Source organism: Paenibacillus sp. MER TA 81-3, from assembly GCF_023713585.1.
In the GTDB taxonomy this organism is placed as follows: domain Bacteria; phylum Bacillota; class Bacilli; order Paenibacillales; family Paenibacillaceae; genus Paenibacillus_B; species Paenibacillus_B profundus.
Window position 1 is genome coordinate 57672 of the sequence record NZ_JAMAWB010000008.1, and the last position, 57671, is coordinate 115342.

Genomic DNA, 57671 nt, shown 5'->3' on the forward strand with positions numbered 1-57671 from the left:
CCTTCTCGGACTTATATGCACGCAATTTGTCAGACACGAAAGCGCCTGTGTTGAGGACGGCAGAGGTGAACGGAAGCACTTTGAAGCTTATCTATGATGAAGCCTTGAAGGCGGATCAGGTTCCGCTTCGCAGCCATTATTCGGTGCTCGTGAACCGATCGGCGCGTTATGTCAGCGCAGTGAATATCAAAAGCAATGTCGTTGAGCTTACCTTGGATTCAAGTGTCGGTGACAACGACGAAGTGACGGTGTCCTACGCGCCGGGCGAGCCGCGCTTGGCCGATTTGGCGGGCAATCCGGCTGCGAGCTTTACGTTAGTGCGGGTGGATAACAAGTCAGACAATCAGGCGCCGACATTGAGATCGGCCATTATTAAAGGCGCGACGATGACGCTCACGTTCTCGGAGAAATTAAGAGAAACGCCAACGCCGACACTGTCGCAGTTCTACGTGCAGGCTGACAATAGCAACCAGAAGGTGAAAAGCGCGTCCATCAAAGGCGATCAAATTACGTTGACGCTCACCGATGCGGTCAGCACGTATTCTAACGTGACGCTTGCATACTTGCCAGGCGCCAACCCAGTTAAAGATCGGAGCGGCAATGCGCTGCAAGCTTTCTCAAACGCGGCGGTGTCAAATCAGACGGACGGATCGATGACGAGACCCGATGATATTCAACCAGCGGCATATGAGTGGTTTTTGGATAACGGCTGGTACTTGCTTGCGAGCTCCGCGGCAGAAACGAAATCGGAGCGTTCGCGCTTCGGTGAAACGGTGAAGCGGTATACGTTACCGTCAAGTAAATTGAAATCATCCTTTGACTATGTTATTAAGAACGGAACGCGCAATCATCTCGCGTTCGATGTGCCGGCGTCTGAACGTGCCGCCATGGTAGCGGTGCCGCTGCAAACGTTGAAAGAGGTGTACAATCAGGTCAATGATGCTGTCTTTTCCGTGAGATACGGAGACGTGCTCTATTCCGTGCCGCTGAAAGAGTTGAACTTCCGTGATCTGGAGCGGGAATGGGGCAACAGCACGGCTTATCTGCTCCTGCAAGTTGAGAAGCAGCCAAGCTCATCGGCGGATGCCATGCTGCGCGACCTCAATTCGACAGGGGCGAACGTGCGTGTGCAGCCGCTAGATTTCTATGCTTCCACCTTTGCCGGTTCTGCGAGCCCGAAAGCACTTGCTGCAAAGCTAGAAAGTAAAGTGCGCACGACCGGATATGTTCAACGCCACAACGCGTCTGCGGTACGTTACGATTCCGTACTGAATAAGGTGGGTTACGTGCCGACAGTTGTGAAACAGAACAGCTCGATTACCGTCTTCTCTTCCACATTCAAGGGCAATCAAGCGGTGGCCATGATGGACCGCAGCAAAGACTTCATCGATGCAGCGAATCATTGGGGGCGTGAAGCGATACGCGAACTGGCATCCAAATATATTATTGAAGGTGTCAGCTCCACCTCGTTCGCGCCGAATGCGAACATTACGCGCGGTCAATTCGCCATTTTACTTGCTCGTTCGCTCGGACTGCAGGCCAACTCAGGGGCGGCTGCGGTGTATCGTGATGTTAGCTCGAACAGTATGATGGCGCCTTATATCGGAGCGGCGACGGAAGCCGGTATTATCGGAGGCTTCGAGGATCGCACGTTCCGTCCGAATGAGTCAATCAACCGCGAGCAAATGGCGGTTATGCTCGTCCGTGCGATGGAATATACAGGTCATACCGTATCGTATGAACCGGCATCGCTGAACAAATTCAAGGATCGCAACAACATCGGCGGATATGCCCAGCAAGGTGTTGCGAAGGCGATTTCGACCGGCATTGTACAGGGGATGACCGTGAATACATTTGAGCCGAAGGGTACAGCAACTCGCGCCCAAGCGGCGGTCATGCTGAAGCGGATGCTGGAGCAGATTGAATATTTGGGATAGGTCGCATTAAAAAGGCCATTCGGAAGGAAGCGCCTCTTCGTTGACGAAGAGGCGCTTTGCCGTATAGTCACTGGGCAATTTGTCTGATCTTGTTTGCTTCATCCATTGGATTTCGTACAGTGAAGATTGCTCGTAATTCTCTTTACGGTTGGTTCCATTGGAGATTGTCCAATAGTTTGAGGCTCATTCAGCAGCAAACGCCGAAAAGCATCCGGATCCGCTGGATATAATACAGTCCACATGCTGTGTATCCGCCGAGTCCGTACATTTGACTGTATATTTTCCAATGGTCTTGCTTCGAACTCGACTTGCCACGAGCTTCAGGATTGACAAGCGTTCGACATTTATTTATACTCTTGGATAAATATCTATTGCAAAACGAAGATGAAACCGAGTAAGCTGCAGTCCTTGGACCAGAGAGAAGATTCCGCGCGATTTCCGTCGCCAGGCTGGAAGAATCTTCACCATGAAGAGCGGCTGAAGGCTAGTTTCTGAGTGTGAATGAACTTCACCGGGGCGTTCCCGTTATCAACGACGAGGCGATCGCAGACGCGGCACGACAGGTTGAACTGCTCCTATGATAGGGGGAGACAGCTATGTGCGCTGCATAAGCGATAACCAGGGTGGTACCGCGATACTTACAATCGTCCCTGTTTTACAGGAGGCGATTTTTTTATTTTCAGAACAAAAACAGTATGATACCAAACCTATTGAACTGGGGGCTTCCATTCATGAAAGCAAGTGAAATTCGTACAAAATGGCTGAAGTTTTTCGAAAGCAAAGGACATCATATCGAACCGAGCGCCTCGCTCGTGCCGCATAACGATCCGTCGTTGTTGTGGATTAATGCAGGCATGGCTCCGCTCAAACCGTATTTTGACGGACGGGAAAAACCGGAAAATCCGCGTATCGCCAACTCGCAGAAATGCATTCGCACCAATGATATCGAAAACGTCGGCAGGACGCGGCGTCACCAGACGTTTTTTGAAATGCTGGGCAACTTCTCGATTGGAGACTACTTCAAGGAAGAATCGATTACGTGGGCATGGGAGTTCCTGACGGACAAGAAGTGGATTGGCTTCGACCCGAACCGGCTGTATGTTACCGTATATAACGAAGATGAGGAAGCATACAAGCTGTGGAACGAGAAAATCGGTCTTTCTCCTGAACATATCATTAAGACTGGCGACGATAACTTCTGGGATATCGGCGAAGGGCCCTGCGGTCCATGTACGGAAATTTTCTATGATCGCGGCGTGAAGTACGGGGATCCCGAAACAGATCCGGAGTGCTACCCGAGCGGTGAGAACGAGCGTTATCTCGAAGTGTGGAACCTCGTGTTCTCTCAATTCAACCACAACAAAGATGGCAGCTATACGCCGCTTCCGAACAAGAACATTGATACCGGCGCGGGCTTGGAACGCTTTGCATCTATTTTGCAGGACGTGGACTCGAACTTCGATACCGACCTGTTCCAGCCGATTATTCAAGCGACTTGTCAGATTGCTGGTGTGAAGTATAACGAAAATCCCGAATATGATGTGGCGCTCAAAGTTATTGCCGACCATGTTCGTACAGTAACGTTTGCCGTAGGCGACGGCGTGCTGCCGTCCAATGAGGGAAGAGGGTACGTCATCCGCCGCTTGCTGCGCCGTGCCGTGCGATATGGCAAAGTGCTCGGCATCGATCGCCCGTTCCTGGTCGATCTGGTTAAGACCGTCGGCGATGTGATGGGCGTGTACTATAATGAAGTGCTCGAGAAGCGTGAATTTATTGAAAAAGTGATTAAGAGCGAAGAGGAGCGCTTCCATGAAACATTGGTGGAGGGACTCGCTATTCTGGCGGACATGGCTTCCGCGGCGAAAGCCGAAGCCCGTTCTCAGATTACTGGAGCCGAAGCGTTCAAGCTGTATGATACGTATGGCTTTCCATTTGATTTGACGGAAGACTATGCGGCTGAGCATGGTTTGACGGTAGATCGAGATGGCTTTGACCAGGCAATGCAGGAACAGCGCGATCGTGCGCGTGCCGCGCGCCAAGATTCAGGAAGCATGAAGGTGCAAGGCGGACCGCTCGCTGATTACACGACTAAAAGCGAGTTCATTGGTTATAATGAATTGGTAACTGACGCCAAAGTTCTGGCCATTATTGTAGAAGATCAGACAGCGGAAGAAGCGCAAGCCGGCATGACTTGCCAAGTCGTGCTTGACCGCACGCCATTCTATGCAGAGAGCGGCGGACAAGTGAGCGACTTCGGTCTGTTAAGCGATGTTGATTCGGACTTGAAGGCGCGCGTAGAAGATGTGATGAAGGCGCCGCACGGCCAGCATGTCCATCTGGTGCAAGTGGACGGTGGAACGCTGCGCGTCGGCATGACTGTACAGGCATCAGTGGCTCGTTACGCACGAGAAGATATTATTAAGAACCATACGGCTACCCACCTGCTTCATAAGGCACTTAAGCAAGTGCTCGGCGAGCACGTGAACCAAGCGGGATCCCTTGTGGAAGCGGAGCGCATGCGCTTTGACTTTTCGCATCTGGGCGGTATTAGCCAAGAAGAACTGCAAGATATCGAACGCCGCGTTAACGAGCAGATTTGGATGGGTACGGATGTGGTTATTCAATCGAAATCGATTGACGAAGCGAAAGCGATGGGCGCGATGGCGTTGTTCGGCGAGAAGTATGGCGATATCGTTCGTGTCGTTCAAGTAGGCGACTACAGCATTGAGCTGTGCGGCGGATGCCACGTCGGCAATACGTCTGAAATTGGATTGTTCAAAATTGTAAGCGAGAGCGGAATCGGATCGGGTACACGACGAATTGAAGCCGTTTCTGGCCGTCATGCGTATCAATATATGGAAGAGCAATTGGAACTTCTAAAGCAAGCAGCAGGCTTGTTGAAATGCAATGTGACTGATGTGCCGAAGCGCATTGATGGGATGTTTATCCGTGAGAAGGAACTGTCCCGCGAGAATGAATCGTTAAAGGCGAAGCTGAGCAGCATTGAAGCCGGTCAATTGACTGATCAAGTGCGCACGGTAGCTGGTATTCAGGTGCTCGCTGCAAAAGTGAATGCCGGTGGAATGGACGCGCTGCGCACGACGGCAGACGAGTTGAAGGCGAAGCTGCCGGAAGCGGTTATTGTGCTGGGCGCCGCGAACGAAGATAAGGTTAACTTTGTCGTGGCTGTATCGCCTGTGCTCGTGAAGCAGGGACTGCATGCAGGCAAGCTGATTAAAGAGTTGGCAGCCGTATGCGGCGGCGGCGGCGGCGGCCGACCAGACATGGCGCAAGCGGGCGGCAAGAATGCTGACAAGCTGGATGAGGCGCTTGGTCTGGTGGAACAATTAGTGTCCAATCAAGCTGGCGCATAAGTGTTAGCATTGCAAATTCAGGGAAAAGAGTTAGAATGAGAACAAACGGTCCGCTTCATCGCATTCTCGTCAATTATGTGAATTGATTGTGCAATGAAGCGGAATATTTTCTAGTTTGTTCGGGTATGTGTTATGATAAGAGTAAAGCGAGGTGACGGCGATGAATTCCATGGATAAGACGATGAAGTTCAATGTGAAGGCGGAAGAACAGGAAGCATCCAATCAAGATATACTTCTGTCTGTCTATGATGCGCTTTTGGAGAAGGAGTACAACCCCATTAACCAAATCGTCGGTTATCTGCTATCTGGGGATCCCGCTTATATCCCGCGGCATAACAATGCTCGAAGTTTAGTGCGCAAGAAGGAACGGGACGAACTTATTGAAGAATTGGTCCGCTTCTACTTGAATCATCACCGTTAAGCCGCGTGGATTAACGGAGTTCGCAACTTAAAATGCACGTGTCGAATAACTTCTTGGGATGCTTCATGATCTAAAGGAACTTATTAAACAACCTCTAGAAGTGAGTGCAGGAGATATCGGATGAAGATACTTGGATTGGATTATGGAGACCGTAAGATTGGCGTCGCGGTTAGTGACGCTTTCGGATGGACGGCACAAGGACTTGAAGTCATTGTGCAGCGCAAGCCCGGGGACGCGATGCGTCGAATCGGAGAGATCGTGCGCGAGCACGGCGTCGAGGAAATTGTTCTTGGCTTGCCAAAGAACATGAACGGTACGATTGGACCGCGTGGCGAATTAAGCAAGTCATTTGCTGAAGAATTACAGCAGTCGTTCGGATTACCCGTTCACCTGTGGGATGAACGCTTGAGTACGGTGTCAGCGGAGCGCACATTGCTCGAAGCTGACGTTAGCCGCAAGAAGCGTAGACAAGTCGTCGATAAAATGGCGGCAACCATTATTTTACAAACATATCTTGACTATCAATCAAGAAGGTGAGGGGTTAACATGACACAAGACAACCATTTGCAAGAAGAACCGGAGATCATTTATATTCCGGACGACGAGGGGAACGAGGAAGAATTCGAGGTCATTATGAAGTTCGAAGTGGATGGCTCGGATAACAAATATATGATGGTCGTTCCTATGGATGCTGAAGACGATGAAGCAGATGAAGTGTACGCGTTCCGCTATGAAGAAGAAGGTGATGATCTGAAGCTCTACGTCATTGAAGACGAAGAGGAATGGAACATCGTTGAAGAAACATTTAATACGCTTGTAAGCATGGATGAGGAGAATGAAGGGTGAACGAATCGCTTGACATTCAATTCATCGACCGTCTGAAGAGCGTCTACGGCGATAGCATTGAAATGACCGATGATCGCGGAGAAATCCGCGTGCTGTCTTTGGCAGCAGAATTTGAATACCGCAATCGCGCGTACGCGGTGCTCTTGCCGGAAGGCGAGCGAGATGCGGAGCCGGATTTGTTCCGTATCGTACAGGGCGATGCGGAACAATGGCAGCTCGAGAGCATTAATGACGACGACGAGTGGGAAGAGGTAATGGAGCGTTACGATGAAGTTGCTTATCGCGACGCATTCTGATATTGCAATCCCGTGTTATAAGATACGTAAGCATGATCTCGGCGAAAAGAGCGGAAAACCGCTCTTTTTCCATGTAGGAGAGTGAATGGATGAGGACAGGTTCCAAAGTGCTGCTTGCCATTATCCTTATTGTCGCCTTAGCGGCCGGCGGGGGAACATGGTATATTTGGAATGGCATGAAGCCGCTGCCCAAAGAAGAACGGGATATTACCGTGACGATTGATCAAGGTACCGGAACGGCAAAGATTGCGTCTCAGCTTGAAGCTGAAGGCGTCATTCGCAATGCACTTATATTTAAAGGATATTTGAAGTGGAGTAAAGAAGGAGCTCGATTCCAGGCAGGCACCTACGCGTTCCAGGCGGGCACAACGTTTGATGAAATTATAGCCAAACTCAATCAAGGCGATGTCGTCCCTGAAGAAATGATTCGCTTTACTATCCCGGAAGGCTTCACGATTGAACAAGTTGCTGACACATTAAGCAAAGACGGCATCGTAGATAAAGCTGAATTCATGCAGCTTGCGGATGATACGGCTTGGTTAACCGATACATCTTCTATGGTACAGGCTATTCCGGACAACGACAAGCTGCGGCATAAGTTGGAAGGTTATTTATTTCCAGAAACGTATGAGCTCAAAAAAGACAGTTCTGCCAAAGATATTATTACACGCATGATTCAAGAGACCGAAAAACGATTGACGGAAGCTTCACCGAGCTGGGAAACGGACATGAAGAAGCAGGGTCTGACACTTCATGAGCTAATGACGGTCGCTTCGTTAATCGAGCGCGAAGTTGTCGTAGACGCCGAGCGGGGACTTGTTGCAGGAGTAATCTATAACCGAGTCGGGGAAGGGATGAAACTGCAGATCGACGCTACGGTTCAATATGCGCTGGATAAACCTAAAGAACGTTTGTACTATAAGGATTTGGAAATTGACAGTCCGTACAATACGTATAAAATAGAGGGATTGCCGCCGGGACCAATAGCAGGCCCGAGCGCAGCCTCGATTGAAGCAGCGCTTCATCCGAAGCAATCGGACTATTTCTATTATGTCACGAAGAAAGATGGTACAGGCTCGCATTTGTTTGCAAAGACGTTTGCCGAGCATCAACGCAATATTGAGAAAAGCAAGCAAACTGCAGGGGAATAGAAAGTGGTGAAACAACATGATGACATATGAACCCGAATTGCTCGTTACAGCTGGCAGTGTGGCCGAGGTGGAGCGCATGCTCCAAGCCGGAGCCAATGCCGTATTTGTAGGTGAGCAGCGATATGGCATGCGCCTGCCGGGCGAAATGACGCTGGAACACATTGAAGAAAGCATGAATGCGGTCCGCGATCATCAGGCGAAGCTGTATGTCGCGGTCAATAATATTTTGCATAACGAACGTTTAGATGGGCTATCTGCTTACTTGCAGCGGCTGGAACAGATCGGTGTAGACGCGATCGTATTCGGTGATCCTGCTGTTCTGATGACGGCAAGAACAGCAGCGCCCAATCTTAATCTGCACTGGAATGCGGAAATGACATCCACCAACTATATTACGGCAAAATACTGGAAAAAGCGTGGCTCGAGCCGGTTTGTCGTCGCTCGTGAGCTCAATATGGAACAGGTTGTTGAGATGAAGCAGAAGCTTCCCGACATGGAGGTTCAAATTCAGGTCCACGGCATGACGAATATTTATCATTCCAAGCGCCATCTGCTGCAGCATTACTTCCGCCATATTGATAAAGAAGAGCAAGTGAACGAAGTCGGCATGGAGCGCAAGCTCTTCCTGATTGAACGAGAACGTCAGGACGAGAAATTCCCCTTATATGAGGATTCGAACGGCACTCATATTATGAGTTCGGACGACGTGTGCATCATCGAGGACTTTAAGCATTTGCTTGATGCGCGCATTGATAGCTTTAAGGTGGAAGGACTATTGAAGCCTACGGTATATAATGAGACAGTCGTCCAAGTATACCGCGAAGCAATTGACACTTACGTCGCGGATCCAGACAATTATCGATTCCAAGAAGAGTGGATTGAACGCATTCGTGCCGTTCAGGACCCTGAACGCGAGCTGTCGTTTGGATTTTTCTATAAAGAGCAAATGTACTAAAAGGGAGCGAACAGTAATGACAACACAAGTGAAGCCGCAATACAAAGGCAAGCGGTATCGTCTCGACAAGCCGGAATTGCTCGCTCCCGCCGGCAACTTGGAGAAGCTGAAGTTCGCCGTCCATTACGGCGCGGACGCCGTCTATATCGGTGGGCAAAAATACGGTCTGCGTTCGAATGCAGACAATTTTAGCTTCGAAGAAATGCGCGAAGGCGTGGAGTTTGCAAAAAAATATGGCGCCAAGGTGTTCGTAGCGACGAACATTTATGCCCATAATGAAGATATCGAGGGATTGGAAGACTATTTGCGCAATTTGTACGAGGTCGGCATTAGTGCGATCATTGCAGCCGATCCGTTCATCATTGAAACGGCGCAGCGCGTTGCCCCGGGCTTGGAAGTGCATGTGAGCACACAGCAATCGATAGCAAACTGGCAGACCGTTCAATTCTGGAAGGAGGAGGGCGCACCACGCGTTGTGCTGGCGCGTGAGACGAGCTTGGAAGAAATCGCCGAGATGAAACAGCACGTCGATATCGAAATCGAAGCGTTCATACACGGCGCAATGTGTTCTTCGTATTCGGGGCGCTGCGTCCTCTCCAACCATTTCACGGATAGAGACTCCAACCGCGGCGGCTGCTGTCAATCATGCCGTTGGAAATACGATTTGTTCGAGGATAATCGTCCGGATGGAGACGAGCTTATTAGCGCTCAAGAAGCATCACAATTCCCGGTGCTTGAACAATTCCGTCTCGGCGTGAATCAGCTGGCTCTCTTTGACGAAGAAGACAATGCCTTCGCGATGAGCTCGAAGGATCTGTGCATGATTGAGCATTTGCCTGATCTGATCGATGTCGGAGTTGATAGCTTCAAGATTGAAGGACGGATGAAATCGATCCACTATGTCGCTACCGTCGTCAACGTATACCGCCAAGTCATTGACAGTTATATGGCGGATCCAGACAATTATGTTCTGAAGCAGGAATGGCTGGATGAAATTTATAAAGCGGCGAACCGACCGGTGAATACAGGCTTCTTCTATGAAGAGCCTGACCACGAAGATCATATCTACGAGCCGGAAGACAAGCCTGCGCCTTACGACTTCGCGGGTCTCGTCATGGATTATGATGCTGAGACCGGCATGGCAACCATTCAGCAGCGCAACCACTTTAAAGCGGGCGCGGAAATCGAGTTTTTCGGTCCGAACGGAACATTTTTCAAACAGAAGGTAGATCGTCTATGGGATGTCGAAGGCAATGAGCTTGATGCTGCGCGCCATCCGCTGCAGCTGGTTCGGATCAAGGTGGAACAGCCTGTCACTTATTTCGATATGATGCGCAAAAAGAACGCGAAAGCGTGAAGATAATCGGCAATGCAGCCCTGCATGACGCAGCGGATGGCATTGCCGTTATTTTGATCCTATAGAATTTGGAGTGGTCTCCCTCCCCTTCATTCGAGAGTGATAATGTCGAGGTTAAGACATATGCCGTGTCATATAGCATGTCGTAAAACGGACGATTATAGTGGCAGTGAACCAGACTCGTCCTTGGGAATGCCGTCTCCTGATGGAAGGGGAGAATGAAGCAAAGGGGCGGTTGAAGCGAATCACCGTCAATCTGGACTCGCCACTGCACGAATGGAACATGTCGTCCCTGATGAAGAGTCCATGCCAGACGAGACTTAGAAACTTATATTTTGAATGAATGGGAGATTATTGTAATTGGATACAGGAAAAAAGTGTATGGCGTCGAATGTGTAGTAACTAGGACATATGTCTTAGGACAATATACATTCATATGGGTGAGGTGTAGCGTATGTATACCGGAAAACGTCATGTCACAAAGGCTTCACCGTCCGTAACCGAACAAAGCAGCCACTCCAAGAATCGACCATTCAGACCGCTGCGTTCCGTCGGAATGAAGCTATTTCTTCTCTTTTTTGTGAGCATTACACTGCTTGTTGGTTCCGTTGGTCTTTTCTCTTACAGTCAGGCTCGCCAAATCATTGAACAGCAACTCTCTTATTCACAAGAGCAAACGGTAATCCAGGCCGGAGAAAAGCTGGATTTGTTCTTTAGCAAATACGCTGAGCTCTCGCAGCAAATCTTGTTCGATCAGGACATACAGTCCGCCTTGTCATTAGCGACACAAGGACAGAAGCTCAACGACTATGGCAAGCTGCAAATAGCCAAAACGATTGAAAATAATTTGAAAACGTATGTATTTGGCAATGATGCGCTGTACGGCATGTACTTGATTCCTGTGGAGGAAGATGGCGCAATGCTGTTCACGTCGGGCTTGTCCGCCGAACGGCTGCGGGAGCTTCGTCATGAGTCTTGGTTCAAAGAGCTGCTGCAACAATCCGGCAGTAAAATCTGGCTGCCGACGACTCCGAACGGTGTCTCTGGACAAAGTCCCAATGAAACCTTTGCCCTCGCCCGAACGGTGAAAAGCGTGAATCGCGGCGGCACGATGTATGTGATGGTTATGGAGATTAAGTCATCCGTTCTGAAGGAGCAGTTAGTATGGAATGACGCAGACGGGTCATTTGTCCAGATGGTAAGCTCCGAAGGCAAAATCGTATACGCTGAAGACACAACACTTATTGATCAGCCTCCTCAAATACGGTTGACAGCTGAATCATCGGCGCAGAGCGGGCGGGATAGGTTGGTGGACCAAGCAGGAAATGAACTGCTCGGCGTTTATTATCGTTCGCCTGTAACGAATTGGACGTTGAATGGATTCACTCCGATACATACCTTGCTGCAGGATACGTTGAAAATAAGGAACGCGTCATGGACGGCTATCGTGATCGCGCTAGTTGTAGCACTCTTTATAGGTTGGTACGTCATGCGCAGAATCGGCCTGCCGCTTCAGCACATGCGGGACTTGATGGAAGAAGGGGCAGATGGCCATCTCGGCGTGCGAATGACCGAGCGATCGCAGGATGAAATCGGACAAGTAGCTTCCAGCTTCAACACGATGATGTCGCGCATTAGCGAATTGGTGAAGCAGACAGGGAACGCGTCAGATTCGGTGCTGCAGACGGCGAACAAGCTGAGCGTCGCTTCGCAGCATACGGCCTTGTCAGCGAAGGAAATTGTTATGGCTACCGAGGAGATTGCACATGGCTCGACTACACTTGCGGAGGAAGCGGAGCGCGGAAATGAATGGACGGGACTCACTTCAGCAAAGATGCAGCAAGTTATCGAACTGAATGTAGATATGTATGGCGCCGCCAGTGAAGTGGAACAAGCAAGCCAGCGCGGCACGGGATACATGAACGAGTTGAACCGTAAGACCGAACTATCGGAAAGTATGGTGCGAGCGCTCGTGTCGAAGGTGGATGCGTTACAAAGCAGTACGGCATCCGTACGCCATATTCTTGAATTGCTGACCCAGCTTGCGAAGCAAACGAATATTTTATCACTGAATGCGGCGATTGAAGCTGTTCGCGCGGGCGCGTCTGGCAGGGGCTTCCGTGTCGTGGCCGATGAAATCCGCGGATTGGCCGATGAAACCCAACGCTCGATCGGGGTGGTCGGAGAAATGACGGAGAAGATCGGACAGGATGTGGAGGAAACGGTATCTATGCTGGGCCGAGTATACCCAGTATTTCAAGAGCAATTGCAGGCCGTACAAGATACGGATACGATCTTCCATGACGTGAAGCGTCAGATGGGTTTATTCATGAATAAGCTGGATCGGGCAACAGAGGCGCTGAACGAGTTGGATGAGACACAGAAGGTGATGACAGAAGCAATGACGAGCGTCAGCACGGTAGCCGAAGAGGCCGCCGCCACTTCGGAAGAGGTCGCATCGTTAAGCAACGAACAGGTGTCTGTCTCTAACCAGCTTGTCGGCTTGTCCTCCGAACTCGAACAGGTGTCGCAGCACCTGTCGGAATGTTTGACCCAGTTTGCATTGAATAATGACGATTAAGTTATGAGGTATATTGCAGCAGACGGATTATAGCCCGCATTATCGTCGATAATGTGTATAAGTGCGAGTTCAAAAAGGGACTTTTTGAACAACCTCTGTAAGGACGATATTAGGCTAGAAAGAGGGTCAATCCGCCTGTGGAAAGGATACGTCAATGGGGGAGAGCAACGGTGATGAAGCGAATCGCTGTTATCGTCATTCTCTTTACCGCCATTCTTATTGTATATGTCATACGGCTTGGCTGGCTGCAATTCATCGAAACGAAGCGCTCTGTTCAGACAAGCAGCCATACGCTGCTGCAGCGTTCCGTCATACAGCGCGAACGAGGCATTATTTTGGACAATGGAAGAGGTCGCATTCTGGACCGTTATGGACGTCAATATACGGGACTATCCGAATATGCTCTCGTTTTATTTCCTGTTCACAAGCAAGCGATGGCTGCTGAGGTGACGCGGACGTTGGCGCTATGGCTTCATGTGACCGAACAGGAGGTGCTGAAGCGGTGGGAGAATGCGAGAGAGCCGTATATTTGGCCTGATTCGGCTGATGCGAAGCTTCCTCACCCGCTGACGAAAGAACAAGTGGAGCGGCTGCAGACGCTGTCTTGGGATGGCGTGCGCGCGCTTCCCGTTACGATTCGTTATCCGATGAAGGGGCAGACTCCCCAGTGGGTTGGAACGGTAGCGGAACGTTCTGGCGCAGACAAGCCTACAGAACGCTCAATCGAGGGAGTGTCTGGCTTGGAGCGCGCCTTTCAACCGCTGCTTAAAGGAATTGGTTCGACGACTTTCGTGCATTATACCGATGCGCTGCATCGTCCGCTCTATGGGTTGGATGTCAGAATACGGCGGCCCGACAATCCATATTATCCGTTGCGGCTGCTGACTACGACCAGCATGGAGCTGCAAGCGGAGATCGAACAAGTAATGGACCGGAACGGCATGAAAAAAGGATCGGTTACCGTGTTGGATGCGCGAACAAGGGATGTGGTTGCCATGGTGTCCCGTCCGGCTTTTAATCCGAATCATGTCGATCCGCATAAGGGAGACTGGAACAATCGTGCACTTAAGGCACTAGCCCCCGGATCCATATACAAATTATTCATTGCTGCCGCAGCGCTGGATGCAAAGGTGACGGATCCGGAAGAGGTGTTCCATTGTGACGGGCAGTATGGAAAGTACGGATTGTCTTGTTGGCTGCCTGAGGGACATGGGGCACTGACCTTGCGGGAGGCGCTTGCGAAGTCATGCAATGTCGTCTTCGCAGAATTGGGTGAACGGCTCGATGCCCGCACGATTGCGAGCTACGCCTCCAAGCTGGGGATGAGCGGCAAGGTAGGGATGGTATCTGATGACAGGTTAGGTCATTCCGCACTGCGCCATTTCGATGGGGAAGAAGACAGCCGCGTCTTTCATTCGTCAGCTGATGTGCATACTGTAGACGGTGGTGTAAAGGCGCAACTGGGTATTGGTCAACGGGATGTGCGGCTTACTCCGCTTGCGGCTGCGAACTTCGTCGTTACTTTATTGCAGGGCGGAGTAAATGGAGAACCCCGACTTGTGCAGGAAGTTCAGTATGCGCATGGTCTGCCGCTCGCTCAATTCGCCGCACGGCCGAAGGTGGAACAGGCAATAAAGCCGTTTACGGCTCGATATATTCAGCGCTGGATGGAAGATACTATACAATATGGAACAGGGCAAGCGCTGCGTCATGCGACATGGCGGCTTGCTGGCAAGAGCGGGACCGCACAAGCAGATGCTTTTGGGACGAATCGGCTCCATACATGGTTTGTCGGATACGGGCCAGTTCAGAAGCCGCGATTTGCCGTTGCAGTAGTAAGCGAAGAGGAAGCGGCGGGCCCATCCCATCGAGCTACCCTCGTCTTTGGTGAAGTGATGGATGTGTTGGCTGAGTATTCGCTTCATAAATAAATAAATAACGCCGCTTCTCCGGGATAATGGAAAGCGGCGTTATTGCTTATTTGGTGGGTTGTGCAGGTTCTTCGGGTTCCTTGGCCACGTCTGGAGAAGCATCGAACGGATTGGAGATGAATTCTTCTTTAGGCATACGAATCCATTCTTTCAAATAACCTTGATCGTATAGGGCTTTCACTAAGATGAGCAAAATTGGCGATAACACCACGCCAATAACGCCAAACATGGAGAGCGATAGTATCATGAAGGATAACATGGTAAACCCAGACACGCCGAGTGTGTTGCCTGTTATCTTCGGGTCCAGAATTTGACGAACAAGGAGCGTAAGACCTAAGACGACCGTAAGCCAAATAGCAAGAGAGCTGTTTCCAATGATGAACAGATAGACAATCCACGGTATAAAAATAAACGGGATGCCAAGCAGAGGCAGCAAGTCGAAAAGCGCGGACAGCAGTCCGATAAAGAATGCATGATCTACACCTAGAAGCAGCAATGATACGAAAATGATCGAAAATGTAACGGAAATGAGCTTCATTTGAGCTTTCAGGTAGGCCCCGATGCCCCGTAAAACGTTTTCTTTTAAAAAGTGATACGCGTTTTGAAACGTCCGCGGTGTCTTATCACGGGCTATCCGGCGCCACATATCGATCTCGATGCTCAGAAAATATGCGAGGATAATCGCGATGCCGAAGTTGAGCGTAAATGCGGAGAAGGAAGAAATATTATTGGTGAGCCATGCCAAAAAATTGATTGCGATTTTCGATCCTTCTTTGGTAATGATGCCGACGTATTCGTTCAGACGACCTGTCACCTCAATCGGCAGAGTTTCATATTTATGAGTAAGGAATGTCGTAATGTTCACGAACCCATGCTGAAGGGCGCCTACGTATTGAGGAAGTCTTTCCTGCAATTCCGCCGCTTGCTTCAAAAATATGAATCCAAGGCCAAAGATGGCGCCCAATATGATGAGCACGAACAGCAGCACGGAAATGGCGGAGGCAATGGCCTTCTTGATGCCGCGCCGATTCAGAAACGCAGCGAAAGGTTCAATCAGCATGAACACGATGAACGCTAAAAATATAGGCGCAGCAATCGAATACAAGAAACTGAACGTGTACATGACTAGGTAGACCGTCAAAGCCAAGAGGGCAATGTCAAATGCGGTCCTCCAATATTTTTGATAAAATACGATCATGAATTCGACTCCTTTTCTTCCTTAAATATCTAGTTATCATTGTACACGAAAATGAATTACAGTGCCTATTTCTTTACGCAATATGATACAATAATGACAGTTACACGTATGAGTAAGATATAAAGAAAGAAACGGGGAAAACGGGATGGAATTCATTTTGTTATGGGGTTTTTACATCCTGACGTTTTATGCGTTTCTCCCAGGCATCATCAGCCGACTGTTCGGATTTAGAGTGTTTCAGAAAGGACGATCTGACCGCAACCTCGCCCTGACGTTTGATGACGGTCCGGATCCTGTGTATACGCCGCAGCTATTAGATTTATTGAAGAAATACAATGCCAAGGCAACGTTCTTTGTCGTTGGCATTCATGCGGAGAAATGTCCTGAATTGCTCAGGCGCATGCACGAGGAAGGTCACTTGATCGGCATTCATAACTATGTTCATAAATCCAATTGGCTCATGCGCCCTAAGACGGTGAAGCGACAAATTAGCAAGACGTCGGATATTATTGAATCGGTCACAGGCAAGCGGACGACTTATTATCGCCCGCCATGGGGAATTGTTAATCTATTTGATTACGGCAATCTAGGTTACTTGCAAATTATTTTATGGTCTGTCCTATTCGGTGATTGGCGCAAGAAAGTCGGTGTAGACAGACTGTATAAGCGCATGATGAAGCGCTGCCGCGGCGGAGAAGTGCTGCTGCTCCATGACTGCGGATTGACCTTGGGGGCTGACCGCGAGGCGCCGGCCAATATGCTTGCCGCCTTGGAGCGGTTCCTGGAGGAAGCGGCGTCCCGAGATTTGCACTGCGTCCGCATTGATGAGTTGATTCGGGAAACAGACCAGGAACGGGCGAACAATCCTTCTTGGTTAAGACACGCCATTGTCCGCACGTGGTTTCTTTACGAAAGAGCGTTCCATCTTGCATTTGGATTAAAGACAACGAATTGCGTCGAGCCTGTGTTTCATTTCCGGGTGCGCCCCTATCACGGGAAATCGATGATGTTGGATGACGGTGTAGAGCTGAAGCATGACGATCTGATTTTAGAACTTCACTTTGATAATAAGCGATTATATGATATCGGACGGCGATCGCGCACTTCCATGCAGCTTGCTATCCAAATGATACGTTCAGTAGAGAAGACGTTGCCGGAGTTGGCGGAATATGTACTGGATCACCCCGATCTCAGGGTGAACGTCAAGGCTTTGTACGGGGTAAGCATGCTACACCGCGGACCCGAACAATTTGGATTTACGGTTCGCGATTTGTCTAACGGCTTATTCTCATGGATGACCAAGAAATATTTGCGGCTTCTGATGAAGGTCATTCATCCGCAAGGCCAGCGGCGTCTGCGCCAACATGCGGAACAGATGATTCCGAAGATGATGGCTATGTCGGTAGAAACGTTAATTGAGCGATACGGGAAGACAAGGAATTATGCATACGAGTCACGAACTGCAGAGCGCATGATTTTGCTTGATCAAGGTGTAGAGAATGTGCCGCATCCGTTGTAATATATTTCCTGACTATATAAAATAAGACGAAAAGCCTCAGAGTGTGAATGTTTAACATCTCTGGGGCTTTTTTTATGCGCAAGCGGAATAACCGAATTATGCATGTTTTATGCATGACTATGAAATTATTGAATGTTGCACATGAGAGGCGGACTTTTTTGGGTTATATGTTTCTCATGGTGGACAAAACGACAAAAAAGGGTGTCGAAACCAATTTTTTAGTTCAGAGTCTTTCATATATCACTACATTTCGGCATATATCGATAAAAAAAACTTATCGTGCAAAAATGAAAAAGTTTTAATCTAAAGCTGACATAGGGATTTACAAATCCGAAATTATAAAGTAGTATTATGAAAAAATATTCGTTTCCTGCTCATGGAACGGGCCTGCTTAACAAATTATTTGACCAATGTTCTATAAAGCATTAACGAATGTTTTTATTTTAATCGCGATGAGTATGTATGCAACTTTATAACTAAATATAATATGACATCATTGTAGGGGGAAAATGTAGTGAAAAAGAGATTTAGTATCATCATGTGCCTGCTCTTGTCCCTGACGCTTGTCCTGTCGGCATGCGGCGGTTCCAAAGAGGGCAGCGGAGACACATCATCTGCGGGTCAAACATCAGAGCAATCGAGTGGTAGCGGCGAAGGAGAATTGGTGGCGGACGGCCTTCTTAAAGCAACCGACCAGACAAAATCTCCAGAAGCGGCAAACAATCGTAAAGATATGGTAATTATCGGCTTTACGGCTCCAAGCGGTATCTTCAACCCGGCGTATGCTGAAACAGCATATGATATATATGTATCTGAGACGCTGTTCGAATCGATGCTGCAAGTGAATAAGGATGGCACTTATTCCGAAGCGCTTGCAGAAAGTTACTCCATTTCGGAGGACAAATTAACATACACGTTCAAGTTGAAGGACGGCTTGAAGTTCAGCGATGGCTCTCCATTGACTGCAGAAGACGTAGCATTCTCGTTGACTGTGCTTCATGACAAGTCATACGATGGTCCGTCTGACATCATCAAAGACGCTCACATTAAAGGTGGACAAGAGTACAAAGACGGTAAAGCAACTACAGTCGAAGGGGTTAAAGTTATCGACCCTAGAACGATTGAAGTAACGACTACCGAGCCGGGCGCGCTTGCATTCTCCGCAATCGGAACGACAGGCGTTTTGTCTAAAGCCTACTATGGCAAAGATTACAAGCAAGGCGACTTGGGCTATATGAAAGATTTGTTCACGAAGCCGCTTGGTTCCGGATCGTACAAGCTTGAAAAGTTCGCTGCGGGTCAAGAAGCGGTATTGACTGCCAACGAGAATTACTATAAAGGCAAACCTAAAATTCCTAATCTGATTTTCAAATTCACGACGAATGAGACGAACGTTCAACTGCTGCAAACAGGCGAGACGGATATGGACTTCATTACGGTATCCAAAGACCAGGTTGATCAGTTGAAAGAAATGGGCTTCTTGGATGTCAATTTGTTCCCGACGAATGGTTACGGCTACATCAACTTCAACCATAACCGTGATCAATTCAAAGACAAGCGCGTGCGTCAAGCGCTCACTTACGGACTGGACCGTCAACAAATCGTTGACGCGGTATATCAAGGATATGCGGACGTTATTGACATTCCACAATCCAAGGAATCTTGGTCCTACACGGATGAAGTGACGAAATACAACTTCGATTTAGAAAAAGCGAAGCAATTGCTGGATGAAGCAGGCTGGACAGTCGGCGCTGACGGCATGCGGGAGAAAGATGGCAAGAAATTTAAAATCATCTTTACGGCGACAACGCCTAACGAGGTTAATGATGCCATCATTCCGATAGCGCAAGCTAATTATAAGGAACTCGGCATCGAGTTCATTGCAGAGCAAATGGACTTCAACGCCGCTATCGAAAAACGTAAAAAAGGCGACTTCGACATGATGTTCTTGGCATGGGGCTTGACACCTGACCCGCAATCTTCCGAGAACGTCTTTAAAACAGGCGGTTCCCAGAACGATATCGGTTATTCGAATGCTAAATTGGATGAATTGTTCACGAAGGCTGGCAAAGAAGTAGACATCGAGAAGCGCAAGCCAATCTTCAAAGAAATCTATCAAGAGCTGAATGAGGACTTGCCTTACATCTACTTGTACCAGCGCCGCGATATGTGGGCAACGAACGCACGTATTCAAGGTTTTGATATGTCGCCTTACCGTAGATTTACAAATGATTTGAGCCAAATCGAAATTAAATAATACGGAAATGTGCTGCATACCAAATGCTCAGCCTGTCGGCTGAGCATTTGGGTTTATCTAAAGCTAGGAGGAATATTTATGAAACAATACGCCATTCGGCGACTGTTGCAAATGATTCCGACCATTATCGGCGTTTCGGTGCTGCTCTTTATCGTGTTTGCGATGGCGCCGGGGAACTTCATTGATTCGAATCCGACGATCTCCAAAGAGCGCGCGGCCGAATTGAAAGCCATTCATGGGTTGGATAAGCCTCTTGTCGAACGTTATTTTACTTGGGCGGAGAATACGATTAAGGGCGACTTGGGGTTGTCATTGCAGCATAAACAGCCGGTCACGACGGTGCTTAACCGTTATATGTGGAATTCATTCTTAATTGCGGCCATCGTTCTTGTCTTAAGTTGGACAATAGCGATTTTGGTCGGCGTTTTTTCTGCAGTCAGGCAGCATTCCATCTATGACGGACTCATTACCTTTCTCGTCTTTGCTTTAATGTCGCTGCCGTCCTTCTTCGTCGGATTGTATGCGATTAAGCTGTTTGCAATCGATTTAAAGTGGACCCCAGTCGGCGGGATGTATACGTCGGGAAGCAACGCTACCGGCTTGGCCCGTATATGGGACCTAGTGGAACACTTGATGCTGCCGATCATCGTGCTTACCTCGATTAGCGTCGGAGGTCTGACACGCTATTTCCGGACGAGCATGCTCGACGTCGTCCGTCAAGATTTCATTCGAACGGCCCGCGCCAAAGGGTTGAAAGAACGGACTGTTATATTCAAGCATGCGCTGCGCAACGCTCTGCTGCCTGCGATTACGCTGCTAGGCATTGAGCTGCCGGGATTGTTCTCCGGTGCGATGATTACGGAGAAAATCTTCAACTGGCCGGGAATAGGACGCATTAACTTGGACGCGATTAACGCCCGTGACTATTTCTTATTGATGGGCTTTACGATGTTCTTGGCATTGCTGACGATGTTGGGTAATTTGTTGGCTGATTTACTGTATCGAGTCGCTGACCCACGTGTACGGATGAAATAGAAAGGGGAGTTATCTGTGTCTCAAACGGTAGCTGAATCCACAGCACAAGATAGTAAAGTGCAAACGATCAAACCGGCTTCCCCGTGGAGGTTGGCGTTCAAGCAACTGCTTAAAAATAAATTTGCGGTCGGGGGACTGGTCGTACTCGTACTCATGTTTCTCATTTGCTTTATTGGGCCATTTTTCTCGCCGTATTCTCTAGAAACGATGAATATCCGCAACGGCAACAAGCCGCCGAATGCGGCACATTGGCTTGGAACGGACAACTTGGGCCGTGACATCCTGCTGCGTGTCATGCTGGCAGGGCGGGTATCTCTGCTTGTAGGTCTCGTAGCGATGATGATCTCGGTGGCCATCGGGAGCACACTCGGCGCCTTGGCAGGTTACTACCGCGGCTGGGTTGACTCCATCATTATGCGCCTTGCAGATATTATGATGTCGATTCCAAGCTTGCCATTGCTTATTATTCTCGGTGCGGTGCTGTCCGATATGAAGGTGCCGCCGGATAAACGTATTTATGTTGTCATGTTCCTGCTCGGATTTATGTCGTGGCCAAGCTTGGCGCGGCTCGTACGCGGTCAAATACTGATGCTTCGCGAGCAAGAATTCATGCAAGCGGCTGAAGTGCTTGGTTTGCGCGACCGCCGTAAAATTTTCCGTCACTTGCTGCCGAATACGATTCCAATTATTATCGTCGTGGCTACTTTGATGGTCGCTGGTGCCATTCTGCAAGAATCAGTATTGAGTTATTTAGGTCTAGGGGTTGTCCCGCCGACGCCGTCCTGGGGCAACATGATTACCGCGGCGAATAACTTAATCGACTTCCAGAAGCGTCCATGGCTGTGGGTTCCGCCTGGGGTCTGTATCTTCTTCACAGTAATTGCGATTAACGTAATTGGTGATGGTTTACGCGACGTGCTCGATCCGAAAATGAAGAGGTAGGAGATACGATATGGCAAACAATTTGATCGAATTTCGCAATCTGCGGACGAATTTCTATACCGGTGGCGGCGTCGTGAAAGCGGTCAATGATGTCAGCTTCTCGATTAAAGAAGGCGAAACGCTGTGCGTCGTCGGTGAATCCGGCTGCGGCAAGAGCGTTACCGCCATGTCGCTGATGCGCCTAGTCGCAGCTCCGGGGAAAATCGAAGGTGGACAAATTATTTATAAAGGGAAAAACCTGCTGGATCTTAAGGAACGCGAAATGCGTCAAATTCGCGGGAACGAGATTGCAATGATTTTCCAAGAACCAATGACATCCTTGAACCCAGTATTTACGATCGGCGAACAGCTGACCGAACCAATTCTGCTTCATCGCGGCGTGACGAAGAAAGAAGCGAAGAAGCGTGCGATTGATCTGATCGATCTTGTAGGTATTCCGCGTGCAGCGCAAATCTTCGACGCTTATCCGCATGAGTTGAGCGGCGGGATGCGCCAGCGGATTATGATTGCGATGGCACTGACCTGCGATCCGAAGCTGCTCATCGCTGACGAACCGACAACTGCACTGGATGTAACGATCCAGGCACAAATTCTAGACTTGATGCGCAATATTAAGAGCGAATTCAACACGGCGATTATGCTTATTACGCACGATCTTGGAGTCGTGGCGGAAATGGCAGATCACGTCGTCGTTATGTATGCCGGCAAAGTCATTGAAGAAGCGCCGGTCATAGAATTGTTCAAAAATCCTAAGCATCCGTACACACAAGGACTGCTGCGGGCGAAACCGATTATCAACGAACGCATGAAGCGATTGTATACAATACCAGGACAAGTTCCGAATCCAGTTGAACTGGGCAACAACTGCTATTTCAATGACCGTTGCGAGCATTGCATGGCGATTTGTACGGAGAAGCAGCCAACTCTGCAAACTTATGAGAAGGTGCACAAGGCGGCATGCTGGCTGTATGAGAAGGAGGGGGGAGCTCAATGAGTCAACAACCGTTACTTGAAGTAGACAACCTTAAGAAATATTTCCCCATCCAAGGCGGTATTTTTTCACGTACGGTAGGACATGTGCGCGCAGTTGACGGAGTCAGCTTCAGCTTGAATAAAGGGGAGGCGCTTGGACTCGTCGGAGAGTCCGGCTGCGGTAAATCGACGACCGGACGTACGATTTTGCGACTGTTGGATAAAACAGACGGAAAAGTGCTCTTTAAAGGAACGGAGATTCATGACTTGTCCCGTAAAGACCTGCGCAAGATGCGTCCGAAGATGCAGCTCGTGTTCCAGGATCCGTATAGCTCGTTGAATCCCCGGATTAAGATCGGAGATGCTATCGGAGAAGCGCTGGTGGATCATGGTATAGCATCGAAGAACGATATCCGCGACCGTGTCAAAGAAATTTTGACGATTTGCGGCTTGGCACCATACCATATTGACCGTTATCCGCACGAATTCTCTGGCGGTCAGCGTCAACGTATTGGTATTGCGCGCGCACTCATTATGAACCCTGAATTTATCGTGGCGGACGAACCGGTATCTGCATTGGACGTCTCTATTCAAGCTCAAATCATCAACCTGCTGAGCGACCTGCAGGAGCAGAAGAATTTGACCTATCTGTTCATTTCGCACGATTTGTCAGTTGTCGAGCATCTGTGCAACCGGATCGGTGTCATGTACTTGGGATCGCTCGTTGAGATGGCGCCGCGCGATGAGTTGTTCAAGCAGCCGCTCCATCCGTATACACAAGCGTTGCTGTCGGCGATTCCAGTGCCGGATCCAACCAAGAAGCCGGAACGGATTGTGCTGCAGGGAGATATTCCGAGCCCGGCGAATCCGCCATCAGGCTGTAAGTTCCATACCCGTTGTCCATTTGCCACAGATATTTGCAAACAAGCGGTGCCGGAATATCGCGATGTGGGCAGCAATCATTACGTTGCTTGTCATTTGGTATAATCATATATATGACAGATGATAGAAGAAAGACTGCAATGGTTGAGGCCATTGCAGTCTTTTTTTAGGTTTATCTCTATGTGGCGTATGAGCTGCTATGAGTCGATATGCTTGGCTGATGGGCCGTACCACAGCTTCGATTTCTCGACTACGTTACTGTGAACAATAATCTCCTCTCAGCAAATGAGCAGCGACGATTTCGGACATGAAGTCCATGAAATCAAATGCATCATTTGCATATTCCGTCCGTACGAATTGCACATTGCATTGCTCCGCCACTTGCTTCGCTTCTTCGCCAAGGTCATGGTACACTTCGGTATTATCTGTCAACGACGTCAATTCGCAGACTACGACCGCTTGACAGCCGTCGGCTGCTGCCTGCTGAATAACATCCTTAATATCAGGACCGAGCCATCGCTGTGGTGCTGGCATGCCGCTCCGATAGGCGATATCCCAGTGGCCGATTTCTGCCTGCTCCGCAATCAGGCGGGCTAAACGGCAATACTGCGCAATAAAGGCTTTATGTGCGGTTGGCAGTCCGGGCTTGCTATGAACCGTAAAGATGACCCGTGCTGTCGGCATGCTTGCCGAAGGCAGCCAGCGATAGGCATCCTGCACACGTCGAGCAATTAGCCTGATGAAGGTCGGATGCTCTTGCCAATCGGCTACGACGCTAATCTGCAGGGAGCTGCCTGCGGCGGCAATTGCTTTTTTCGCTTCCTGTACATACGTACCAGTGCCAGTCGGCGTGCAGAACGGCGTGAGGTGCAGCACGGCCAACTGATTGATGCCATCATGCATGGCTTGGTTTACCGCTTCGGGAACGAACGGGTTCGAATGCTTACAGCCGATATAGACGGGGATTGCGGATCCGCATTTCGTTCCGATCAGCCGTGAGAGGGCATCCGCTTGCCTCCTGGAAACCGCATGAAGCGGATCGCATACGCCAGTCTGTTTGTATCGCTCGACCCCTTGAATTATGGTGTCCGCTGAAGGCTTATGTCCGCGAAGAATATGCTCGTATAGTGCCGGCACATCGTCAATGGACGAGCATGCGCCATAGGCTGTCAACAGTACGGCTCGTTGCGCCCGTTCTGCTCTCTTCGTCGAAGCCTCTTCATGCACGGGATATGGGGAAGGCTCCGCCTGATGGACGAATCTATGTTGCTCGTTCATCGTGTCTTCTCGCCTTCATCCCATAAGTCAGGATGAAGCCACGCTGACATTTCCATCAATCCATCTACTGTATAACGGTTAGGCGCTAGCAGATGTTTGGCTTTCATCATTGTGATGCGGCCATTCTTCACTGCAGTCAGCGTCTTCCATGACGGCTGTGATTTCAATTCGGACAGCCACTCTTCTCCCGTGCCGTCCCAATCTCCAAGCACAATATAATCGGGATCAATTTTAATCAAGTCTTCGCTAGAAGCTTTGGTTGATTTATTGATTCCAAGGGCAGCGGCTGCTGGCTCAGCTCCGGCAAGGCGAATCATTTCATAGGCAATATTGCCTGGACCGATGACGTATGGACCAGTATTCGGACCGACAGGTGATAATACGAGCACGGTTGGCTTAGTGGTAAGTGCTGACGTGCGTTCGGCAACTTCATTTAATTTATCTTTGATTTCCTTCCCGATGCTGTCGGCTTTCTCTGGCGCCCCAACCGCTTCACCAATCGTGCGGAAATTAGCGATCAGCTCATCAAAAGTGCCCCATTGCTCAAAGGTAACCACCTTAACGCCGGCTTGCTGCAGCAATTGCTCGGCATCGCTCTCACTATTATGCAGCTTCGTAATGAGTACGAGATCCGGGTTGAAGGAGAGGATGCCCTCCGGGTCGAGGCCTGTAGCTCCGCTAACTTGGCCGGCAACCTGCTTGCCGCTCTCATGGTTGGACGCCAAGAAAGGGTTGGTAATGCTCTTCGGCACAGTTACCACCTGTTCCGGCGCGACGATCTCCAGCACAGCGTCGGCAGTATCCAGAGAAACAGGAGCCACTCTCAATGCTTCCGCTGACGCGGCTGCCTTCTGGACCGCAGCGGTTTCTGGCGGGGAAGGTTCGGATGAGGTCGTGCGTGAATCGTTAAATAAAATGTTAGTTATAGCTGCTGCTGCACCAATGATGACGATGAGTGCTGCGCATAAAAGATATCGTTTCCGTTTTCTTCGTATTTTTGCGTTCATTCGTTAATTCCTCCATGTTGTTCTTAGTAGTTGAAGTTATAATTGGCAATCGATTCTACTTGATCAAAGGCGATGACAGACAATCCTTTCGTATCGGGTTCCTTGCGTATGACGGCGTGAATACCATATACGGCATGCAATGCTGCCGTCGTCAGCACTTCGTCCGGTCGGCCGCTAGCTTCTACGCGTCCATCGTTTAAGAGCAGCAGCCGATCGCAATACCTGGAAGCGAGCGACAAATCGTGCAAGGAAGCGACCACGGTAAAGCCTTTCCCGGCAAGTTGCCGCAGCAGGGACAGCGTCCGCAGTTGATGGCGGATGTCGAGCGCGGATATCGGCTCATCCAGCAGCAGCAGCTGCGGCTCTTGCGCCAACGCTTTGGCGATGAACGCCAGCTGTCGCTGTCCGCCGGAGCAGGCGTGGATGTAGCGGTTCCGCAATGCGTCGATTCCGCACTGGCGCATGGCCCGTTCCGCGCACTGGATATCCGCTGCGGACAAGCTCCGGAATAGCGACCGATAGGGATGGCGTCCCATCGTAACAATCTGCTCGATCGTGAAATCGGCATCGAGAGAGCAGTCTTGCGGGACATAGCCGATGATTCGCGCACGCTCCTTGGCAGAATAGGCGGAATAAGGCCGACTCAAGAGCATGAGCCGCCCTTGTTCCGGCTGCAGCAGACCGCACAGCATGCGGAGCAGGGTGGACTTGCCGCTCCCGTTCGGACCGATAATGCCGAGAAAGGAGCCGGGATGCAGCTGCAGCGAAACGCCGTTAATAATCGGTCGACCGTCGATGGAGCAGGCTAACCGCTCGGCTTCCAGCAGCATGTCCGTCCTCTGATTGATGCTCATACGGATACCTCCTTTCGTTTGCGCAGCAGCATTATCATGAATAGCGGCGCGCCAATGCAAGCGCAGACGACTCCGACTTGAAGCGTAATCGGCTGCAGCACCATTCTTGACGCGAGATCCGCAAGAACAAGAAACGATGCTCCGAATATGGCGCTGAGCGGAAGCAAATATCGATGGTCGGCACCGGCGATCAAACGGACAAGATGCGGGATGACCAAACCGACGAAACCAATAATGCCGCTGACAGATACCGCCGTCCCGGTCAAGAACGATGCTAAGAGAAGAATTGCATAGCGTGCTCCCTGTACGGGAACACCGGATGCTTGCGCATGCTCATCACCAAGGAGCAGTAAGTTAAGCGTACGGCTGAACATATATAAGAGTGCGCCTGCGAGCGCAATCGGAAGGGCAATGATATGCACATGCTCCCAAGTTCTCGCCTCGAGCCCGCCCTGCAGCCAAAATACGATGCTTCGCAACTGCTGCTCATGGGGTGCGCTGGCGATAATGACGTTGATGACGGCTGACAAGAGCGCATTCATACCGATGCCAAGCAAGAGCAACGTCGTCACATTCGGCTTGCCGCTCGCCCGCCATATGGCAAGGATAAGCACTACCGCACCCAATGCGCCAGCAAAGGCAGCCAGAGGGAGTGCGAATGGAGAGTGTCTAGCGAAGCCGAATGCGATGCACAATACGGCACCGGCTGCCGCTCCGGATGATACACCGAGATACCCTGGCTCAACGAGAGGATTGCGAAATACACCTTGCATGGCGGCACCTGCCATCGACAGTCCGGCTCCAACAAATACGCCGGCAAGAACACGTGGCAGACGGATATCGGCGACAATCGTCAGATTGCGTTCTGAGACAGTGACATGGTCCAGCCACCCTGCTGCATGAAGCATTGCCGCGAACGTATCCGCAAAGGGTATCGAGACCGGACCGATGGAGCAGCTGGCAATGACGGACAACAGCAGCGTCAGCATCCCCGCGATAGTCAATGCGGTGATACGCAACCGCTTGAAGGTCAGTTTGCGCCGGGTGACGGATTCCAGATGTCCTTGAGTCGGCTTCATCGTGATGTTCATGTTGACCTCCTCTCCTAGTCTAAAAGAAAATTGATTTAACGCAAATAAGTTGCGTGAAGGAAACATTTATTACTATAGCGCAGGTAATTGTTGCCGTCAATGGCTCAATTCGTGCGCCTTTGGTGTTATAGGCAGCATTAAAGCTGTGAGATGAGGGGATTGTCCGGGTTTTAACCCGCCTCTTTTTCTGTTGCTGGATGAACGTTTATACCAGTATGCCGTGATGGAATAGAGTGAAATATGGAGGTGGAAGCGGGATGCTTGTTTTTTGGGAAAAGGTGATTTTGCCCCTCTTGAATTGGGCCGGAGCAAAAAAAATCGTCGAAATCGGATCCGAATTCGGCGGGAACACTTACAATTTGCTCCATTACTGCAGTGTCACGAACGGTGAATTATTTGTCATTGACCCTGCCCCACAGTATGATGTGCATGAATACAAGCGCATGTATCACAAACAATTCCATATGATACTGGATTACAGCTTGGAGATGTTGCCGCATTTGAACGGGTATGATTTTGTGCTCATTGACGGTGATCACAATTGGTACACCGTGTACAATGAATTGAAAATCATCGAGTCCATGGCTATGAAGACAGGGAAATTTCCACTCGTTCTGCTTCATGATACGCAATGGCCGTATGGCAGAAGGGATATGTACTATTTTCCGGAGTCGATACCGCCGGCCTTCACGATTCCGTATGCGCAAAAAGGGATGGAGCAGGACCGTTCCGAATTGGTGGAATCCGGAGGGGTCAACTGGATGTTGAACAATGCGATTTATGAAAATGGTGAGCGAAACGGCGTGCTGACTGCGATCGAGGACTTTTTGCAGCATACCCGGCTGCATCTCAGCTTCCACCAGCTTCATTCCCACAGTGGGTTGGGAATCATTACGACAAAAAATAGGTATTCCGATGAGCAAATCAAGACGATTCTGTCTGCCTCGCAATTATAAAAGCGCAGGAGTAAAAAACGGATGATGCGTTCTTAGGGAGGTGGGAACGACTAATGAGTGCGTCTCCATTCGGGATCGTCATTCCCGTCATGAATCAAATGGAAGTGACAAGAAAATGTATCGCTTACATTCGCAGCCATTCCAGCGGGCAAATTCCGATATTGATTGTCGATAACGGCTCGCGCAACGAATATATGGATGAGCTTCGCTCGCTTAGTGATTACTACATCCGCAATGAAGAGAATATCGGCGTCATACAAGCGATGGATCAAGCGTGGCAGGTGCTCGATACCCGTTATATCATGTACCTTCATAACGATTTGTTCATTTTGGAACCGGAGTTTGATGTGAGGGTGAACCGGATATTGACGGAAGTCCCTTTTGTTGGGGCAGCCGGTTTTGGGGGAGGACACTCTGTAAATTGCGTCGGAGTAAGGACTTCATTTACAAGCAATCTGATTGATGCCGAGAGCCATGGCACGAGACTGCTCGAGGATTACGTTCCTTCGGTCGTTCTGGACGGAATGTGCTTAATTGTAAGAAAAGAGCTGATACAACAGATTGGCGGCTTTGTAAATCATTATTCGTTCCATCATTACTATGATATGGATATTTGTCTGGAAGCCATTTACCGAGGGTACAAAGTAATTACGATTGGCATCTCGATCGATCACCCGGGGAGCCGGACGGCCTCACAGCCAGAGTATGCGGCATGGCTTGGCAAGAAAGGCTTGACGGACGGGGACCTGTTCGAAATGAACCGCAATCAATTCATGTCTAAGTGGGGAGACCGGCAACATGTTGTCGTAGATTCACAATTCAACTATTATGATGCACACGGTCCCATTTACATGAAAACAACATAGACAAGAAAGCCAGTTCTGCACTGCAGCAGAACTGGCTTTCATTTATCGGGAAGCGCCTATTAAATCTTGAGAATTCCACCTTGGCTGGCGTTGGTGACCAGCTTGGAGTAACGCGCCAAGTAACCGGTCTTCACCTTCGGTTCAAAGCCTTTCCAATTCGCCCGGCGGCGTTCCAACTCTTCACCGGACACTTGCAGCTCAATTTTGCGATTGTTCAGGTCCAACTCGATAATATCTCCATCTTCCACGAAAGCAATCGGCCCGCCTTCAGCCGCTTCTGGCGAGATGTGGCCGATGCTGATGCCACGGGATGCGCCCGAGAAACGTCCGTCCGTAATGAGACCGACCTTGGCTCCCAAGCCCATGCCGACAATTTGCGAAGTTGGCGCTAACATTTCAGGCATACCTGGACCGCCCTTCGGACCTTCGTAACGGATGACGACAACATGGCCTTCCTTCACTTTGCCGTTCGCGATGCCAGACAGCGCCTCATCCTGCGAATCGAAGCAAATGGCAGGACCGACGTGACGACCGCCGACGGATGGATCAACTGCGCCTACCTTCACGATGGCGCCTTCCGGCGCTAAGTTGCCGAACAGGACTGCGAGTCCGCCGCGCTCGCTGTGCGGCTGGTCGAGCGTATGAAGGACTTCAGTGTTCTGAATGTCGCAGCCGGCTACGTTCTCGCGCAGTGTCTTGCCTGTAACCGTAATGCATTCGCCATGCAGTGCGCCATCCTTCTTGAACAGCTCGTTCAAGACAGCGCTCACGCCCCCGGCATCATGCACATCTTCAATGTGATAATCCGATGCTGGAGCGATCTTCGCCAAGTGCGGCACGCGTGCAGCTACCTCATTAATCCGCTCGATCGGATACTCAAAGCCAGCTTCTCTTGCAATTGCCAGCGTATGCAGAACGGTATTGGTCGATCCGCCCAGAGCCATATCAAGCGCAAAGGCATTGTCGATCGCCAGATCGGTTACGATATCACGCGGTTTAATGTCATCTTTAATAATGTTCATCAATTGCTTCGCGGAGCGTTTGACGAATTCGCGGCGTTCCGGTGACACGGCGAGTATGGTCCCGTTGCCCGGCAGGGCGATTCCGAGCGCTTCCGCCAAGCAGTTCATCGAGTTCGCTGTGAACATGCCTGAACAGGAACCGCAAGTCGGACAACCGAATTGCTCCAGCTCCTGCAAGCCTTCATCATCGAGCTTGCCAGCTTGATAGGCACCGACGCCTTCAAATACGCTTGACAAGGAGATAGAGCGTCCGGACGAGTCTTTGCCTGCCTTCATCGGTCCGCCGCTTACAAATACGGTCGGTATGTTGACCCGAAGCGCGCCCATAATCATGCCGGGCGTAATCTTGTCGCAGTTCGGGATGCAGACCATGCCGTCGAACCAGTGCGCAGATACGACCGTTTCCAGCGAATCCGCAATAAGCTCGCGGCTTGGCAAGGAGTAGCGCATACCGATGTGTCCCATTGCGATGCCGTCATCGACACCGATCGTATTGAACTCGAACGGCACGCCGCCCGCTTCGCGAATCGCTTCCTTGACGAGTTTACCGAACTCTTGCAAATGAACATGACCCGGAATGATATCGATATAAGAGTTGCACACCGCAATAAACGGTTTATCAAAATCTTCTTCTTTGACGCCTGCAGCACGCAGCAAGCTGCGGTGAGGCGCACGATCAAAGCCCTTTTTAATCATGTCTGAGCGCATCTTTTTGGCTGTCATAAATGGTGAACCTCCGTCTCTCTTGCTCCCCGTTATGCGGGATGAATGGAATGTAAGCTTGCTTTCTTCAAAAGTACGCCAATGGGTATTTCTTAGAGTCTATCATAACTGCTCTGCTTTTTCTACCAACTTTAAACCAGCTTCGCACCGCATTCTGACAGGGAAAAACCGGAAAAGACAGCATCATTTCAGAGCTGAAAACGTATACATACTACGACATTATCCTCATTTCTGTCATGGAGGCATGACGATGATAAAATCCCCCCATCCGTATGGGCAATACGCAGAACAGTGCGCCGGACTGCAAGCGCCGCTCGCTTGTCTCAACCTGGACTTGTTGGAGCAGAACGCGCAAGAAGTGTTAAGACGCGCAGGAGGCAAGCCGGTACGCATCGCCACGAAATCGATTCGCTCGCTCGAGGTGCTGCGCTATGTATCGAGACTGAGTCCGCGGTTTCAAGGCCTCATGTGCTATTCACCATGGGAGGCAGCCGCTCTGGCGCAGGCTGGCTTTGCCGATGTGCTCCTAGGATATCCTACGATGGATGCCGCTGCATTATCAGAATTGGCCAGATACTCAATGAGAGCGCATCACGTCACACTGATGGCGGACGGTCTAGAGCAGTTGCAGTTGGCTGAGACGATCGGGCGGCAGGAGGGCGCCTGCTTCGCGATATGTCTCGACGTCGACATGTCCTCCTCCTTATACGGCATCCATTTCGGTGTCCGCCGTTCGCCGCTCCGCACCGTTGAGGAGACGCTGCGGCTGGCGGAGTACATCCGCCGCTCCTCGTCGCTGAGGCTCACAGGCGTGATGGGTTATGAAGCGCAGATGGCGGGAGTGGCGGATCGCGTGCCGGGCGCCAGCCTGATGAACACCATCGTTCGCCATCTGAAGCGGCGCTCGGGCAAGGACATTCAGGAGCGCCGCTCCCGCATCGTGCAGGCACTCTTCGCCGAAGGGCACGAGCTTGCTTTTGTAAATGGCGGCGGCACGGGGAGTCTGGGCTTTACCGCTGCGGATGCCAGCGTTACGGAAGTAACGGCAGGCTCTGCCTTTTTCAATCCGGCTTTGTTCGACCATTATGCAGGCTTGAGGCTGTACCCTGCCGCTTCGTTCGCGCTGCCTGTCGTGCGCATTCCGAAGCAAGGCATCTATACATGCTTCGGCGGCGGTTATGTAGCATCAGGGAAGGCGGGCAAGGATAAATATCCCCGGCCAATATGGCCGGAACGCGGAATATTGCTGCCGAACGAAGGAGCAGGCGAGGTGCAGACGCCTGTGCAGTATCCGGAGGCGGGCAGCGGTGTATCGCTTCAGACCGGGGATTGGATATGGTTCAGGCATGCGAAGGCCGGCGAACTATGCGAACGATTTCGGGAGCTTCATGTGGTGAAAGGCGGCGTCAGAATCGGAACGTGGTCAACTTATCGGGGAGAAGGGTGGTGCTTCGGATGAAATCTGCTTCACAACCGCTGCATTGGAGCAATTGGTCGGGAACCGTGCAGTGCGATCCAGAGCAAATGTTGCGCCCGGACACAGAAGAGGAGGTATCCGAACTCGTTCAAGCAGCTGCTCGCCAAGGAAAAACAGTGCGCATTATCGGATCGGGCCATTCGTTCACTCCGCTCGGCGAAACCTCAGAATGGATGGTTCAATTAGACCGGATGCAGGGCATCCGCGAGCTGAACGAAGCGGAAGGCACCGCGACCGTCTATGCGGGCACGAGGCTGAAGGATTTGGGTGAGCTGCTCTTTGCGAACGGATGGGCGCAGGAGAATCTGGGCGATATTAACCGTCAAACCATTGGCGGCGCTATCGGCACGGGCACGCATGGGACCGGAGCCAGATACGGCAGCTTGGCGACGCAGGCCGTACGGTTCAGAGCCGTGCTTGGGGATGGAAGCATCGTGAACGTGGATGCCACCCATCCCGATTGGTTCAAAGCGATGCAAGTATCGCTCGGCGCCTTCGGCATCATTACGGAAGTGACGTTGCGCGTCGTGCCGGCCAAGCGCAAGCGCCTGACCAGCTTCCGCACGACGCTCGAGGAGACGCTGGCCCAGCTTGACGAGTGGCGGGATCAACACGAGCACTTTGAATTTTTCTGGTTTCCCCATACGTCGGGGTCACAGGTGAAGACGATGAATTCGACGGAAGAGGAGGTAACGCCGAACCGGCGTTGGAACGAGTGGAGCAAATACGTTGTGGAGAACGGGCTGTTCTGGGGCATGTCGGAAGCATGCCGTCTCGTGCCTTCATTAAGCAAGCGTGTCAGCAGCGTATCCGCGCGCTTCGTGCCCGTGTTCGATGAGGTCGGTTACGGGCATCGGCTCTTCGTCACTCCAAGGCTCGTGAAGTTCAATGAGATGGAGTACAGTGTCCCGGCGGAAGCGATGCGCGGGGCGCTCCTCGATATTCAGCGCGCGGTGCAGAAGCACCGTTTCGCCGTTCACTTTCCGGTGGAGTGCCGTTATGTGCGGGCAGACGATATATGGTTGTCTCCGGCCTATGGCCGCGATTCAGCCTATATTGCGGTACATATGTATAAGGGAATGCCGTTTCAAGCGTATTTTCAGGAAATGGAGCGCATATTGCTTCATTACGGAGGCAGGCCTCATTGGGGCAAGTGGCATTCGTTTACGGCGGAGCAATTGCGCCCTCTTTATCCGAAGTGGGATCAGGCGATGACGATTCGCGGGCAATGCGATCCGGACGGCATCCTGATGAACCGCTACGTCAGGCGGGTGTTGGGGGAGTGACTGGCGATCTCCTTCGATCTCCTTTGAATCCGAGTCATCCCCGCATAGTCTCGTCCTAATGACTTGGATTCAACAGTGACGGAAGCGGATATCCCCACCATGCTTGCTTCCTTTTTACTTCATTTTGGGCTTCACAACAAGCTGAGCCGCCCTAACATTGACAGGGCGGCTCATATATATTATTGAGCATGTCTTTATACCGACATGGATTTTATTTTCTTTGCGCTTGCCGGCTCATTCTTGTCATTCCGCGGTAAAACACGGATCGGCGTGTCCATGCGGCAATTTTGTCCCATTTCGGTTCAATGATCGGATGGCAGCATTCCCGAACATGAGGCTGCGCCAGCATAATTGCGCCCGCAACGGAAGCGGCAATTAACAGAGCTGTTTCAATCCCGGCAGAAATGTGATTGTAGATACCGGAATACACGACAAAGCGAATGACGATTCCATGAATCAAAAAGACGTAAAGTGTGCGTTGACCGAGAGCGGTGATGCCGTTGTTGCGTTTGGGCACCCATGCGAGGAAAGCGATGGAAGCGATGATTTCCAGTGCATAAATGCTAAGCCGCAGAACAGATGCCGTCCAGATATTGCCCGTCCATCCCAGCTCGTGGAATGTCATGTTGTTCATCAGCCAGACTGGGTTGATCCGATTCGCCATCAAGTACAACGTAACGAGAATTCCAGCGGATAAGGCTGCCGCCAGCAGGCGGAGCGCCGGCGTAAATCGTGCGCGGAATGCATCGAAATTGAAAGTGTAGCCAATGACGAAAAACGGCAAGTATACGACAGACCGCGAGATGCCAAGCCATGCGCCTTCTACCGGAAGAAATCCGACGAGCACGCCGAGTATGAGCGACAAGATGATCGGATGGCGGACCTGATAGCGTGTGAAGAGCATCATCATAAGCCGCCAGAACATATGCCCGACAAGGAACCACAGCAATAGATAGGGCATGAAGAAAGAATGCGTAATGCCCGGAACCCGGAACAAGAACACATCGAGCAGCGAATATATCGACTGGAAAATGACATACTGCAGGGCGATCTGCTTCAGAACGCGAATACCAGCCATACCGTTCAAGTTATGACGCGCGAAATAACCGGTCACAAAGACGAACAGAGGCATATGAAACGCATAAATCCATAGAAACAAAGCTTTGATTTCCGGCATGCCGCCAATAAGAGGCTCGATAGCATTGCCGACAAATACGCATACGATTAACAAAAAACGCAAGTTTAATGCAAACGTCTCTCCACTCCCATGTGACGTTACCGATGCATTTTCGGGGGCGGTTCGTGTCAACCAACGCTCCCACATGGTGTATGTCCCTCCCTACAACATCAACCAATCGGCCTCTTTGTATATTAGCCGAAATTTCTTGTTATTTACAATTTAAAGTTATCATAGCTTATCGGCATATATTGTGATTAAGGTCACAAAGACTGAGGCGAAAGCGCTGCGCACTTTTGACAGAATTGCGAACGTTGCCCCGTCGCCTTAGACAGGAGCTCATCCTTGAAGTAACATATCAACATAGGGGAAATGAAAGGGGATGCAGAACATGTCTACCGTGTCTGCCGATAGTCGCAGCCGTCTGCTCAAGCGTGTGCGTTCATACATACCGAATCAGCACGGAGCATGGGCCATGCTGATCGTGCCTTTTGTAGTCGGTATGTTTGCGAGCCGGCCTAACATGACACATGTATGGCTGTTTGTGGCCTGGCTGGCTGTGTACTGCGGTTCCTTTGCGTGCATGCAGTGGATAAAAACGAGGCGGATAACGGTTTATCTAGGTCCTATGCTGGTATACGGAGTTATTTTTGTGGTATCCGCCGTTGTCGTGGTCGCGCTTCGCCCCGATATTTGGTGGATGGGCGCGGTGATGCTGCCGTTGTTCGTTGTTAACTTGATGTTTGCTAAGCAGAAGAACGAGCGGCATCTAGTAAATGATTTCGTTGCCGTTTTGCAATTTTGCTGGATGCTTATCATTTCGTTCGAGATTGGCGGTGGCACGGACTGGAGCTTGGCTTGGCGCTTGTGTGCCGCTTGTGTGCTGTACTTTGTCGGTACTGTTTTTTATGTCAAGACGATGATTCGCGAAAAAGGAAATCCCATATATTATGCATTATCGATCATCGTGCACCTGATTGCGGCGTCCATTGTTGGACTATTGTTTCCAGCGTGGATTACAGTGCCGTTTGCGCTGTTGTTCATCCGCGCGGTCTGGATGCCGAAGCAAGCCGTAACGGTGAAGCAGGTCGGCATTTCGGAGATTGGATTCAGTGCCGTCACCGCTTGTTCACTCATTGCATTGCTCTGATTGGCAAGGCTGTTCTGCCTGAATTGGGGGAAGGGCCTTGTCTTTTTATCAATTGACGCTGTGGCAAATATAGGATTATGATTAAGGACATGAACGATAGTGAACCAATGGGTTGTGGGGCGAAGGAGGTTGCGGCAACATGCAAGCGTTATCAAGGGGGAGCGAACCAGAAGTAGTAACTTTTGGCGAGTCGATGGCGCTCTTTAGTTCTGCCGACACACGGGGGCTGGAGTATGCGCAGACGGTAGGAAAATCATTCGGTGGCGCCGAGAGCAATGTGGCTATCGGCTTGGCACGCTTAGGTCACCGTGCCGGTTGGTGCGGCCGATTGGGGAAAGACCCGCTTGGCCATCACATCTGGAAGGCGATTCGCGGGGAAGGCGTTGATGTCTCCCGGGCCGCACTTGTCGGCGATGCGCCGACCGGCCTGATGATGAGAGAGCTTGTGGCAGGCAAATCGTCCGTATACTACTATCGCAGAGGCTCCGCTGCAAGCCGTATGGCGCCGGAGCATTTGGATATGGAATATATAAGTTCCGCACGTATGCTGCACGTTACCGGCATTACATGCGCCTTGAGCGATAATAGTGCGGATACGGTGGCGGCTGCGGTTCGGACGGCGAAGGCAGCGGGTGTGAAGGTATGCTTCGATCCGAATCTGCGGCTTAAGCTGTGGTCAATTGAAGAAGCGCGAGCACGTCTGCTTCCGCTGTCTCTCGAAGCGGATTATTTTATGCCAGGACTCGACGAACTGAAGCTGCTATACGATACAGAGGATGAAGCAGCGATCTTCAAGCGGCTCTCTGCTCTGCCGGGCATCAGCATCGTCAAAGGAGGGCAAGGCACAAATTACGTCGTTCAGGGTTCACATATCGAGAAAGTCTCTTATGAACTGGTCGAGCATGTCGTGGATACGGTAGGTGCGGGTGATGCATTCTGCGCCGGATTTCTGTCTGGAATATTGCGCGGCAGCACACCAGTCGAAGCCGTTACGTTCGGCAATGTGATGGGGGCAATGGTCGTGCAAGCTTTCGGAGATTGGGAAGCCATGCCGACATGGGAGCAGGTGCAAGCATCGCTTACGAATGCGGTTCATATCGAGCGCTAATTCCGCAAGCTTGAGCTTGATCTGCATATCAGACTGCTCGAACTTCGTCTAGTTGTGGTTGTCATGCACATGGTTGTCGAACACAAGGTAAAAGTAAAGGTGTAAGTATGGGGAGGAGAGTCAACATGGAAAAAATTCGCGTTATCCAACAAATACACGAACAAGGTGTTGTTGCCGTACTGCGTGGGAATTCGCCTGAAGAGGTCGTTGAAATGGCGGCACAGGCCATTGCCGGAGGCATTCGCGTCATTGAAGTGACGATGACGGTCCCCAATGCGCTGCAAGCAATTGAACAATTAAGACGGATGTACTCTTCGAAATCTTCCAATGTGGACCGCTTTGCGATTATTGGTGCTGGCACCGTGCTTGAGCCTACCACCGCGCGAGCCTGCATTTTGGCCGGATCCGAGTTCATCGTCGGTCCGTCGTTGAATGCGGATACAATCAAGATGTGCAATCTGTACCGTATTCCGGTCATGCCTGGCGTCATGACAATTGGCGAAGTGCAGGAAGCGCTTGAGCTGGGGGCGGATATTATCAAGCTGTTCCCAGGTAATTTGTACGAGCCGTCCATTATCGGGACGATAAAGGGCCCAATGCCGCAAGCGAACATTATGCCGACTGGCGGGGTCAACGTGGCGAATCTCGGAGATTGGATTAGAGCGGGCGCCGTTGCCGTAGGCATCGGTTCAGACTTGACGAAGGAAGCGATAGCATCCGGCGACATGAGCTTGGTGCGCAAGAAGGCGGAGCAGTATATGGATGCGTACCGTCAGGCCAGATCGAAGCTGACGCTGCAGCCGCAATAGCAACAACAGCTCTTATGACCATAGGTTTATTAAGTTGTTAGATGAACCACACAACCTCCTCATTTCCATGAAGCGGCGATCCATGCAGCTATTCATTGTGGGAAGAGGAGGTTGTCTGTTTTGGTATGGCTTGCTTGTAGGAACAGATGAGCCCGTGGTAAAGTGAAGAACAAGAAGGCGCTTTCAAGGAGCGATGATCAGCATGCCTTCTCCGGAGCCTGCCCCACGCTTGCACAAGCGAATTCGCTTGCTGTGGAAGCGGTTGATTTCGTTCATCCATCAATGTCTCAGACAGGTGACGATACGCCGCAGACTCACGACGACACTCGTTATTTTGGCGATTGCCCCCGTCTCCATCATGGGGGTATTCACGTTCACGCAGACGACGAAGGATGTGCGGGATAAGGTTAGTTACGCGTCCATCCAATTGCTGAATCAAGTGGCGAAAAATATTTATTACGTCAATCAGCGCTTCGAATCGCTGTCTGATTACATTATGTATGACAGTATGGTGCAGAAAGCGCTCAAAGAGAAGGAACAGATTACGAGCTGGAAGCAGCGCGTCGTCAATGAGCATATCAATGAGATGCTGGAGAAGCAATTTGAAATTTTAGCGGACATTAAGACACTGATGCTGTTCACCCCGGATGGTCAAGTATTTTACGATATCGGCTACAACCGGTTCCGTGAATCCGATCTTCAGGCGCTGTACCGCCAACTCGAAGCGCATACGGCTTCGAACCGTTCCAGGGAATTGTGGACGCACGTGAAGACGATAAACGGGGATAATTGCTTAGTATACGCCCGTCCCATCAACAACATGAACGATTGGGCCAGCGGATTGGCTACATTGTCGTAGCAGTGGACGAATATTTATATTCGACCTTTACGTATGGCGATGTCACGATGGGACAAGGTTCCAGCTTGTTTATCATCAATACGGCAGGCAAGGTTATGTCGACGAGCGATTACAGGCTACAGGTCGGACAGTTCTATCCCGATCCGAGCTTCAAGGACCATCTGCAAGTGGACGCGGAACGATTGAACGGCGTATTCACGATGAATCGGTCGATTGATTCCACCGAGGAACCTTATTTATTTGTTTATATGTACAGTGTATTCAATGATTGGTTTTTGGTCGGTTCCATACCTTATAACTATTTGAATGAGGAAGCTTGGAAGCTGCAGCGTGATTTCATCATTATCTGTGGCGTGCTGCTTGCTCTATCGCTTGTCATTACGCTCGTCATCTCCACGAGCATTACGGGGCCTTTGAAGCGTCTGACGGACGAGACCAAGAGGGTATCGATGGGACAGCTGGACAATCGGATAGTGGACAAAGGAAATGACGAGCTCGGCTTTCTTACGCACAAATTTAATGACATGGTCATTCAAATTAAAGATCTCATCGTGCGGACTGAGGAAGAGCAGCGGCTAAAGCGAGAGATAGAATTGCAAATGCTGCAAGCGCAAATTAACCCGCACTTTCTATTTAACACGTTGAACTCGTTAAAATGGACGGCAGCTTTAAGTCAGGCGGATAGCGTTAGCAACGGACTGGGAGCCTTGGCGGATCTGCTTCGACATACGATAGTGGATAAGAAGGAGCTTGTCACGCTGCGCGATGAATTCCGACAGCTGCGCAATTACGTCACGATTCAAAAAATGAGGTACGGGGAATTTGGCATCAATTTCGATGTAGATCCCGGGCTGTACGATATATACGTCATCAAATTTTTGCTGCAGCCGATCGTGGAGAACGCCATCATTCACGGGCTCGATACCGGGAAGGCGGAGCGGGTAATACGGATATCGGTTCGCCAGGTGAAAGTGTCTCAGTATATGAATACGCAGGGAGCGTGTGACACGGCTGCAGCGTCAAAGGCGATGAAGGACTCGCCAGTGCTGCAAATCCAAGTGAGTGATAACGGAAAGGGAATGGACGAAGAAACGCTGCGTTCCTTTTTCACAAAGCAGCCAAAATCCCACCAGCGTCTTGCGAATATCGGCGTTCATAACGTTCTTGAACGCATTCGCCTTCATTACGGTGATCCTTACGGTATGCAGGTCATGAGCAGGCTCGGCGAAGGAACGACGGTGACGTTCTGTTTGCCGCTCATCCATTACAATTCGTCGGCGGAACAGGATTAGACATAAGCTACACGAAGAAGGTGACAGAACATGTATAAAGTGCTTATTGTTGATGACGAGTCCATCGTACGCATTGCGATGAAGACGATGATACCTTGGGGAGCGAACCATTTTCAATTGCTTGGCACAGCGGAGAACGGCCGGGCGGCTATGGCGGTCATTCAAGAAGAAGAGCCCGATATCGTCATTACCGACTTGAAAATGCCGGAAATGGACGGGCTTGAACTAATCCAGAAGATTAAGGAGCAAGCGCATCGCTGCCGTATTATCGTGCTGAGCAACTATGGCGAATATGAAATGGTGCGTGAAGCAATGAAGCTCGGAGCGGAAGATTACTTGCTTAAAGTAACGCTTCAATCCGACGATCTGCTTGAGCTGATGCGGACGGTGAGCGAGCGAATCGAGAAGGAGCGGGAGCGGGAACGGGAGAACGTTCAGCTGCGTGTCGCCTTGAAAGAGAAGGAATCGAGAACGCGCAACGAACTGTGGAAGGAGTGGCTTACGGACAGAGATGCCGCTCAGAATGAAGCGGCCTGGGTGAAGAAAGCCGAGCGGGCTGGCATCGGCCAGCATCTGAAGCAATGTGCCATGCTGCATATTACCGTAGATCGATATGAGCAGGCCATTACGGCAGGCAAGATCAAGGACAGGCACTTGCTTCGCTTTTCTATTCAAAATTTCGTAAGCGACGTACTGAGCGAATATAAGCATTACGAGTGGATAGAGCTGAATAATAAGGACTTCGTGGTGCTGCTTGCCGAAGACGGGTATACACGCGCGCTCATTCCCACATTGGCACGCCATATTCAGAAGACGCTCCATATGTATTTAAATGTAAATGTGACCGTCGTATACACGGACACATTCTCGGCCTTTCCGAACTGGCGCGGGGAATGGCAGCGCTGTCGTCATACCGGTGAGCTGGTGTTCTATATGGAAGATTCCGAATCGCTGGAAGATATCCCGTGCCTGCAAGCGGAAGAGATGGAGGCCGTGCAGCGTGAAACGAGTGAAAGCAAGGCGATGACTTCTGCCAAAATGGTGGAGTGTGGAAGCGGCGGAGACTGGGCAACATTGACGGCTTCCGTTGATTACTTGTTGGACGAGGCAAAAATAAATCGCATGCCGCCCAACGAGTTAAAGCGTCTGGCGGTAGATGTGATGAGGGAGATGAAGCTTGACATGAGCTTGGAGAACGAGCAGCTTCTGGCACGCATGCAGCAGTCCGAATCCTGCTATCAGCTGCGTGACAATTGGTATCGGGCCATCTCCGCCCTCGCCGAAGCACGCAATAACGATTTGGCCAGACAACGTCCGGAAATACGGGATGCCATTTTATTTATGAAGCGTAATTACCAGCACAAAATTACATTGGGCATGATCGCAAGCGAGGTAAAAATGAATGAAAGCTATCTATCCCGTCTGTTCAAACAGGAAACCGGACTCAACATGATGCAGTATTTGACGGACATCCGGATGGAGAAAGCGAAAGTGCTGCTGAAGGACCCGCAGGCGAAAGTGAAGGAGGTCGCGGCAATCGTCGGCATCGAAGACCCGTTCTACTTCAATCGGCTGTTTCGCAAGACGTTCGGTGAAAGTCCTTCACATTTTAAGGAGAAGATGAGCAGGAATTCTATCGTTCCTGTTGAATAATATAGCTAAATATGTTATTTCCTTCTTCGACGCAATGAAATTCATGTAAGCGGTATATTTTACTCATACCAGCATACACATATTACACTCCATGCACTCTCTAACTTTAACGGAAGAGGGGCAAGTCTTCCGATATCATGCCCTTCCTCCCTTTCTACGACATCATGCGACATCCTATGCGCATGCTTAACCCTTCCTAATATGAACCGTGTCATTCCATCCATCAAGACGATCCTTTCTTTCAAACTTAAAAAGTTCAAATTTCACACGTTGGTCATATACAAACACAATCAAGTGACAATTATCATACAGAATGACCTGCTCCGAGTTTACCATTTTGTCATAACGTTACAATTTGGCTCGACCTGTCTTCATGACAGCTTATCATAATGACAATCGTCCTGCCTCGCGGTGCATATCGCCATTCGGTATCAGGAGTTAGGAAAGGAGTAACTTTATGGTCACTTTGCCAAAAGTAAACGCACTTGGTTTCTTTGAGATCCGGTTGGAATCCATTGGAGGACTCGGCGCGAATTTGGCTGGAAAAATGTTGGCGGAAGCCGGAGTAAATGGAAGCGGATTGAACGGTGTCAGCTTCTCTTCCTACGGTTCAGAGAAGAAAGGATCGCCGGTGAAGGCGCATATCCGATTTTGTATGCCTGAGACGCTCATCCGCGATACGACGCCGGTTGAACGTCCACACATCGTAGGTATATTCCATGAGTCGCTTCATAAGACAACGCATGTAACAAGCGGTATCTACGAAGACAGCCTCGTTCTCGTGAATTCGACGAAAACGCCGGAGGAATTGAAGGAGAAGCTGTGTCTCTCTGGAGGGAAAATTGCGGTCGTAGACGCTATCGGCATTGCTTTGGAGGAAAAGAACCGTGTCAATATGGCGATGTTAGGCGCCTTGTTCCGTCTGTGTGATTTCTTGGACGTAGAGCAGATGAAGAGCGTCATCCGCAAATCGCTGGAGAAGAAATATCCGAACGCGGTGCAGCCGGCGTTGAACACCTTCCAGCGCGGCTACGATGAAGTGAAGTTCCAGACGTTCGCCTTCCCGGAAGGCATTGAGCTGCCAGAGCCTGTTCGTTGGGACACGCCGCTGCTTGGCTATGAGACACAGCCTATCGGCGGGATGGTCGTGAACCCGGGTAATTCAATCCTCAAAGATTTGAGCATCTCGCGTGCGGGAATGATGCCTCATTTCTTATCAGACAAGTGTATCCACTGCGCTGCGTGCGACAATGTCTGTCCTGATTATTGCTTCGTATGGGAAGAGAAGCCCGATAAGAAGGGACGGCCGCAGATGTTCCTGCAAGGCATTGATTACCAATACTGCAAAGGCTGCTTGAAGTGCGTCTATGCTTGTCCGACGGACGCGTTGTCCAGCGAGAGGGAAGAGGACGGATATGCGGATGAGCATCGCGTTCCGCATCTGTTCGATTTAGCCGCGCGCCAGTAAATAGAGTGAGGTTAAGGAGGATGAGGACCTGTGGCAATTGAGTATGAAAAGGAAATGAAGAGCGGGACAGTAGAGCAGCGCATGGTGTACGAATCGGGGAACGAAATGGCCGCTTACGCCGCCCACCAAATTAATTATCATATTATGGGCTACTATCCGATATCGCCGTCGACGGAAGTTGCGCAATTTCTCGACTTGATGAAAGCGAACGGACAGCACGATGTCAAGCTCATTCCAGCGGATGGAGAGCATGGTTCGGCAGGAATTTGCTACGGCGCATCCACGGCAGGCGGACGCGTATTCAATGCGACGAGCGCAAACGGATATATGTACATGCTCGAGCAGATGCCGGTGCAATCGGGCACTCGCTTCCCGATGGTCATGAACTTGGTATGCCGTTCAGTCTCAGGACCGCTCAACATTCACGGTGATCATTCGGATTTGTATTTTGCGCTTAATACGGGTTGGCCAATCTTGCTCTGTCGTGATCCGCAGGCGGTATATGACATGAACATTATGGCAATTAAGCTGGCAGAGGATGCGGAGGTCCGTCTTCCAGTGCTCGTCGCGTTCGACGGCTATTTTACATCGCACCAGAAGCGCCGCGTGCAGACGTTCGCTCACCGGGAAGACGTTCACCAGTTCATCGGAGAGCAGCCGGTGCGCGGCTTCGCCGACACGCTTGATCGGCACAATCCGATTACGGTCGGGCCTTACATGAATGAGCCGGATTACATTAACAACTGTTATCAGCAGTCCATGGCCATGTATAAAGCCGGCGAGGTGTTCGACCGCATCCGCCAAGAGTATGCCGAACTGACCGGACGCGATTATCCGATTCTTGATCTGTACCTGATGGAAGATGCAGAGGTCGCCGTATTTTTGTTGAATTCGGCGGGAGAGATTATCAAGGACGTTGTCGATCAACTGCGGGCAATGGGAATTAAGGCAGGGGCTATATCGCCGAACATCATCCGTCCATTTCCGGCGAAGGAGATCGCCGAGGCGTTGGCGCATGTGAAAGCCGTTACGGTCGGCGACCGTGCGGATTCCTATGGCGGACACGGCGGTAATATGGTGAATGAAGTGAAGGCGGCGCTCTTGACACACGGCAACCGCGACACGATGATTATTAACCGAATTTACGGCTTGGGCGGTAAAGATTTCTATTCCGAGGACGGTCACGCCTTGTTCGAATGCGCCTTGGAGGCTGTGCAGAAGGGACACGTGGAGAAGCCGTTCGATTATTACGGCCACACGCCAGGCGATGCGGCAACAACGCCTCAGCGGGTGCTGGAGCCGATGAAATATGAGGATTTGAAGACCGGGCTCATTACGGTCAAGCAGGATGAAGAGACAGGCAAGCTGAATGTCCGCATTCCGCCCTTACGCCAATTGACGAAGAAGCCGAAGCGCATCGCCCCGGGTCATGGCGCATGTCCGGGCTGCGGCATTTTCTCGGGCTTGGAGCTGTTCTTCAAAGGGATTGAAGGGGATATCGTGGCCCTCTTCCATACGGGCTGCGCGATGGTGGTGACGACGGGCTATCCGTATTCCGCTCATAAAGCAACTTATATTCACAACCTGTTCCAGAACGGGGCGGCAACCTTGTCCGGCGTCGTCGAAATGTTCTGGGAGCGCAAACGGAGAGGCGAGCTTGACGCATTGAATTTGCCGGATGATTTCACGTTCGTCATGATAACGGGCGACGGCGGCATGGATATCGGCATGGGTCCGGCCATTGGAGCCGCTCTGCGCAATCATAAAATGATTATTTTGGAATATGACAACGAAGGGTATATGAATACCGGTGCCCAATTGTCCTATTCGACACCGCTGGGGCACCGCACCTCGACTTCCAACGTAGGCAGCGTACAGGCGGGCAAGATGTTCCATCATAAGGATACGGCGCAGATTATGGCTGCGACGAATATTCCTTACGTATTTACGGGCAGCGAGGCTTATCCCCAGGATTTGCTCAAGAAGGCAGCGAAGGCGCAGTGGTATGCCCAGAACGAAGGGCTGGTGTACGGCAAAATACTCATCACTTGTCCGCTGAACTGGCTGTCCGAGGATAAGATGGGCACGCAAATCGTAAATGCGGCCGTAGAATCCTGCTTCTTCCCGCTCTATGAGGTGGAGCGCGGTATAACGAACATTACGTACAATCCGGAAGAGAAGAACAAGAAAATCCCGCTCTTGGATTGGCTTAATATGATGGGCAAGACGCGACATATGGCGAAGCCGGAAAATGCGGACACCCTTCATCGATTCGAGCATGAAGTGGAACGCCGGTGGAGCGCGTTGAAAGCGAAGCACGAGCATCCGGATTTATAAGGAACAAGGCAACCTGTGAGGCATCTTCATTTCCTGAATGATGCTGCGCAGGTTTTTTTTGTGAGCAAGGCAAGAGTCGTCAAAGTACTCTTTTGTTCACTCTCCCCATGATTCAGACTAAGCAAGGAACAGCCTAGAAACTGAAGGAAATGGCTTATAAGGGATAAGATACGGGTGGCTCATATTCTTTTTTTGGAACACATTCTCAAAAATTCCTGTAAATGAAAAGAAAGTCTGATATGATTCCGGTAGTGGAGAGCAATTGACTTTTCCGACTGGTGACTTGATAGGGTTTCGTTTTTCTGAATCAAGGGGCCTCGACAGAGGTTTTCTCATTAGGTCACCCTGCGCTATACTTAATTACATAGCAATCGATGTAGAAAAGGGAGGAAAGCGAACATGATGCCAACCGGACATTCCGATTCAACACTACAAGCCCATGCGAATCAGCTGGCAGACTGGCTAAGCCGCAGCCGTTCCGTCGTCTTCTTCGGCGGCGCCGGCACTTCGACGGAGAGCGGAATTCCCGACTTTCGCTCCAGTGACGGTATTTTTGCGGATGATGAGACATTCCGCCACCCGCCGGAGGTCATATTAAGCCGGTCCTTTTTTGAACACGATCCGGACACGTTTTATCGTTTTTATCGAGCGAAAATGATTCATTCAGCGGCCAAGCCAAATGCGGCCCACCGTGTTCTGGCTCAGCTGGAGCAAGACGGCATCGTCAAGGCCGTGGTCACGCAGAACATCGACGGCTTGCACCAAGCGGCAGGCAGCGAAGAGGTGTGGGAGCTGCATGGCTCCATCCATCGCAACGAATGTACGAGTTGCCGGGCGAAATACGGACTGGACAGCGTGCTGCATAGCGAGAGCGCAATTCCGGCGTGCTCCGAGTGCGGGGGCATGCTGAAGCCGGATGTCGTGCTGTACGAAGAGCAGCTGCATGATGACGTAATCGCGCATGCCGTCGCGCGAATTCGTGAAGCGGATTTGCTCATCGTGGGCGGGACTTCGCTCACGGTGCAGCCGGCCGCCAGCTTTATCAGGCTGGCGGCCAAGGCGAAGCTCATCTTGATGAACCGGTCGGCAACGAGCGTGGACGCATATGCGGATGCAGTCTATCGCGAACCGATGGGTGCGCTGTTCGATGCAGCTTATAAGCAGCTACGAGGAAAAGGGGAATAAGAGCATGCGGATGATGGGGATTGACTTGGGTACGACGAATCGCAAAGTCGGTCTGTTTGACAAGACCGGACAACTGATTGGTCAAGTGAGCCGTCCGACGGAAACGGTTGATTCGAATGAAGGCTTTGTCACGTATGATCCGGAAGCGCTGTGGAATGACGTGGCCACGATGATTCGGGAGCTGATGGCAGCTTACGGGACAGAGCCTGTCGCCTATATCGGCATTACAAGCATGGCGGAGAGCGGATTGCTCGTGAATCGCAGCACCGGAGCCGTGCAATCTCTATTTCTGCCTTGGTTCGAGACATGCTCGGCCCCGCAGGCCGAGCGGATTCGCCGTGAAGGGACACCACTAGAACTGTTCCAACGGACAGGGCTGCATTTATCCTTCAAGCATGGCTTAGCCAAGCTGCTCTGGCTGAAGGAACGTGATCCGGACATGTTCGACGATGCCGTGTGGCTGTCCGTATCCGGTTATATTGCTTACCGCTTGACGGGCGTGATGGCGTGCGACCCGACCCTCGCGACGCGCACATATGCTTACAGCATCCCGAATCAGGCGTGGGATAAGGAGTGGATTCGCCACTTCGGCTTGAACGAGGACGTATTTCCGGAAGTTCGTCAGAGCGGTGTTCCGCTTGGCTCCGTCACTGCGGCCACGGCCGCGGCGCTGCATCTGCCGGAAGGGGCGGCGGTAGCTATCGGCGGGCACGATCATGTATGTGCCGCACTGGCTGTCGGCGCCGTCGATCCCGGTGATGTATACGTGTCGATGGGGACGGCGGAGACGCTCGTCGGGACAATCGAGAAGAGGGCATTGGGCCAAGCTGAATTTGAAACGGGATTATCCTATGGCTTTCATGTCGTCCCAGGGTACCATTTCTGGATGGGAGGCAACGCTTCCTCCGGCGGTGCCGTGGAATGGATTCGACGGCAGTTGGCAGATGAGGCCTTATCCTACGAGCAGATTAAAGAACTGATGGTTGAGGTGAATGATGGGCCGGGCGAAGCGATGTTCTTCCCGTACTTATCGGGCAGCGGCGCGCCGTTCCCGAATTCACGCACACGGGCGGCATTGATCGGGCTTGCGCAATCCCATGGCAAGAAGGAATTGCTGCGCGCCGTCTTTGAAGGGACGGCCTATCAGCTTGAAATGATCCGGCAGAGCGCCGAACGGAACTCGGAGCATGCCATTCGCTTCATGCGGGCGGTTGGAGGCGGTACGAGACTGCCGGCATGGCTGCAGATGAAGGCGGACATTTCCAACATTACGCTCGTCGTGCCGCCGATTGAAGAAGCGACGATGCTGGGGGCGGCTTGTGCGGCTGCGCTTGGCGCTGGATATTACGGCAATGCCGAAGAGGTTCGGGTGGCGATGCAGAGCCGCGGTGTCGTGGAATATGCGCCGGATGCGGTGCGCCATGAGCGTTACCGTCAAGCATTCGAGGAGCGCTATGTTCCGATGGCAGCACATTTAAGAGGCTTATCATGACAGGTTCATAAGATCAATAAAGCCGCCTGTGGCCGATTAGCGCTGCAGGCGGCTTGTGCTTGTTCAGTTTTCTTTTTCAGCATGGACGACAGCTTCTCAACTCCGCGGCGCGATAATTCGGATATCGTGGCGACTTGCTCACTCCTACGAATGAATTGTACAGGGTGTATAATAAGCATGACCAATATCCTCTAAAATGCCTGTTCCTATTTGTTGCGTTTGCCGGGTTGATTTAGTTCCAATGTGCTGTTTCTGTATATGGTGGGCGACTGTCCATAGAAACGCCGGAATTGCCGTGAGAAATAAAGTGCGTCAGGTATGCCGACAGAGGCGGCGATTTGCTCTATGGTCAGATTCGGACGTTCTCGCAGCAGCTGCCTTCCTTTGTCGATGCGCAGCTTCAAGAGAAAGGTGACTGGTGTCATCTCAGTGACGCGTTTAAAGATGCGAGACAAATAGGCACGGCTATAACCTAAGCTGTCCGCGATTTGCTCGATGGAAAGCGGATGTGCATATTGCGTTGACATCATTTGAATCATTTGTCGCACCGTCTGCTGAATTTCGGATTCTGGTCTAAGACGAACATCGTCACCAACACTGCGCTGATGATCCGCATAGTCCGCCATAATGAGATGGAGACAGCCGTGCGCGATTAAATCGGCAGACATGTCGCGCTGCTGATAAGCATGCCGAATGCGGTCCATCCATTGCGGAGCTTCACATTGCAAGCCTGCGCTGACGACCGGTCGCTGTGGCGTAAAGCCGGCAGCGCGCACAAGGGACGCGGCGCGTTCTCCCTTGAAGGCGATCCAGCGGTATTCCCATGGGGAACGGGCATCGGACGCGTAACTGACCAGTTCATTGGGCGCGATGAGAAAGGCGTCCCCGGGGCCGAGCGGGTAGGACTTCGTCTCGGTTATAAATGTACCGTGACCATCCATAATATGATGCAGCAAAAAGTAGTCATACAGCTTGGGACCGAGTCTGTGGGACGGATGAGTCTGACTCTCGCCGGAGAACAGGACATGAATCCCTTCCCGTTCGATCAACATCGGATTGGAGGCTACGGAATAAGTTTCTTCCTTTTGCCATGCAGTCTGTGCCGGTTCATCGGCAGCATTCGGCCTGTTCAGGTCTTCTATGGAGTGTGTCATGCTCTCCCCCTTACGCTAACCGTTCTATCGATGTCTATTGTATCATGGAATTGAACCGAGGTCACATTTGTCTATATGATGTGCACATCGCTATATTACAGACTCCCACGTATTTCAGTATGATAAATGTATGAAGTGCAATTACGGAAACCTATCAGGTGCTCATGCAGTCTTGCCAGTGGATGCTTCCGAAGCGAGTTTGCTTGCGCAAACTTATAACTGCGCTCCTCCTTCTTCGAGGGATGCTTCCGATGTAGTTTTCTTACGAAATCCTGTACTTCTCGGTGCTGAAAAGGGCCTTTTTGAACATGAACTTATTAGGAGGTAAATTGTGATGGAAGCAAACGCATTGCTCTCACGATTCGAACAGGAATTTGGGACAAGTCAATTGCCGGTTCGTTTTTTCCATGCTCCAGGTCGGGTGAATCTGATAGGTGAACATATCGATTATAACGGAGGCTTCGTCCTTCCGGCTGCTTTGGAGTTCGGGACGACATTGCTGGTTCGTCCGCGTGATGACGACATGATTCGCTTGGTCACGACCAATTTCGATTTTCAACGTAATGTAAATATAACGGATATCAAACATGCGAAGAGCAGAGAGTGGACGGATTACCCGATCGGTGTCATGGTCGAGCTGGAAGAGTCCGGACGTGGCATAACGAACGGGTATGACTTGCTGTTCCACGGGGAAATTCCGAACGGAGCAGGACTGTCATCGTCTGCTTCATTGGAGGTCGTGACCGCTTATGCCTTGTTGATCCTGGAAGGGAATGGGATTGACCGTACGGATATCGCCGTATTGTCCCAACGGGCAGAGAATCGATTCGTTGGCGTCAATTGCGGTATTATGGACCAGTTCGCCGTAGCGAATGGCAAAGAAGGCCACGCCATTCTGCTCATGTGCGATACGCTGGAATTTACGCATGTGCCGTTCCGTACGGACGGTTATAAGTTGGTTATTGGCAATACGAACAAGCGCCGTGGACTGGTCGATTCCAAGTATAACGAGCGCCGTTCACAGTGCGATCAAGCGGTTCAGGCGTTACAGAGCGTGTTCCCTGATCTTGAATTGCTGGCACAGCTTAGTGCAGAGCAGTATCAAGTGAATAAGCAAGCGATTGTCGACGAGACCGTACGCAGACGGGCGGAACATGTCATCGCGGAGAACGACCGTGTGCTGCAGTCGGTGGAGGCTCTCAAAGCGAACAAGCTGGAACGCTTCGGCGAGCTGATGATTGCTTCGCATGAATCGTTGCGAGACCTGTATGAGGTCAGCTGTGCCGAGCTTGACGTGATGGTGGAGGAGGCGCTGCAGGTGGAAGGGACGCTTGGCTCGCGCATGACAGGCGCCGGCTTCGGCGGCTGCACCGTATCCCTCGTGAGCGAAGCGGCGGTCGAACGCTTTATCGCGCAGGTCGGTGAAGCATATGAGCAGCGCACCGGATTGAGAGCAGAGTTCTATGTATGCAACGTCGGTGACGGCGTACATGAGATAACAGAACAGATAACTGCAGTGAAGGGGGAGGCATAATCGATGGCTGTATTAGTAACAGGCGGTGCAGGCTATATCGGATCCCACACGGTAGCGGAATTGCTTGCGCGTGGGGAAGAGGTTGTTATTGTTGATTCATTAGAGACCGGGCATCGGTCATCGGTGCTGGGTGGTGCGCTTCATGTCGGAGATATCCGCGATAAAGCCTTCCTGGAAGGCGTCTTCGGGCAGCATGACATCGATGCGGTCATACACTTTGCTGCTTATTCTCTAGTAGGAGAAAGCATGCAGAACCCAGCCAAATATTATGACAATAATGTACATGGCACGCTCATGCTGCTGCAAGTGATGCAGCAATTCGGCGTGAAGCGCATCGTCTTCTCTTCGACAGCAGCGACGTACGGCGAACCGGAGCGGACGCCGATTGAAGAGACGGCCAAGACGAACCCGACGAACGTATACGGCGAGACGAAGCTGACGATGGAGCGGATGATGCGTTGGTTCAACGAGACGCACAGCTTGAAGTACGTGGCGCTTAGATACTTTAATGCGGCGGGAGCACACGAGAGCGGGCTTATCGGCGAAGACCACTGTCCAGAGACGCACCTGGTGCCGATCGTATTGCAGACTGCGCTTGGCAAGCGAGACGAAATTGCTGTCTTCGGCAACGATTACCCGACAGAGGACGGCACTTGCATACGGGATTACATTCACGTAAGCGATTTGGCGGATGCCCACTTGTTGGCAGTGGACTACTTGCGGCAGGATGGTGAGAGCGACGTGTTCAATTTGGGCAGCGGCAATGGTTGCTCTGTCTTGGATGTCATTCACACGGCTGAACGCGTGACGGGACTGTCGATTCCGACGGTCATTCGCGAGCGTCGTGCCGGTGACCCTGCCGTGCTCATCGCCTCCGCCGACAAAGCGAAGTCGATTTTGGGCTGGAAGCCGAAGCGGGAGAACATGGAGATTATTATTCAGAGCGCATGGCGCTGGCATCAAGCGCATCCGAACGGATACGTGGAATAAGGAGGGAAGGACGATGCAAGAGTCAGCCTTAACCGAGCGTGTTGCCTTGCAAATCGAAAGGTTGATTCGCTACGCGCTGCACAAAGATATGATTGCCACATCCGATCTGCCATATGTCCGCAATCAATTGCTCGATCTGTTCCATATTGCCGAACCTTGCGCAGGATACGAAAGCGACACATGGAGCGATATTTCAGATGAGCCCCAAGCGATGCTTGAAGACCTGCTCGATTATGCTTATGGCATCGGGATCATACCGGACAATACGGCAACCCGGCGCGACTTGCTTGATGCGAAGATTATGGGACTGCTAATGCCGCGTCCATCGGAAACGAACGCGCGCTTTGAGCTGCTGCGTGTGGAGAGCGGAATTGAGCGGGCGACCGATGACTTTTACGAGTTAAGCAAGAACTGCAATTACATTCGGGTGGACCGCGTCCGGAAAAATGAATACTGGCTTCATCACAGCGAATTCGGCGCTATGGAAATGACAATCAATCTGTCCAAGCCGGAGAAAAGTCCGAAGGAGATCGCGCAGGCAGGGCAGGCGTCCGTATCGGACTATCCGAAGTGTCTGCTCTGTGCCGATAATGTCGGATATGCGGGCCGGCTCAATCATCCGGCTCGTCAAAATTTGCGCGTCATACCGCTGCAATTGAATGAGGAACCGTGGTTCTTCCAATACTCGCCGTATGTATATTACAACGAGCACAGCATCATATTCCGCAAGGAACATGTTCCGATGACGTTGACTCGCAGCACCTTCAGCCGTCTGCTGGCGTTCACGGAGCAATTTCCTCATTACTTCATCGGATCGAATGCGGACCTGCCGATTGTAGGCGGCTCCATTCTGAGTCACGACCACTTTCAGGCAGGCAGACACACGTTTCCGATTGAGAGAGCGCCGATGGACGCGGAATTTACGCATTCTGCCTATCCGGGGGTGACGGCAGGCATCGTGCAGTGGCCGATGTCGGTGTTGCGTCTGCGATCCGATAATAAGGAGATGCTGCTGCAGTGTGCAGATGAGGTGTACGAGCAGTGGAAGTGCTACAGCGATCCTAGTGTAGAGCTGCTTGCTTCGACATCCGGATCTGACGGAGACGTAAGGCATAATACGGTGACGCCGATCGTGCGGCGCCACGGGGCGCAGTATGAGATGGATCTCGTGCTGCGGAACAACCGTACCAACGAGCAGCATCCGGAAGGCATCTTCCATCCGCACCGCCACCTCCACCACATCAAGAAAGAAAATATCGGTCTGATCGAAGTGATGGGGCTGGCAATACTCCCGGGCCGTCTGAAGCAGGAAACCGAACGAATGGCATCTTTGCTGACAGGTCAGGATGATTGGCAGACGCTGCGGCTCCAATTGGATGAGAAGGACGCTCTATATCCGCACGCCGCTTGGATTGAGGCGATGCTGGAGAATGCGGGCACGACGAATTCACAAGCAGAAGCGATAGACATCATCCGCAATGAAATTGGAACGAAATTCGTTGAAATTTTGGGGAATGCAGGTGTGTTCAAGCAGGACGGGCATGGGCAGGAAGCGTTCCAGCGTTTTGTATCCAGAGCTGGATTTCAGAGTTGAATTATTGGGAGGCGAAATGATTGAATCACATAAGTGTCAATAGGATACAGCATGAACGTTTTGGAGAAAGTCTGAAGCTCGAGAACGGAACTTATTGTATGATTGTGCCGCTTACCTACGGCATTCGAATTATGCATCTAAGCTTAGCGGATGGTGAAAATGTCTTTTTTGAGGATATCGAAGGCAGCGTCCGTCAGGAGGGACCTGAATTTCATGCAATGGGCAGCGATGGCTGGCTGCTGCGTGGCGGGCACCGTCTCTGGGCAAGCCCGGAAGCATATCCACGCACCTATTCGCCAGACGATAAGCCTATTGAGTATGTATTGACCGAATCGGGAGTCAAATTCATCTCACCGGTCGAGCCGTGGACCCATATCAGCAAAGAAATTGAACTTCTTCTATCTGATGAAGAGATTACAATTTGCCACGTCATCACGAACAAAGGGCCATGGCCAATCGAGCTTGCGCCTTGGGCGATATCGGTCATGGCGCCGGGAGGCATTGCGGTCGCTCCGCAGACGAAACGTGAAACCGGCTTCTTGCCGAACCGTTCGATCTCGTTGTGGCCGTATGCGAAGATGAACGACGAGCGCGTCACTTGGGGCGAGGAGTTGATAACGGTTCGTCAATCCTCCGAATTCCAACAGGCTTTTAAATTCGGGATGCACAATGAGGAAGGCTGGGCGGCGTATATCCGAAGCGGCGTTGCGTTTGAAAAGCGTTACGAGCCGCAGCAGGACGTCCATTACCCGGATTTCGGCAGCTCGTTCGAGCTATATACGAACGCTCACATGCTGGAGCTGGAAACATTGGGGCCGTTGGTCACGATCCAGCCGGAACAGACGGCGAGCCATACAGAATATTGGCGTCTCACCGCATGCCAAGATGCAGACGACTATATACGCCTCAGATCGGCAGCCCAATAAGTTTGCAATATTGCAGCACCCTCTCCATCCGGATAACGTTGAATCGGCTTTAATGCGAAGAAAATACCGGGAGGAGAGGGTATGTTTTTACCACTGAGATATGTTTAAGTTCTCTTCGGAAGGCCCCGATAGAGATTTTCTTATTCAATTGCCGGAATTGATACGAAAGGGTCTTTACAAGCGGATGGAAGGACGGTCATAATGAATCCGTGGGAATCATTGCTCACCAATGAAGGGAGAGATATTATGCGTATTCGGAAGTGGCTGGCACTCGGACTAGTTGCCATGCTCGTCGTGCTGACGGGTTGTCAATCGATCGGCGGGCTTGATGTTGCGAAGGTACTGAAGCAGCAGCTTGACGTCAAATCGGCTGAATCCAAGAGTACCGTTTCATTAAAGCTTGATCTCGCTGACAATGCGAAATTGAGCGATGAAGACAAGCGGATCATTCAATGGTTGAATGATGCGCAGATTACCATTGATGCGAAGACACAAGACATCACACATGTTTCAATGGAGGGCAAGCTGAAGCTGGCGGGCCAGGAAGTGCCGTTCAAATTAGGCAAGCAGGATACTGCTATGGCATTATGGGTGGAAGGAGCGAAATCACCACTTATTATTAGCGATTCTGGTTTGGTTGCAGGTATCGGCATGCTGCCGACGGATGAAGTGACGAAGCAAGCGCAATCCTTCATGAAATCGACGGTGGATTTGTTAGTCAAGCATGCTCCGAATCCGAAGCAAACGGACGTATCGTCGGTGAACGAGCAAGTTGCAGGCGAATCCTTGTCGCTCAAGAAGCTGCACATGGAATTTACCGGGGAGGAACTGATTCCTTGGGTGAAAGAAACGTTGCAATCACTCTTGAAGGATGAAGCGGGATTGAAGGCATGGTTCCAAGAGATGGGCAAATTGTATGCGCCAATCATCACGGCAGGCATGGGAATGTCTCTCGGGGATGAATCCGGTCAGCTGGATTTCTTGAAAGACGGTGAAGTACTCGGCTTGACGGCGTACAAGTGGGTCATAGAAAATGCTCCGAAATGGGTAGAAGAACTCGATGCCGCTTATGCCAAGCTCGTAAAAGAAACGCCAGAGCTGGCAACGGTGTTAGGACCGAATACGAAGCTGACGCTGGACTATTATGTAGACGGACAGTCTAATGTTCGCAAATCTTCCATACAGTTGAATGTGGCACTGCCTGCAGGCCAAGAAATCCCGTTAAAAGGCATTACATATTCGATCACATCGGAATTGAGCAACATCAATGGCAACGTGAAGGCGGATGTTATCGATACGGCGAATGCTGTGAAGATGGACGATCCGAACATGACGCCAGGAAAGTGGCTGAATCATTTCGATTCCAAATCGGTTGTATATAGCTGGTTGAAGGGAATGGGCATTACGAGCAAAATCGCAATGCTTCCTATGAAGAGCAGCGAATACGACGATTGGTTCTCTGACGATCCGCTTCCTTACAACAAAAACGGCAGCATGATGGCACCTCTTAGTGAAGTGGCGCAGCAATTCGATGCAGATTTGAAATATGACAGCAGCACGAAGCAAATCGCTATCATTGATGATATTACAGGCAACCGCATTGAAATGAAGCTGGGCAGCAAGGAAGCGACAGCCGGCGGGCAGGCAATGACGCTGCCGGTTGCGCCGGAACTGAAGGACGGGATGATTTTCGCTCCACTTCGTTCGCTCGGCGACATGCTCAACTTTACGATTAAGTTCGAAGAGACGGAGTATGCCAGTTGGATTATGCTTGAGCGCAAATAAATAGACGCAGCACAAAGGAAGCCAAAGCTTGAACCGGATGGTTCGGGCTTTGGCTTGTTGCATTTGTAGAAGGGTTCTGACAAGAAAGATTGCCTAGCAGGCGTTATTTATAACCAACTAAGCGGGACATTTCCTTCGTCATTTGCAGTAGCGCGCTGAGCCAGCGGTCTACATTCGGTTCCATTCGGTCACTTGGTCCGATGAGACTGATGGAGGCATTTACACTGCCATCGGCTTGATAGATCGGGGCAGCGATACCCGTAACACCGACATTGCGCATGTTGGAGCTAATCTCATAGCCGCGGCTGCGAATGAGTTCGAGACGACTTCGTATTTCGCTAAGATCGGTGAGCGATTGTTCCGTAAACGCGGTAATTGGCTCTTCGAGTGCAGCATCCCACATTTCCTCCGGACTGAAGGCGAGAATAACGCGCGATGCGCTTGTCGCGTACAGCGGGAAGCGGCGGTATGCATCGATGATGAAGCGGATAGGTAAGGGAGAATCCAGCTTGTCCACATAGATGGCATCACGATGGTCACGAATGCAAAGACAGACGGATTCTTTCGTCAATTCAGCCAACTGCTGCAAATAAGACCTTGAGAAGCTGACCCAATCATCATCATGCTTTACTTTGTTGCCCAGCTCCAGAAGGGTATATCCGAGCGAGTACAGCTTCGTTCGCGGATTCTGCTTGATGAATCCTTCGCTTTCAAGCGTCGACAGCATTTTATGCACGGCCCCTTTGGACCACTGCAGCTCCTTGCTTAGGTCGGTGACGCCCCATTCTTTGTTGCCGTTAATAAATACTTTAAGCAGCGTACAGCATTTCTGTACGGAAGTCAGATAGTGTTCCATACCCTCTCTCTCCCTACCCTGCATCTCAATAGAGTTTGTTCAAAAAGGTTCCTTTTCGAACACGCACCAATATGCAAATAAAACGATA

General features: G+C 50.9%; 46 protein-coding genes (1 of these 46 only partly in view). 36 read left to right on the forward strand and 10 right to left on the reverse strand.

What is annotated here, in order from left to right; genetic code table 11:
- The 11 genes from M3650_RS13025 to M3650_RS13075 form a co-directional block, all read left to right on the forward strand.
- On the forward strand, positions 1-1937 hold the 3' portion of the coding sequence (locus M3650_RS13025; RefSeq protein WP_251575271.1) for a SwmB domain-containing protein. The gene continues 1375 nt to the left of window position 1, outside the view; only the last 1937 of its 3312 coding nucleotides appear in the window; its start codon lies off the left edge, out of view; it ends in the stop codon at positions 1935-1937.
- A gap of 731 nt (positions 1938-2668) precedes the next feature.
- Positions 2669-5311, forward strand: coding sequence for an alanine--tRNA ligase (gene alaS, locus M3650_RS13030; RefSeq protein ID WP_251575274.1), 2643 nt, complete (start codon positions 2669-2671; stop codon positions 5309-5311).
- Between the two features lie 160 nt (positions 5312-5471).
- Positions 5472-5732 (forward strand): IreB family regulatory phosphoprotein, encoded by a 261-nt coding sequence (locus M3650_RS13035; protein WP_026011276.1) that lies wholly within the window; start codon positions 5472-5474, stop codon positions 5730-5732.
- Positions 5733-5852: 120 nt separating this feature from the next.
- Positions 5853-6269: a Holliday junction resolvase RuvX gene (gene ruvX / locus M3650_RS13040; protein ID WP_019423625.1), complete on the forward strand. Its 417-nt coding sequence runs from the start codon at positions 5853-5855 to the stop codon at positions 6267-6269.
- Between the two features lie 9 nt (positions 6270-6278).
- The gene (locus M3650_RS13045; RefSeq protein WP_019423624.1) at positions 6279-6578 is read left to right on the forward strand and encodes a DUF1292 domain-containing protein; all 300 of its coding nucleotides are present in this window, start codon (positions 6279-6281) and stop codon (positions 6576-6578) included.
- Positions 6575-6874: a DUF1292 domain-containing protein gene (locus M3650_RS13050; protein ID WP_019423623.1), complete on the forward strand. Its 300-nt coding sequence runs from the start codon at positions 6575-6577 to the stop codon at positions 6872-6874. Before M3650_RS13045 ends, M3650_RS13050 begins: the two co-directional genes overlap by 4 nt.
- An 89-nt stretch (positions 6875-6963) precedes the next feature.
- A complete protein-coding gene (gene mltG / locus M3650_RS13055; RefSeq protein ID WP_251575278.1) occupies positions 6964-8025 on the forward strand; it encodes an endolytic transglycosylase MltG in 1062 nt (353 codons plus the stop codon).
- A 19-nt stretch (positions 8026-8044) separates the two neighbouring features.
- Positions 8045-8980, forward strand: coding sequence for a peptidase U32 family protein (locus M3650_RS13060; RefSeq protein WP_251575630.1), 936 nt, complete (start codon positions 8045-8047; stop codon positions 8978-8980).
- 16 nt (positions 8981-8996) lie between these two features.
- The gene (locus M3650_RS13065; protein WP_019423620.1) at positions 8997-10337 is read left to right on the forward strand and encodes a peptidase U32 family protein; all 1341 of its coding nucleotides are present in this window, start codon (positions 8997-8999) and stop codon (positions 10335-10337) included.
- A gap of 454 nt (positions 10338-10791) precedes the next feature.
- Positions 10792-12918: a methyl-accepting chemotaxis protein gene (locus M3650_RS13070; RefSeq protein WP_251575282.1), complete on the forward strand. Its 2127-nt coding sequence runs from the start codon at positions 10792-10794 to the stop codon at positions 12916-12918.
- Between the two features lie 173 nt (positions 12919-13091).
- Positions 13092-14849 (forward strand): peptidoglycan D,D-transpeptidase FtsI family protein, encoded by a 1758-nt coding sequence (locus M3650_RS13075; protein ID WP_251575284.1) that lies wholly within the window; start codon positions 13092-13094, stop codon positions 14847-14849.
- 46 nt (positions 14850-14895) lie between these two features.
- On the opposite strand, the gene M3650_RS13080 is transcribed toward M3650_RS13075, so the two are convergent.
- On the reverse strand, positions 14896-16047 hold the full coding sequence (locus tag M3650_RS13080; RefSeq protein ID WP_251575286.1) for an AI-2E family transporter: 1152 nt from the start codon (positions 16045-16047) through the stop codon (positions 14896-14898).
- 145 nt (positions 16048-16192) lie between these two features.
- Between M3650_RS13080 and M3650_RS13085 the strand changes: the two genes are divergently transcribed.
- From M3650_RS13085 to M3650_RS13110, 6 genes are all read left to right on the forward strand, one after another.
- Positions 16193-17566: a polysaccharide deacetylase family protein gene (locus M3650_RS13085; protein WP_251575287.1), complete on the forward strand. Its 1374-nt coding sequence runs from the start codon at positions 16193-16195 to the stop codon at positions 17564-17566.
- A 514-nt stretch (positions 17567-18080) separates the two neighbouring features.
- On the forward strand, positions 18081-19823 hold the full coding sequence (locus tag M3650_RS13090) for an ABC transporter substrate-binding protein (protein WP_251575292.1): 1743 nt from the start codon (positions 18081-18083) through the stop codon (positions 19821-19823).
- Positions 19824-19901: 78 nt separating this feature from the next.
- The gene (locus M3650_RS13095) at positions 19902-20858 is read left to right on the forward strand and encodes an ABC transporter permease (RefSeq protein ID WP_019423613.1); all 957 of its coding nucleotides are present in this window, start codon (positions 19902-19904) and stop codon (positions 20856-20858) included.
- Positions 20859-20873: 15 nt separating this feature from the next.
- Positions 20874-21800 (forward strand): oligopeptide ABC transporter permease, encoded by a 927-nt coding sequence (gene opp4C / locus M3650_RS13100; RefSeq protein ID WP_233698135.1) that lies wholly within the window; start codon positions 20874-20876, stop codon positions 21798-21800.
- A gap of 10 nt (positions 21801-21810) precedes the next feature.
- A complete protein-coding gene (locus tag M3650_RS13105) occupies positions 21811-22794 on the forward strand; it encodes an ABC transporter ATP-binding protein (protein ID WP_233698136.1) in 984 nt (327 codons plus the stop codon).
- Positions 22791-23759, forward strand: coding sequence for an ABC transporter ATP-binding protein (locus M3650_RS13110; RefSeq protein WP_019423610.1), 969 nt, complete (start codon positions 22791-22793; stop codon positions 23757-23759). Before M3650_RS13105 ends, M3650_RS13110 begins: the two co-directional genes overlap by 4 nt.
- Before the next feature lie 150 nt (positions 23760-23909).
- On the opposite strand, the gene hemH is transcribed toward M3650_RS13110, so the two are convergent.
- The 4 genes from hemH to M3650_RS13130 are packed head-to-tail and all read right to left on the reverse strand — an operon-like array spanning position 23910 to position 27884.
- Positions 23910-24932, reverse strand: coding sequence for a ferrochelatase (gene hemH / locus M3650_RS13115; RefSeq protein WP_251575294.1), 1023 nt, complete (start codon positions 24930-24932; stop codon positions 23910-23912).
- Complete coding sequence (locus M3650_RS13120; protein ID WP_251575296.1) at positions 24929-25939, reverse strand: ABC transporter substrate-binding protein; 1011 nt, start codon at positions 25937-25939, stop codon at positions 24929-24931. Before M3650_RS13120 ends, hemH begins: the two co-directional genes overlap by 4 nt.
- A 23-nt stretch (positions 25940-25962) precedes the next feature.
- Entirely contained in the window at positions 25963-26793 is an 831-nt protein-coding gene (locus M3650_RS13125) for an ABC transporter ATP-binding protein (RefSeq protein ID WP_251575297.1), read from the reverse strand.
- Positions 26790-27884, reverse strand: coding sequence for a FecCD family ABC transporter permease (locus M3650_RS13130; protein ID WP_251575299.1), 1095 nt, complete (start codon positions 27882-27884; stop codon positions 26790-26792). The genes M3650_RS13125 and M3650_RS13130 overlap by 4 nt, the downstream gene beginning before the upstream one ends.
- Positions 27885-28141: 257 nt before the next feature.
- Here M3650_RS13130 and M3650_RS13135 point away from each other — a divergent pair, with 257 nt between their 5' ends.
- A complete protein-coding gene (locus tag M3650_RS13135) occupies positions 28142-28840 on the forward strand; it encodes a class I SAM-dependent methyltransferase (RefSeq protein WP_251575302.1) in 699 nt (232 codons plus the stop codon).
- A 53-nt stretch (positions 28841-28893) separates the two neighbouring features.
- The gene (locus tag M3650_RS13140; RefSeq protein ID WP_251575304.1) at positions 28894-29706 is read left to right on the forward strand and encodes a glycosyltransferase family 2 protein; all 813 of its coding nucleotides are present in this window, start codon (positions 28894-28896) and stop codon (positions 29704-29706) included.
- A gap of 59 nt (positions 29707-29765) precedes the next feature.
- On the opposite strand, the gene ilvD is transcribed toward M3650_RS13140, so the two are convergent.
- A complete protein-coding gene (gene ilvD / locus M3650_RS13145) occupies positions 29766-31451 on the reverse strand; it encodes a dihydroxy-acid dehydratase (protein ID WP_251575308.1) in 1686 nt (561 codons plus the stop codon).
- A 250-nt stretch (positions 31452-31701) separates the two neighbouring features.
- Between ilvD and M3650_RS13150 the strand changes: the two genes are divergently transcribed.
- Entirely contained in the window at positions 31702-32910 is a 1209-nt protein-coding gene (locus M3650_RS13150) for an amino acid deaminase/aldolase (RefSeq protein ID WP_251575310.1), read from the forward strand.
- Positions 32907-34214 carry a D-arabinono-1,4-lactone oxidase gene (locus M3650_RS13155; protein WP_251575317.1) on the forward strand — a complete coding sequence of 436 codons (1308 nt, stop codon included), beginning with the start codon at positions 32907-32909 and terminating at the stop codon, positions 34212-34214. Before M3650_RS13150 ends, M3650_RS13155 begins: the two co-directional genes overlap by 4 nt.
- A 211-nt stretch (positions 34215-34425) precedes the next feature.
- On the opposite strand, the gene M3650_RS13160 is transcribed toward M3650_RS13155, so the two are convergent.
- Positions 34426-35538: an acyltransferase family protein gene (locus tag M3650_RS13160; RefSeq protein WP_251575321.1), complete on the reverse strand. Its 1113-nt coding sequence runs from the start codon at positions 35536-35538 to the stop codon at positions 34426-34428.
- A gap of 244 nt (positions 35539-35782) precedes the next feature.
- Between M3650_RS13160 and M3650_RS13165 the strand changes: the two genes are divergently transcribed.
- From M3650_RS13165 to M3650_RS13210, 10 genes are all read left to right on the forward strand, one after another.
- Positions 35783-36541: a YwiC-like family protein gene (locus tag M3650_RS13165; RefSeq protein WP_251575324.1), complete on the forward strand. Its 759-nt coding sequence runs from the start codon at positions 35783-35785 to the stop codon at positions 36539-36541.
- A gap of 139 nt (positions 36542-36680) precedes the next feature.
- On the forward strand, positions 36681-37649 hold the full coding sequence (locus M3650_RS13170) for a sugar kinase (RefSeq protein WP_251575327.1): 969 nt from the start codon (positions 36681-36683) through the stop codon (positions 37647-37649).
- A gap of 125 nt (positions 37650-37774) precedes the next feature.
- Entirely contained in the window at positions 37775-38458 is a 684-nt protein-coding gene (locus tag M3650_RS13175; protein WP_019423595.1) for a bifunctional 2-keto-4-hydroxyglutarate aldolase/2-keto-3-deoxy-6-phosphogluconate aldolase, read from the forward strand.
- 193 nt (positions 38459-38651) lie between these two features.
- Entirely contained in the window at positions 38652-39317 is a 666-nt protein-coding gene (locus tag M3650_RS13180; RefSeq protein ID WP_251575328.1) for a hypothetical protein, read from the forward strand.
- Positions 39248-40609, forward strand: coding sequence for a sensor histidine kinase (locus M3650_RS13185; RefSeq protein ID WP_251575332.1), 1362 nt, complete (start codon positions 39248-39250; stop codon positions 40607-40609). The genes M3650_RS13180 and M3650_RS13185 overlap by 70 nt, the downstream gene beginning before the upstream one ends.
- Positions 40610-40639: 30 nt before the next feature.
- Positions 40640-42262 (forward strand): response regulator transcription factor, encoded by a 1623-nt coding sequence (locus M3650_RS13190; protein WP_251575334.1) that lies wholly within the window; start codon positions 40640-40642, stop codon positions 42260-42262.
- A 457-nt stretch (positions 42263-42719) separates the two neighbouring features.
- Positions 42720-43730, forward strand: coding sequence for a 2-oxoacid:acceptor oxidoreductase family protein (locus M3650_RS13195; RefSeq protein WP_233698150.1), 1011 nt, complete (start codon positions 42720-42722; stop codon positions 43728-43730).
- A gap of 30 nt (positions 43731-43760) precedes the next feature.
- On the forward strand, positions 43761-46067 hold the full coding sequence (locus M3650_RS13200; RefSeq protein ID WP_251575335.1) for a thiamine pyrophosphate-dependent enzyme: 2307 nt from the start codon (positions 43761-43763) through the stop codon (positions 46065-46067).
- A gap of 399 nt (positions 46068-46466) precedes the next feature.
- On the forward strand, positions 46467-47252 hold the full coding sequence (locus M3650_RS13205) for an NAD-dependent protein deacylase (protein WP_251575336.1): 786 nt from the start codon (positions 46467-46469) through the stop codon (positions 47250-47252).
- Positions 47215-48744 carry an FGGY-family carbohydrate kinase gene (locus M3650_RS13210; protein WP_251575338.1) on the forward strand — a complete coding sequence of 510 codons (1530 nt, stop codon included), beginning with the start codon at positions 47215-47217 and terminating at the stop codon, positions 48742-48744. The genes M3650_RS13205 and M3650_RS13210 overlap by 38 nt, the downstream gene beginning before the upstream one ends.
- 5 nt (positions 48745-48749) lie before the next feature.
- Here the strand turns inward: M3650_RS13210 and M3650_RS13215 are convergent, their stop codons facing one another.
- The gene (locus tag M3650_RS13215) at positions 48750-48923 is read right to left on the reverse strand and encodes a hypothetical protein (RefSeq protein WP_251575339.1); all 174 of its coding nucleotides are present in this window, start codon (positions 48921-48923) and stop codon (positions 48750-48752) included.
- Positions 48924-48950: 27 nt separating this feature from the next.
- On the reverse strand, positions 48951-49898 hold the full coding sequence (locus M3650_RS13220) for an AraC family transcriptional regulator (protein WP_233698154.1): 948 nt from the start codon (positions 49896-49898) through the stop codon (positions 48951-48953).
- A 334-nt stretch (positions 49899-50232) separates the two neighbouring features.
- Between M3650_RS13220 and M3650_RS13225 the strand changes: the two genes are divergently transcribed.
- The 5 genes from M3650_RS13225 (at position 50233) to M3650_RS13245 (ending at position 56727) form a co-directional block, all read left to right on the forward strand.
- A complete protein-coding gene (locus M3650_RS13225) occupies positions 50233-51432 on the forward strand; it encodes a galactokinase (protein ID WP_251575341.1) in 1200 nt (399 codons plus the stop codon).
- A gap of 3 nt (positions 51433-51435) precedes the next feature.
- Positions 51436-52422 (forward strand): UDP-glucose 4-epimerase GalE, encoded by a 987-nt coding sequence (gene galE, locus M3650_RS13230; RefSeq protein ID WP_251575342.1) that lies wholly within the window; start codon positions 51436-51438, stop codon positions 52420-52422.
- 13 nt (positions 52423-52435) lie between these two features.
- Entirely contained in the window at positions 52436-54016 is a 1581-nt protein-coding gene (locus M3650_RS13235; RefSeq protein WP_251575343.1) for a UDP-glucose--hexose-1-phosphate uridylyltransferase, read from the forward strand.
- Positions 54017-54036: 20 nt separating this feature from the next.
- A complete protein-coding gene (locus tag M3650_RS13240) occupies positions 54037-54942 on the forward strand; it encodes a DUF4380 domain-containing protein (RefSeq protein WP_251575346.1) in 906 nt (301 codons plus the stop codon).
- A 201-nt stretch (positions 54943-55143) separates the two neighbouring features.
- Positions 55144-56727, forward strand: coding sequence for a copper amine oxidase N-terminal domain-containing protein (locus M3650_RS13245; RefSeq protein WP_251575349.1), 1584 nt, complete (start codon positions 55144-55146; stop codon positions 56725-56727).
- A gap of 103 nt (positions 56728-56830) precedes the next feature.
- On the opposite strand, the gene M3650_RS13250 is transcribed toward M3650_RS13245, so the two are convergent.
- The gene (locus tag M3650_RS13250; protein WP_251575351.1) at positions 56831-57583 is read right to left on the reverse strand and encodes an IclR family transcriptional regulator; all 753 of its coding nucleotides are present in this window, start codon (positions 57581-57583) and stop codon (positions 56831-56833) included.
- Positions 57584-57671: the final 88 nt, after the last annotated feature.

Coding starts and splice junctions, on each gene's coding strand:
- M3650_RS13125 (WP_251575297.1), bottom strand. CDS start 26,793: ATGAGCATCAATCAGAGGACGGACATGCTGCTGGAAGCCGAGCGGTTA.
- M3650_RS13110 (WP_019423610.1), top strand. CDS start 22,791: ATGAGTCAACAACCGTTACTTGAAGTAGACAACCTTAAGAAATATTTC.
- M3650_RS13060 (WP_251575630.1), top strand. CDS start 8,045: ATGACATATGAACCCGAATTGCTCGTTACAGCTGGCAGTGTGGCCGAG.
- M3650_RS13135 (WP_251575302.1), top strand. CDS start 28,142: ATGCTTGTTTTTTGGGAAAAGGTGATTTTGCCCCTCTTGAATTGGGCC.
- M3650_RS13205 (WP_251575336.1), top strand. CDS start 46,467: ATGATGCCAACCGGACATTCCGATTCAACACTACAAGCCCATGCGAAT.
- M3650_RS13155 (WP_251575317.1), top strand. CDS start 32,907: ATGAAATCTGCTTCACAACCGCTGCATTGGAGCAATTGGTCGGGAACC.
- M3650_RS13035 (WP_026011276.1), top strand. CDS start 5,472: ATGAATTCCATGGATAAGACGATGAAGTTCAATGTGAAGGCGGAAGAA.
- hemH (WP_251575294.1), bottom strand. CDS start 24,932: ATGAACGAGCAACATAGATTCGTCCATCAGGCGGAGCCTTCCCCATAT.
- M3650_RS13235 (WP_251575343.1), top strand. CDS start 52,436: ATGCAAGAGTCAGCCTTAACCGAGCGTGTTGCCTTGCAAATCGAAAGG.
- mltG (WP_251575278.1), top strand. CDS start 6,964: ATGAGGACAGGTTCCAAAGTGCTGCTTGCCATTATCCTTATTGTCGCC.
- alaS (WP_251575274.1), top strand. CDS start 2,669: ATGAAAGCAAGTGAAATTCGTACAAAATGGCTGAAGTTTTTCGAAAGC.
- M3650_RS13130 (WP_251575299.1), bottom strand. CDS start 27,884: ATGAACATCACGATGAAGCCGACTCAAGGACATCTGGAATCCGTCACC.
- M3650_RS13190 (WP_251575334.1), top strand. CDS start 40,640: ATGTATAAAGTGCTTATTGTTGATGACGAGTCCATCGTACGCATTGCG.
- M3650_RS13075 (WP_251575284.1), top strand. CDS start 13,092: ATGAAGCGAATCGCTGTTATCGTCATTCTCTTTACCGCCATTCTTATT.
- ruvX (WP_019423625.1), top strand. CDS start 5,853: ATGAAGATACTTGGATTGGATTATGGAGACCGTAAGATTGGCGTCGCG.
- M3650_RS13080 (WP_251575286.1), bottom strand. CDS start 16,047: ATGATCGTATTTTATCAAAAATATTGGAGGACCGCATTTGACATTGCC.
- M3650_RS13170 (WP_251575327.1), top strand. CDS start 36,681: ATGCAAGCGTTATCAAGGGGGAGCGAACCAGAAGTAGTAACTTTTGGC.
- M3650_RS13250 (WP_251575351.1), bottom strand. CDS start 57,583: ATGGAACACTATCTGACTTCCGTACAGAAATGCTGTACGCTGCTTAAA.
- M3650_RS13045 (WP_019423624.1), top strand. CDS start 6,279: ATGACACAAGACAACCATTTGCAAGAAGAACCGGAGATCATTTATATT.
- M3650_RS13105 (WP_233698136.1), top strand. CDS start 21,811: ATGGCAAACAATTTGATCGAATTTCGCAATCTGCGGACGAATTTCTAT.
- M3650_RS13175 (WP_019423595.1), top strand. CDS start 37,775: ATGGAAAAAATTCGCGTTATCCAACAAATACACGAACAAGGTGTTGTT.
- M3650_RS13070 (WP_251575282.1), top strand. CDS start 10,792: ATGTATACCGGAAAACGTCATGTCACAAAGGCTTCACCGTCCGTAACC.
- M3650_RS13065 (WP_019423620.1), top strand. CDS start 8,997: ATGACAACACAAGTGAAGCCGCAATACAAAGGCAAGCGGTATCGTCTC.
- ilvD (WP_251575308.1), bottom strand. CDS start 31,451: ATGACAGCCAAAAAGATGCGCTCAGACATGATTAAAAAGGGCTTTGAT.
- M3650_RS13180 (WP_251575328.1), top strand. CDS start 38,652: ATGATCAGCATGCCTTCTCCGGAGCCTGCCCCACGCTTGCACAAGCGA.
- M3650_RS13165 (WP_251575324.1), top strand. CDS start 35,783: ATGTCTACCGTGTCTGCCGATAGTCGCAGCCGTCTGCTCAAGCGTGTG.
- M3650_RS13195 (WP_233698150.1), top strand. CDS start 42,720: ATGGTCACTTTGCCAAAAGTAAACGCACTTGGTTTCTTTGAGATCCGG.
- M3650_RS13210 (WP_251575338.1), top strand. CDS start 47,215: ATGCAGCTTATAAGCAGCTACGAGGAAAAGGGGAATAAGAGCATGCGG.
- M3650_RS13085 (WP_251575287.1), top strand. CDS start 16,193: ATGGAATTCATTTTGTTATGGGGTTTTTACATCCTGACGTTTTATGCG.
- M3650_RS13140 (WP_251575304.1), top strand. CDS start 28,894: ATGAGTGCGTCTCCATTCGGGATCGTCATTCCCGTCATGAATCAAATG.
- M3650_RS13215 (WP_251575339.1), bottom strand. CDS start 48,923: ATGCTTATTATACACCCTGTACAATTCATTCGTAGGAGTGAGCAAGTC.
- M3650_RS13150 (WP_251575310.1), top strand. CDS start 31,702: ATGATAAAATCCCCCCATCCGTATGGGCAATACGCAGAACAGTGCGCC.
- M3650_RS13095 (WP_019423613.1), top strand. CDS start 19,902: ATGAAACAATACGCCATTCGGCGACTGTTGCAAATGATTCCGACCATT.
- M3650_RS13245 (WP_251575349.1), top strand. CDS start 55,144: ATGAATCCGTGGGAATCATTGCTCACCAATGAAGGGAGAGATATTATG.
- galE (WP_251575342.1), top strand. CDS start 51,436: ATGGCTGTATTAGTAACAGGCGGTGCAGGCTATATCGGATCCCACACG.
- M3650_RS13120 (WP_251575296.1), bottom strand. CDS start 25,939: ATGAACGCAAAAATACGAAGAAAACGGAAACGATATCTTTTATGCGCA.
- M3650_RS13160 (WP_251575321.1), bottom strand. CDS start 35,538: ATGTGGGAGCGTTGGTTGACACGAACCGCCCCCGAAAATGCATCGGTA.
- M3650_RS13220 (WP_233698154.1), bottom strand. CDS start 49,898: ATGACACACTCCATAGAAGACCTGAACAGGCCGAATGCTGCCGATGAA.
- M3650_RS13225 (WP_251575341.1), top strand. CDS start 50,233: ATGGAAGCAAACGCATTGCTCTCACGATTCGAACAGGAATTTGGGACA.